We start from the raw sequence: 56768 nt of genomic DNA on the forward strand, positions 1-56768 counted from the left end.
CCCACATGCTCGATGCCTCGGCGCCGAGCGGCGACTTCGACAGCAGCACGACGGGCTCGGGCGCGAGCTGAAGCGCCGTCGTCAGACCTGCGGCTCCGCCGCCGATGATCACGGGACGGCCAGCCAACTTCGAAACATCGATGCTCATGATGCCAGCATCCTTTCCACGGCGCGCCGCGCGCGCTCGGCCATCGCGGGATCGATCGTGACCTCGTGCGTATTGGTCTCGAGCGCATGGCGGATGTTCTTCAACGTGATCCGCTTCATGTGCGGGCACAGATTGCAGGGGCGGATGAACTCGATGTCGGGATGGAGCACGGCGACATTGTCGCTCATCGAGCATTCCGTGAGCAGCACCACCCGGACCGGCCGTCTTGCTCCGACGAAGTCCGACATCGCCGCGGTGGAGCCGGCGAAGTCGGCCTCCGCCACCACCTCCGGCGGACACTCCGGATGCGCGAGCACGGTGACCCCGGGATGGTTGTCGCGTAGCGTGCGGACGTCATCGGCGCTGAAGCGCTCATGGACCTCGCAATGCCCTTTCCAGGCCGTGATCCTGACCTTGGTCTGTGCGGCGACGTTGCGCGCGAGATATTCATCCGGCAGCATGATGACGTGATCGACACCGAGCGACTCGACGACCGCGCGCGCGTTGCCGGACGTGCAGCAGACGTCGGACTCGGCCTTCACGGCCACCGACGTGTTGACATAGGCGACCACGGGCACGCCCGGGTGGCGCGCGCGCATCAGCCGGACGTCGGCGGCGGTGATCGACTCCGCCAATGAGCAGCCCGCCTCCACGTCGGGGATCAGCACCGTCTTGTCGGGATTGAGCAGCTTGGCGGTCTCCGCCATGAAGTGGACGCCGGCGAGCACGATCACCTCGGCATCGACCTTGGTCGCTTCGCGCGCCAGCAGCAGGCTGTCGCCGACGATGTCGGCGACGCCGTGATAGATCTCGGGCGTCTGATAGTTGTGCGCCAGCACCACGGCATTGCGCCGGCGCTTCAGCGCCAGGATGGCTTCGACATCGTCCTCGAAGACAGCCCATTCCGGCGGCGGGATCACCCGCCTCAGACGCTCAGCAAGCGATGCATTCGGCGCGACGGCGGGCAGGACAAGATCGGCCATTTATACTCTCCATGAGCATAAGATGCCTTATACTTATCCTGAGCATAAGCCTTGTCAAGAGCGGGCGATCAAGACCGCGAGAGCGGCAGCTTGGTTCCGACCACCGCCCGCTCGGCCAGAACGCCCTGCCGGAAGCGAAACAGCTTGGCCGGCCGACCGATCGTGTCGGCAGCGATTGCGCCTGTCTCTTCAACGAGTTCCTGCTGCTCGATGAGGCGGCGGAAGTTCTGCTTGTGGACGAGCCGGCCTGCCAAGGCCTCGACGCTGCGTTGCAGTTGCAGGAGGGTAAATTCTTCCGGCATCAACTCGAACACGACCGGCCGGTATTTGATCTTGGCGCGCAGCCGCGCGATGCCGGTGGCGAGAATGCGGCGGTGATCACCCGTCATGGCGCGGCCCGGCACGATCGGATCGCCTCCCTTTTCGCGCACGCTCTCGGGGATCAGCCCCGCCTCATACAGCAGCTCGTAGCGCTGCAGCGTCAGCTCCTCGTTCCACTCGCGGCCATCGAGGCCGAAGGTGATGGCGGCGCGCCGCCACCTGGTCTTCTGCAGCGTCGGCTCGTCGGCGGATCGGGCCCAGGCTTTCAGCTTCGGCGCGATGATCTTGGCCAGGATCGCCGGCGGCCCGTCGCGATGATCCTCCCACGGGAAGTAGTCGTACCAGGATGACCATTGCGCATCCGCGCCCTCGCGCCCCTCCTCCTCACGGGTCAGGCCGAGATAGCTGATGGAGATCCGGTGCGGCGCGTCGGGATCGCCGGTACGGCCACGGTCGGCGAAGGTGTAGAGCTGCTCGACATAGCCCAGGGGATGGCCGGTCTGGGCCTCGACCCAGGCGCGCAGGCCGGTCTGCAGCGAGCGGTGCCCGAACTGAAACGGTCCGCTCGGCAGCGCCGCAGCGTGCTCGATCGTCATGATCCTGGGCTGCCCGTCGGTCACCGCCACCAGCACGGCGACGAGGTCCGCCGTGATCGCATCCAGAGCCGTCACCGTCTTCTGCGGCCGCTTGTTCACCTTCGACATCCGGATCTGTCGGTCCTATTTGTCATCCTTGCCAGCCGCCGCCGGCGTGAACACGCAGTGATCCGGTTTCAGATCGATCAGCGGCGTCTCGTCGAGGCAGTCGAGACCGCGCACCAGAACGGTGCTGCCCTCCAGCGCGACGAAGCGGACCGTCGACACGCCGATCGGATTGGGACGCACCGGCGAGCGCAGCGCGAAGGTGCCCCGGGTCTCGCCATCATGATGGCGCGGGCTCTGCTTTACGAGATCACGGCGCGCCCGGTTGAGCCAGTACAGCACCTGGAGATGGCTGAAACTGTCGATGCCCTCTAGCGCCGGCACCCAGGGCTCGAAGATCTCGAGCCGGCACACCGGCCCCTCGAAGCTGCCCTGCCGCGGCGTCTCCAGACGCGAGGTCCAGGGCGTGCGGATACGGCCGATGAAATACAGCGTGGCGTCGCGCGGCTGTGGCGCGTCGATGGCGACTTCGCCCGGGCGGAGATCGGTATCAGCGGTCATTGCGGAGTCCTCAGGTCTTCCCGGCAATCTATCCGAACCTCGGCTCACCGCAATTGCGGCCGCGCAAGATCGCGCAACTCATCCGAGCCACCATTTGCCGGCCAGCATCGCGGCCTCGCCGCAGACGACACCGGCGAAGATCGAGCGACGGGTCGCCATGAAGGCCGCAAGGCCGGCAACGACGGCACCGTAGCGCAGGCCCCACGGCACGCTGGCGAGCGCGCCCGGCGGCTGCACCAGGATCTGGGCGATGACCCCCGCCAGGATCGCGGTCGCGACCGCCTTGACCCACATCAGCAGGTCCGAGCCCTCGTCGAGCCCGCTGCCGAACCAAAGTCCGAGCAGGCGCCAGATCTGGTTGGGGATCACGCCTGCCACCAGCAGCACCACGAGCGCATGCCAATCGCCGATGAAGTCGCTCATGCCAGCCCCCGCCGCTCGCGCCATTTGTGCGCGCCGAACGCAAGCGTTCCCGCGACGACGCCGCTGACCAGGATGTCGACGCCGCTGTTGAGCTGGGCGGCCAGAGGATACAGCACGAGGCCAAGACCGAGCGCGAGCACGTCGGCAAGCTCCCTGGCGTTGCGCAGGGTCGAGAACAGGAAGGCCAGCGGCGTCAGCAAGAGCACCGCGGCGCCGAAGGTCTGCGACAGATTGGCGGCGAGAAGATACCCGATGATGGTCGCGATCAGCGCAATCCCCATCAGGCCGGTGCCGAGGCCATGGACGAAGGCGATGCGGCGCTCGCGCGGCACATGCGGCAGGAAGCGATAGCATTCGACCCACAGGGTGACTGCGGTGAAATGCGCGATCAGCACCAGGTGCCGCCGCTTGGTCTGGGGCGAGCGGATCAGCGGCAGCACCGCCACCACCATTGGAAACAGCCGGATCGCGCTCATCGTCACCGCGATCGCCGATTGCAGAATGGTCTGGCCGGAGCCGAGCGTGGAGACCAGGATGATCTGCGCCGGCCCGGCCCATACCAGCACCGTGCTCAGGATCGCCCAGAGCATGCTGAAATGGGTGTCGTGCGCGAGCGCGCCGATGCCGATGAAGGTGACGAACAGCACCAGCGACAGGATGGTCGCCGACGTCGCGCGCAGCCCCCAGCCGAAGGCGCGCAGTGAACCATGCCATTGCGGCGAATCGAGCGGAGGAAGTGTCACGGGCGGCCCAGCGGAACGAACCAAGATAAGGCTTTCGAAAGCCGCTCGCGTCAACCGCCGTCACGCGCGCGCGGCTCTGCGCGGCGCGCAATCCGTCCCGCGTCAGACCCGGTTGCGCAGCACGAAGCAGGCGCCTCCGGCGCGGCGGATGCGGTTGCAGAGGCCGTCCGCCTCGGGCCGGCTCTCGGCACCGATCCGCACCTGGTAGAACGCCCGGTTGCCGCGCGAGCGCATCACCGACGACAGCAGGCTGGGGTCGCGGTCACCGATGATGGTGCCGAGCCCCTTGATGGCGCGGGCGTACATCGACAGCGCACGATTGCGATCAAAGCCGGCAGCCAGTTGCACGCCCCACGGTTTCGCAGCCGCCAGCGCGACATGCTGCTCAAGCTCGCGGACGAACGGGTTCGGCGCACGCTTCAGCAGCGCCATCAGTTGATGACACGAGGTCGGCGGCGGGCTCGGCGGCATCTTGCCGCCCTTCCCCGCCGCGGCCCAATCGTCGATCGACGAACCGGTGATGGCCGCGACGTAGTTGCGGGTCTCCCACGGCATCTGCCCCTTGCCGGCGAGCCAGTCCTGCACCCGGCGCGGCCCCGCATTGTAGGCCGCCGCCGCGAGCCCGAGATTGCCGAACTGATCGCGCAGCTCGGCCAGGAACTGCGCCGACTTCGGCAGCGCCTGAACCGGATCGAACGGATCGAGCAATTGGCGCTCGTTCGCCGTGCCCGGCATGAACTGGGCGATTCCCTGCGCGCGCTGGCCGTTGCGCGTGACCGGCCCGACTGCATCGCTCTGAAAGCGGCTCTCCTGCCAGATCACGCGGGCGAAGAATTCGAGCGGCAGATCATTCGCCTTGGCTGCGGATTCGATCATCAGGCAGATCGCCTCGCGCGTGCCGCTCTCCTTGGACTCATCGGTCTTGTTCTCCGGGCCCTCTGCTGCAGCGCCTGCCGGCTTCGCAGCCTCCTGCGGCGAATCCTGCCGCGCGCCGTCCTTCGGATCAGCCGGCACCGCATTGTCACGGTCGGAGGCCTGCTCCGCCGCCACGCCGGACACGGGCATGGTCAGCATCAAGGCAAGGCCGAGACAGGCCATGCGAGCAACGGAAACCATGGAAAGCATCGTGAGCGCGGTGCAATGGTTGGAATTCTACCGACAGACAAAGCCGAAAACCATGCGGGGTTCCACCGCGCGGCGCCTTGACACGGCGAACGAGCCGGCTAGCAATCCCCAAGTCCTGCAGGGAGCGCGACGGATGACCGCACCGACCGACGACAGACTCGGCTTCGCGCCCGACAGCGATGCGCCATTGTCCTATATGGCGCGCACGCGCGACTACTATCTGGCGATCGGCTATGACACGCCCTATCGCTGGGCCCACTACACGTCGGCGCCGTTTCAGCCGCTGCGCAAGCCGCTCGCGCAGTCGCGCGTCACCATCGTCACCACGGCCGCGCCTTTCGATCCCGCCAAAGGCGATCAAGGTCCCGGCGCGCCCTACAATGGCGGCGCCAAGTTCTACTCCGTCTATGACGGCGACACGTCGGCGCAGCACGACCTGCGCATTTCCCACATCGCCTATGATCGCGTGCACACCTCGGCCGAGGATGCCGGCACCTGGTTTCCGCTACCACAGCTCCTAAGGCTGGCAGGTGAAGGCCGCATCGGCACGGTCGGACCGCGTTTCTTCGGCGCGCCGACCAATCGCAGCCACCGCGTGACGATCGAGACCGATGCGCCGGAGATTCTCGCGCGCTGCCGCGCCGACGCGATCGACGCCGTCGTGCTGGTGCCGAACTGTCCGGTGTGCCACCAGACCGTGAGCCTTGTGGCACGGCATCTCGAAGCGAACGGCGTCGCGACCGTCGTCATGGGCTGCGCCAAGGACATCGTCGAGCACGCCGCCGCGCCGCGCTTCCTGTTCTCGGATTTTCCGCTCGGCAACTCCGCCGGCAAGCCGCACGACGCGGCCTCGCAGGCCTTCACGCTCGATTTGGCTTTACGTGTCCTCGAGAGTTCACCAGCCGCACGCACGACCGTGCAATCGCCTTTGCAGTGGAGCGAGGATCACGGCTGGAAGCGCGACTACAGCAATCCCGCCATGCTCGCGCCGCAGGAGCTGGCGCGGCGGCGCGCCGAGTTCGATGCGCAGAAGGCGATTGCGCGGCAGGTTCGTGGAAAGCAGGTGTGAAAGCCACACTCGGGCGAAACTCGCCCGGGAATTTCTTCGGATAATGCTGATTGCGCTTGCCGTCCCGCTCCAGTTGCGCTTGAGTTCCCCCGGGTTTCAAGGGGGCAGTACCAAATGAGAGTTGTAGCGTTGGTGGCGCTGTGCGCCGCGCTGGGAGGTTGCGCGTCCGTGACGCGGGGTACAACCGAGACGATCAGCGTCGCGTCGACGCCGTCCGGCGCCGAGGCCACGGTCGCCGGTCTCGAAGCGCCGATGACCTGCACGACTCCCTGCTCGTTCGTCGCCAAGCGCAATGCCGACATCTCCGTCACCATCGAAAAGCCTGGCTACGAGACCCAGATCATCCCGTTGACCAAGGACATCCCGGCGACCGGCGCGGCCGGCTTCGCCGGCAACATCCTGGCGGGCGGCCTGATCGGCATGGGAGTGGACGCAGCGACGGGCGCGGCGACCGACCACAAGCCGAACCCGGTGATCGTCACCTTGCAGCCGCGCATGGCGGCACCGGCAGGCCGTGCGCAGCGACCACCGCGGCGGTCGGCCCCGCCGCCGGCCCAACCGGAGGCCGGGACCTAGCCCGCTCGCCAAGCCTGTCAGCCAGCTGCCGATTGCGCTTCGCCAGGAGCGACCGCATCGACCGGCAGCGCGAACTGCTCGACCCGGTTGAGCGGCTTCTTGTTGAGCAGCAGCCGGGTCACATCGGGGCGCGAATAGTGCCCCGCCGGATCGGCGGCATTCTTGGCGATGCCGATCATGCCCAAATCGATCTCGGCGACCAGCAGGCCTTCCTGCTCCGGCGGCAGCTTCTCGGCGAGCGAAGAGCCATCCGGACCGAAGATCGCGGCGTGGCCGCCGCCGACATGCAGCAGCGCGTGCTTGTCGGGCCGGTCACACAGCTCGTCGATCATCGCCTGCGAGACGGTGGCGCACGGCGCCAGCACGAAGCACGAGCCCTCGACCGCATAGACGCGCGAGGCGGCGTTATTGACCTCGGCGCCGAGCGCCGGCGCGAACGGATCGTACAGCGAGAAGCTCGGCCACGCGGCGACATGCACCTGCTCGTTCTGCGCGTACATCGCGTATTTCGACAGCGGCTGCAGATGCTCCCAGCAGCACAGCGCACCGATCCGGCCGATGTCGGGACGATCATGCACCGCAAGGTCACTGCCGTCGCCCTCGCCATAGACGGTGCGCTCGGCATGGGTCGGCCGCAGCTTGCGGCGCCGGGCGATGGTCTCGCCGTCAGGGCCGATCAGCCATTGCGCGATGTAGAGGCTGCCGCCGTCGCGCTCGGAGAGTCCCAGCACGGCCGTCAGCTTCGCCTTGCGCACGGCGGCCCGCAGCGCCTCGGCCTGCGGGCTGTCATAGGCCAGCGAATTGTCGAAATAGCGCTGCACGAAGCCACGGCCGATGCACCAGGCTGGCGAGTCCATCCAGATGTGCCAGGGGTAGCCGGGGATGAAGACCTCCGGAAACGCGATCAGCTTGGCGCCCTTGTCGGCGGCCTCCTCGATCAGGGCGATGGTCTTCTTGATCGAGGCGTCCAGGTCGAGCCAGGCCGGCGCCGCCTGCACCACCGCCACCTTGTATTTCGGATGTGCCAGTCCCATCGCTGCTGCTCCCTGATGCCCGTGCGCGGCGGGTGGCGCCGCGACCGGCCCAACTATTGACGCCAGCCGGCTTTCGCGCTCGTCTCCCAGGGAACGAACATTCGACTGCGGCTGCGACGAAGATCGAGCCGGCCCGGAATTTGCTGCATTGCCGCAGGCACAGGTGCAGGAGGAGACGGAGCGATGCCGATCCTGTTCACCACCGACGGAAGCCCGGGCCACCGCCGGCTGGCGCTGTGGCAGGACATCGTCTGCGACGTCTATGTCGGGCTCGATTGCACCTCCGATCTCGGCAGCGCGTTTCGCGGCTCGGTGACCCACACCGCGTTGGGACGGGCCGTGTGCTCCGAGGTCGCCTCGGACCGGCAGCGCGTGCACCGGACCTCGCAGCGGATCTCCCGGGCGGATGCCGACTTCATCCTCATCGCGCTCGGGCGCGAGGGGATCGGCGGCGTCGTCCAGGATGGCCGCGACACCGTGATCAGGCCCGGGGAGTTCGCGATCTACGACACGACCCGCCCGTACGAGCTGCAGTTCGACGCCGCGTTCAAGCAGATCGTGTTCAAGCTCCCGCGCGAGATGCTGCAGCGCCGGATCGGTCCGACCGAGACCGTGACGGCGATCAGCTTCGGCTCCGACAGCCCGCTCCAGCCACTCGCCCACGACTTCATCGTCAGGCTCTGCGAGCGCGCCGAGCGCATCGGCCCCGAGCATGCCGAACGGCTGGCGGACCAGGCCGCCGACCTGCTCGCCATGACCCTGGCCGAGCGGCTGTGCACCCAGCCCCTGCCCGCCTCGAGCCACCGCGCAGCGCTGCTCTATCGGATCAAGGCGCACGTCCGCACCCGGCTGTCCGACGCCGACCTCTCACTGCCGGAGATCGCACGCGAGCTCGGGCTCTCGGCGCGCTACGTCAACGATCTGTTCTCGGACGAGGAGACGTCGTTCCAGCGCTTCGTGCTGGCCGAGCGGCTCACGCAGTGCCGGCGCGATCTCGGCTCGCCGATGCTGGCTCATCGTCAGATCAGCGAGATCGCCTTTTCCTGGGGCTTCAATGACCTCTCGCATTTCGGCCGCGTGTTCCGCGAGCAGTTCGGCCTGTCGCCACGCGAGTGGCGGCGCAGCACGTTGAAGCGCTAAACTCCCCTCGAAACTCCCTTGCAACGCGCTGGCCGCATGCGCTGGTCGGCCGGGCCGGATCTGCGATGCGCCGTTTTGCCTTGAAGGCTCTGTTTACCCTGCTGACGTTGAACCGGGATGATGACGATCCTCCCCGTTGGGATCTGATCATCCTGATCGGCTCGACGATCGTGAGCATTGGCCTGATCGGGCTTTACGCCTATGGAAAGGCCACCGGCCGCTGGTAGGCCGGATAAGTCGGGTGAACGTGACATGATCATGCGAGCAGGGCTTGGGTTGGCTTTGACGTGCCTGCTCACAGGCCCAAGCCATGCGCTGGACAGCGAGCAGAAGCGTGGAAAAGCGCTCTTGCAAAGCCTTTGCAGCCGATGCCATGCCGTAGGTCTCACGGGCGCCAGCCCGCACCCCGACGCGCCCCCGTTCAGGACCTTCGGTGACAGCAAGCTCTACGACGAGGATTTCGCCCAGCGGCTGCAGGCCGGCCTGTCGACCATTCACAAGGACATGCCGAGCTTCCAGTTCGACCGGCCCGAGGCGGAAGCCGCGGCCAACTATCTCAAGGCGATTCAGGTCCGCCCCAAACGGCGGTGACGCGTCGGCGCGCTCCGCCGGCGTGGAACGGGATATGTACCGCCGTGTTGCCCGTTCCCGTCCATTGTCCGCGGCCCGGCAGCGGCCGGAGCCCGCATGATGACGCCGACGACCCCAGGTCTGCACGCCGACGGACTGCCGCTGCCGCAGCGCACCTGGGCGATCGTGACGATCGCGCTCGGCATCGTGCTGGCCGTGGTCGACGGCGCCATCGCCAATGTGGCGCTGCCGACGATCGCCCGCGACCTGAACGCCAGCCCGGCGTTCTCCATCTGGATCGTCAACGGCTACCAGCTCGCGGTCACGATCTCGCTGCTGCCGCTGGCCTCGCTTGGCGAGATCATCGGCTATCGGCGGGTCTATCTCACCGGCCTCGTGCTGTTCACGGCGGCCTCCGCGTTCTGCGCGCTCGCCGACAGCCTGCTGCTGCTGACGCTCGCGCGCATCCTGCAGGGCTTTGGCGCCGCCGGCATCCTCAGCGTCAACTCGGCGCTGGTACGTTTCACCTACCCGCACGCTCTGCTCGGCCGCGGCATCGGCATCAATGCGATGGTGGTCGCAGTGTCCGCCGCGGTCGGTCCGACCATCGCCGCCGGCATTCTCGCCGTCGGCAGCTGGCCGTGGCTGTTCGCGATCAACGTGCCGCTCGGCATCGTCACCTTCGTCTTCGGCTTCCGCTTCCTGCCGCATACGCCGCGCGCCCCGCACATGTTCGACTGGCAGAGCGCGGCGCTGAGCGCGGTCGCCTTCGGCTTCCTGATCGCCGCCGTGGACAGCCTCGGCCATGGCGAGGCGCTGGTGACCTGCGCGATCGAGTTCGTCGTCGCCATCACGGCCGGCGTGTGGCTGGTCTGGCGCCAGACCCACATGGCCTCGCCGCTGCTGCCGCTCGACCTCTTGCGCATCCCGGTGTTCGCGCTGTCGATTGCGACCTCGATCTCGTCGTTCTGCGGCCAGATGCTCGCCTTCGTCGCCATCCCCTTCTATCTCGAAAGCCATTTCGGCTATTCGCCGGTGCAGATGGGTCTCCTGATCACGCCGTGGCCGATCGCGGTCGGCCTGACCGCGCCACTGGCGGGCCGGCTGGTCGAGCGCGTGCCGGCCGGCCTGCTTGGTGGGATCGGATTGGTGATCTTCGCCTGCGGGCTCGGTGCGCTCGGCCTGCTGCCGCGCGAGCCGTCGGCATGGGACGTCGTCTGGCGCATGGCGCTGGCGGGCTGCGGCTTCGGGCTGTTTCAGACGCCCAACAACCGCACGATGATCGCGGCCGCCCCGCGCGAGCGCGCGGGCGGCGCCAGCGGCATGCTCGGGACGGCGCGGCTGCTCGGCCAGACCACGGGCGCAGCCCTCGTCGCGATGTTCCTGGCGATCGACACGACCGACGGCACGCGGCTGTCGCTCTTGACCGGCGTCGGTTTCGCGCTGGTCGGCGCATTCCTGAGCATGCTCAGGCTGTCGCCGGCCGGCGCCCGCGGCGCCGAGCGCGTCCGCGTCCAGGACGGCCAGCGGCTGAAGGGCGAGTAGCGACAGCGATGACGGACTGGACGATGCTGGCCCTGCTCGCCCTCGCCGCCTTCGGCTCGGGTATCGTCAATGCGCTGGCCGGCGGCGGCGCGTTCCTGACCTTCCCGACGCTGCTTGCGGCCGGCATCCCGGCCATCGACGCCAACGCCTCCAGCACCGTCGCGCTGTGCCCCGGCCAGTTCGTCAGCGCCTGGGCCTCCCGTGAGATCTTGAACGACGCAAAGGCGCCGTGGCGTCACGACCTCGTGCGGCTGTCGATCATCAGCCTGCTCGGCGGCACGCTCGGCGCCGCGCTGCTCCTGGTCACACCGTCGGCCGCCTTCAGCCGGCTGGTGCCCTGGCTGTTGCTGTTCGCCACGATGGTGTTCGCATTCGGCATGCGCTTTACGCCAAAGGATGGCGCGCGCTGGTTCGGGCCGCGGACCATCCAGGCGGTGCAGTTCGTGATCGCGATCTATGGCGGCTATTTCGGCGGCGGCATCGGCATCCTGATGCTGGCCGCGCTGGTGTTCTATGGCCTGCGCGACATCCGCGCCATGAACGGCATGAAGGTGCTGCTCGCCGCGCTCATGAATATGACGGCCTCCGCCATCTTTGCGTTCTCGGGCCGCGTGCATTGGCTGGAGACGCTGACGATGATGGGCGCTGCCATGGTCGGCGGCTTCGTCGGCGCGCGGCTCAGCCAGATCATCCCGCCGGCCCATGTGCGCCGCTTCATCATCGCCGTCGGCTGCGGCCTGACGGTGTATTTCTTCGTCAAGCCGGCCTGAGCCGGACGTCGCATCAAAGCACCTCCCGTCAACGAAAAAGGCCGGCGCGACGGCCGGCCTTTCGTACTCATCTCGTCGCGTCAGGCTTACGCCTTGACCAGCGGTCCCTTCGGAGCCGGCCCCTTCGAGCCGCCGCCGGATTTCGGCTTGCGCTTGCGCGCCGCCGGAACTTCGGACTTCGGCGTGACCGGGCCCTCGACGAACTCGAAGCCGATCTTCTCCTCGACGCCGGACTCGTCCTTGACGAGCACGACGCGGACGTGGCCGCCGCCCTTCAGCTTGCCGAACAGCACCTCATCAGCCAGCGGCTTCTTGATGTGCTCCTGGATCACGCGGCCCATCGGGCGCGCGCCCATCTGCTCGTCATAGCCGTGCTGGATCAGCCAGCTCTTCGCCGGCTCCGACAGCTCGATCGTGACGTCGCGATCGGCGAGCTGGGCCTCGAGCTGCAGCACGAACTTCTCGACGACCATTCCGATCACCTCGACGTTGAGGTGCGCGAACGAGACGATGGAGTCGAGCCGGTTGCGGAATTCCGGCGCGAACTGCCGGTTGATCGCCTCGTGATCGTCACCTTCCCGCTTCGAGCGATGGAAGCCGAACGCCTGCTTGGCCATGTCGGCCGCGCCTGCATTCGTGGTCATGATCAGGATCACGTTGCGGAAGTTGACCTGCTTGCCGTTGTGGTCGGTGAGCCGGCCGTGATCCATGATCTGCAGCAGAACATTGTAGAGATCCGGATGCGCCTTCTCGATCTCGTCCAGCAGCACCACGCAATGCGGATGCTGGTCGACGCCGTCGGTCAGGAGGCCGCCCTGGTCGAAGCCGACATAGCCGGGAGGCGCGCCGATCAGGCGCGACACCGTGTGCCGCTCCATGTACTCCGACATGTCGAAGCGCAGGAGCTCGACGCCGAGGGTCGAGGCGAGCTGCTTGGCGACCTCGGTCTTGCCGACGCCGGTCGGACCCGAGAACAGGTAGCAGCCGATCGGCTTCTCCGGCTCGCGCAGGCCGGCCCGCGCCAGCTTGATCGAGGCCGACAGCGAATCGATCGCCTTGTCCTGGCCGAACACCACGCGCTTGAGGGTCTGCTCGAGATGCTTGAGCACCTCGGCGTCGTCCTTCGACACGCTCTTCGGCGGGATCCGCGCCATCGTGGCGATCGTGGTCTCGATCTCCTTGATGCCGATCGTCTTCTTGCGCTTGTTCTCGGCCAGCAGCATCTGCGCCGCACCGGATTCGTCGATCACGTCGATCGCCTTGTCCGGCAGCTTGCGGTCATGGATGTAGCGCGACGACAGCTGCACCGCGGCCTCGATGGCCTCGTTGGTGTATTTCAGCCGGTGATAGTCCTCGAAGTACGGCTTCAGCCCCTTCAGGATCGCGATCGCATCCTCGACCGACGGCTCGTTGACGTCGATCTTCTGGAACCGGCGCACCAGCGCACGGTCCTTCTCGAAATGCTGGCGATACTCCTTGTAGGTCGTCGAGCCCATGCAGCGGATCGAGCCCGAGGCCAGCGCCGGCTTGAGCAGGTTGGACGCATCCATCGCGCCGCCCGACGTCGCACCGGCACCGATCACGGTGTGGATCTCGTCGATGAACAGGATCGCGTTCGGATGCGCCTCGAGCTCCTTCAGCACCTGCTTCAGGCGCTCCTCGAAGTCGCCGCGATAGCGCGTGCCCGCGAGCAAGGTGCCCATGTCGAGCGAGAACACGGTCGCGGCCGACAGCACCTCGGGAACTTCGCTGTCGACGATGCGCTTGGCGAGGCCCTCGGCGATCGCCGTCTTGCCGACGCCGGCTTCGCCGACGAACAGCGGGTTGTTCTTCTGGCGCCGGCACAGCACCTGGATGGCGCGGTTGATCTCGGAGTTGCGGCCGATCACCGGATCGATCTTGCCGTCACGCGCCTTCTTGTTGAGATTGACGCAATAGGTTTCCAGCGCCTCGCCCTTTTTCTTGGAGTCCTCGTTGCCCTTGGCTTCGGTCTCCTCGTCGACGCCACGAACCGGGCGCGCTTCGGAGACACCAGGACGCTTGGCGATGCCGTGGCTGATGTAGTTCACGGCATCGTAGCGCGTCATGTCCTGCTCCTGCAGGAAGTACGCGGCGTGGCTCTCACGCTCGGCGAAGATCGCGATCAGCACGTTGGCGCCGGTGACCTCTTCGCGGCCCGACGACTGAACGTGGATCACGGCGCGCTGGATCACACGCTGGAAACCTGCGGTCGGCTTGGCGTCGTCGCTGCCGTCGGTGACCAGATTTTCGAACTCGGTTTCGAGGTAGTTCACGAGACTGCCGCGCAGCTTGTCGAGGTCGACGCTGCACGCGCGCATCACGGCCGCGGCATCGCTGTCATCGATCAAGGACAGAAGGAGATGTTCCAGTGTCGCGTATTGATGATGACGCTCGTTGGCGATCGCCAGCGCACGATGCAGGGATTGTTCAAGGCTTTGAGAAAAAGTCGGCATGCGCGTCCTCTGTGGCCCCTTGCCATCATGATCGCCGCCGCCCGGTCAGGCAACAACAACCTTCGTCAAATATAGTTATAACCGAGTGCGACAAAAGACCGGCCGAGCCGCTCGATTACGGGTTCACCGGATCGTCAATGCAAAACCCGTTCCCATTGCGGCAAATCGGGCTTGCGCCAACCGAACGTCGCAGGCCGCCGAGCGGGAAGAGATAAGGACCGGAGCGGCCGTAATTCTTCGGGCGAAACGTGAAACCTGCCGGATCGCGCTGACCTCGTCTGCAGCAATCTGCGGCCTTCGAGGATCCTTCGTCCGACGCCGATTCGCGGCGATCAGTCGGGCAGCCCCCCGAGCAGCCGGAGCCCCCGCCCCCCTGGCTCGCAGACGCGCGCGTCGGCGGCTCTCTTCGCGGAGGGAGCCGGCTATTTCTTCTCCATCACACACTGCAACGGATGCTGGTGCTTGCGGGCGAAGTCCATCACCTGCGTCACCTTGGTCTCGGCGATCTCGTAGGTGAAGACGCCGCACTCCCCGATGCCGTGATGGTGCACGTGGAGCATGATCTTGGTCGCGGCCTCGACGTCCTTGTTGAAGAACTTCTCCAGGACGTGAACGACGAATTCCATCGGCGTGTAATCGTCGTTCAGGATCAGGACGCGGTAGAGGTTGGGGCGCTTGGTCTTCGGCTTGACCTTGGTGATCACGGACGTGACCGGGCCACCGGTGCCACCGGACTTGTTGTCGTTATTGCTCATCCTGGGCGCGGATCGGTTCAATCTGGAAGTTGGCTGCGACATCTTGCACGCGTTAGATATGGCTGCGAGGCTCCCAATAAAGAGTTTCCCTCGGAGGGTTGCTCTCATAAGGGGCGCCCCGACCTGTCCCCTGCCGGGCCGCTTTCCGCCACCCGGTCCTGCTTTCCAGATCGCCTGTCCCAGCCGACCGGTCCGGTCGGACCGACACCAGGAATATGGGTCAGCGACCGGTTTGCCGCAAGCGCAGGCCCAGGACGGACCGACGCTCCGGCAGGACCGATTCCCTGCCCCGGCGATGAGGCGCAAGGTTAATCAAACCGGTCGCATTTTACAAAGCCCATTCAGCGGGCATTGACAGGGAACCAGCTCGGTTGCGGGCGCGGCGCCAGGCTGCGGGCATTGGCCCGGTGTTTCGCGGTTTCGATTTACCCGGCCTTGACGAAGCTGAACCGAAAACACCTGCAGAAAACCATAATTGGTGAGCGACATGACCGATGTCTCCTTCATTCGTTTCTGCCGCCGCGCCGTCCGACGGTTCGCCTTCGACCGCGGTGGCAACATCTCCATGCTATTCGCCATCTCGCTCGTCCCCATCCTGGCCTTCGTCGGCGCAGGCGTCGACTACAGCCGGCTGAACGCCGCGCGGTCGTCGATGCAGGCTGCGCTCGACGCCACCTCGCTGATGCTGTCGCGCGACCTGGCGCAGGGCACCATCAGCGCAACCGACATCGGAACCAAGGCAAGCGCCTATTTCAAGGCGCTCTACACCAGCACGGACGCGCAGAACGTCACCGTGACGGCCAGCTATACCGCCTCGACCACAACGTCGGCCTCCAACATCCAATTGTCGGCCTCCGGCCAGATCGTCACCCAGTTCATGAGGATTGCCGGCTTTCCGACCATGGACTTCGGCGTCAAAACGACATCGACCTGGGGCGACGTGAAGATGCGAGTGGCGCTCGCGCTCGACAATACCGGCTCGATGGCGTCCAGCGGCAAGATGTCCGCGCTGCAGAACGCCGTGGCCGGCAGCGGCGGGCTGATCGACCAGCTCAGCGCGCTGGCCAAGACCCCGGGCGACGTCTACATCTCGGTCGTTCCATTCGCCAAGGTCGTCAACGTCGGCGCCAGCAATTACGCCAAGGACTGGATCGACTGGACCGACTGGCAGAATCCGCCCACGATCCAGCCTGCCAATGGTTCCTATCAGGCCGCAATCCCGAACGGCAGCTACACGCAATCGCAATGGGACATGGTGGGACCGGGATCCTCCTGTCCGTTCAAGTCCGGCAACGGCTTTCCCTACTTCTCCTGCACCAGCGACCCGGCGACCGGGAGTTCGAGCGCCTCGAGGATTCCGTCGAGCGGGAGCTACACCGGCTACGTCTGCCCGGGCTATGATTCAGCCTCGCACAGCTACTACAATGGCTGCTGGAACAGCGTTCAGACCAGCACGCGGGTGAACTGGTGCACCGGCAGCTATTGCAGCTGCCCGACCAGCGGCAGCAATCTTCCGAACAACACGTGCAGCTGCACGGGAAGCGGATCCAGCACGGTGTGCAAGGTCAACACCTTCACCCACACCTGGGTCGCCAACACCAAGAGCACCTGGACCGGATGCGTCGCCGACCGCACCCAGCCGAACGACGCGAATGCCGTGTCGCCGGCGACCTCCGACGTGACGACGCTGTTCCCGGCCAACCAGCACATGGAGAACAACATCCAGTACTGCAGCAGCACGGCCTCGACGAAACTCGCGGAGATCGTGCCGCTCAGCTACAGCTGGAGCTCGCTGAAGAGCGCCGTCAACGCCATGCAGCCAACCGGCGGCACCAACCAGGCGATCGGACTTGCCTGGGCCGTGCAGTCGCTGATTCCGAACGGCGTGCTGGGCGCGCCGGCGGAGGACGTCAACACCACCTATAATCGCGTCATCATCCTGCTGTCGGACGGCCTGAACACCGAGGACCGCTGGCCCGAATACGGCAACGGCTCGTCGCAAGCCTCGGGCAACCCGATCGACGCGCGCCAGGCCCTGCTCTGCTCGAACCTGAAGAACACCAAGGATTCGAAGGGCAACGCGATGTACACGATCTACACGATCCAGGTGAACACGAGCTCGCCCGCCGACCCGACCTCGACCGTGCTGCAGAACTGCGCCAGCAGTCCCGACAAATTCTACATGCTGACGAGTTCGAGCCAGATCGTGACCACGTTCAACTCGATCGGCACCGCATTGTCGAAGCTGCGGGTCGCCAAATAGCAGAAGCGCCGGGCCCCCGACAGCGCTCTGCCTTCAGCCAACAAAAAAGCCCGGCGCAAGCCGGGCTTTGTGCTCCCTGCGGGCGCGAACGGTCAGTGCGCGGCCGGCGGGGTGAACTTGGCGGCGATGCCTTCCAGCGGCTTGAACGCCTGCTTGGCGAGATCCGAATACAGCCCGGCGATCTTCTGCGAATCGGCGACGAAGGTCTCGTAGGCCGACTTGGCGAACTCGGTCTGCACCTCGAGCACCTTGTCGAGCGACTTCACGCCCTGGAGCTTCTCGACGAACGACTTGGTGTCCTCGAACGACTTCTTGGTGTAGTCGCCATAGGCGGTTGCGATGGCTTGGAGGCCGTTCTGCACGGTCGTCGCGGAGTTCACGACGGTCTCGAACTGCTCTTTGCCGTAGTTCTGAAAGTCTTCAACCTTAAACATGTGGCATTCCTTTCCCTGACTTTGAGCGCCCTCAGGGAAGCCCCGGCTCCCTGACGCGATCACAATATAGTGCAGCGCACAAAATCAATCAAGAATCTTGTGCAATGCACCATCCCGGGCATTGCTCCCCGATCCACCGTCAGGCGCTCCAACCCGGGTCAGTTCGGCAGAAATACCGGCCATCGCCGCAAGGTTTCTTTAATCCTTTGGCAACTCGACCGTCCTAACCTCTCCGGTGGTCCCGGCCAGCGTCGGCCGAACCGTAAAGCTGTTCTAAAACAGCGTCTTAACAAAACCTCAGTTCGGGCCCTTCGATGCTAGGCAGCGTCACGGCACGATCGGGAGGTCCGACAGGCACGGTCAAAGGGGCGTTCGGCACAATTTCGCCTTACGAGCCGGTGATCACGTCAGAAATTGGACGGGGATTTCATGCTTCGCAAAAAAATGGCTTCCTCGCGCCTGTTGCGAGTTGGCGTCTACGGACTGATCACCCTCGCGACGGCAGCAGTGGTCACGGTCGACAGCGCAGAAGCGCGCCGGCGTCATCGGCACCACCACGCGCGTCACTCGCCCCATACCGACGAAGGCAGCTACAGCCCGGCCTTCGCCTCGATCATCGTCGACGGCAATTCGGGCGCGACCCTGACCGCGACCAACCCGGACGCATTGCGGCATCCCGCGTCGCTCACCAAGATCATGACTCTCTATCTGCTGTTCGAGCGCCTGGAGTCGGGCAAGATGAAGCTCGACACCGAGATGCCGGTGTCCGAGCACGCCTCCGAGCAGTCGCCGACCAAGCTCGGCCTGCGCCCCGGCCAGACCATCCGCGTCGAGGACGCGATCAAGGGCCTGGTGACGCGCTCGGCCAACGACGCTGCGGTGGTCATTGCCGAGGCGATCGGCGGCGACGAGGATGATTTCGCCAAGATGATGACGCGCAAGGCGCGCTCGCTCGGCATGAGCCGCACCACTTATGTCAACGCCTCGGGCCTGCCCGCCGACGAGCAGATCACGACGGCACGCGACCAGTCGATTCTCGGCCGCGCCATCCAGGACCGCTTCCCGCGCTACTATCGCTACTTTTCGACCGAGGTCTTCAATTATCGCGGCCAGTCGATCCGCAACCACAATCACCTGCTCGGCAGCGTCGAGGGCGTCGACGGTATCAAGACCGGGTACACGCGCGCGTCCGGATTCAATCTCGTGACCTCGCTGCGCCGCGGCAACCGCCATCTGATCGGCGTCGTGTTGGGCGGCCGCAGCGGCGGTTCGCGCGACGCGATCATGCGCAATTTGCTCGCCGAGAACCTCGAGAAGGGCGCGACCAAGCGCACCGTCGCGGCGATCGGCGAGCGCGGCGGCTCCGATGCCGGCGACGACCGGGGCACGGTCCAGCTCGCCTCGGCGGCGCCAGAGGCCCCGGCCCCGAGCCGCGCCGCCAAGCTGATCTCGACCCTGTCGGAAGCCACCGCGGCCCTGCCGCCGGCCGCGCCGAAGGAAGCGAAGGTCGAGCCCGCGCCGATGACATCGGGTGTGATCCAGACCCAGCCGATGTCGATCGTTCCCGGTTCGACCGAGCCGATGAAGCCCGTCAAGGTCAGGACCGTTCAGGTCAAGGCCGGCGCGGTCAAGCTCGCCACGGCGGCCCCGCAGCCGGTGGCGCCACCGCCTGCCCCGATTGCACAGCGCATCGAAGCGATCGAGCCGGCGCCGCCGATGGTGCGCGCCGAAGCCGCCCGCCCCGAGATGCCGCCGCAGCCGCCGGGCCATGGCACCGGCAACGGCATTCTCGGCGTGCTGCCCGCCTCCAGCCTGCCGGCAGGCTCGTCGCAGGCCATGGCCTATGCCGCGCCTCCGGCCCAGCCGACGCAGATCGCCTCCGCGAGCGCTGCGCCGGAGCTCCCGAGCAAGTCGTCCGTCACGCGGAGCGGCTGGATCATTCAGGTCGGAGCGCTGGACAACGAGGCCGAGGCCCAGAAGCGGATCGAGGCGGCCCGCAGCTCGGCACAAGGTCTCCTCAGCAAGGCCGATCCCTTCACCGAGACGGTCGCGAAGGGCGACAAGACCCTCATCCGCGCCCGCTTCGCCGGCCTCGATCGTGATCAGGCCGAGGCCGTCTGCAAGAAGCTGAAGCGCGCCGACATCTCCTGCATGACCGTGCACAACTAACGCACCGACATCACGACATATGAGGCCCGCGCGACACACGCGCGGGCCTTTTTCTTTGCGCGCGTGCGACACCGCCGCGAACGCGCTCGCGCAAACCACTCGTCAAGGAATTGCCGCTAGAACTTTTTCACCATGTCGCACGATCGCGCCTGACAGAGCCGGGAGCCGCTGATGTCGACATGGCTGTGATGGAAGCAGTTTCGATCTGTGGCGTTGGTGGCGTTGCCGGAGTTAGCCGTGATGCGTACGAAGCAGAGTATCCTTGGCCTCGTTCACCCGGGCGGCGAGATACGTCGACCCCCCTTGGTCGGGATGCAGTTTCTTCATGAGCGCACGGTGGGCACGCCCGATCTCGTCTCGCCCCGCGCCCGGCTGCAGGCCAAGGATCTGATAGGCCTCCTCTTCCGTCATTTTGGAGCTCGACGCCGCGCGGCGCTGCCGCCCTGCCGCATCGCCTTGCGCGTGCTGACGCCAAGTGGGAAACCGGCGGTCCAGATAAGTTTCAAGTAGAGCGACGCTGTCGGCATCGAGGCTCGGTGCCATCGCCGCGAGCTGCGGCAGATCGAACTCGTCGAGCGACCGGCCGGCATGGATGCCGGCGACGAAGCGGCCCAGCATCTGGCCACTGTCGTGATCGAGCACCATCTCGATGAATTGCGAGCGCACCCGCGAGCTCTGACCGGACGAGCGCTGCCCACCCAGCCCGAACATGCTGCCGAGATTGCCGAGCCCGCCGGGTGACCAGCCGAGCAGCCCCGCCCCGAACAACCCGATTGGGATCGCCACCACCAGCTCGCCGCGAAGGCCGGTGAAAGCTGCCACCGCAAGGCAGCCGATGCCGCCGGCAACCTTGATCGCGCGCGCCAGCGCCGCCGGATTGGCGTTCCGGAACATCTGCAGCAACAGATAAAGGGTGATGACGGCGACGGCGCCAGCGATCAGTGTCATGGGCCGAATATAGAGCGTGTCGGCACAAAAAGCATGATCGACTGCGTCCCCGACCGGCAGGCTCGAGCCGGTGCGCTTGATGTTGGCGGCGGCCGAAATCGATCTCTACTTCATCTGCCCGATCAGGCGTGCCGCGCCCGCTTCGGAGCCGGCGAGCCGGAGCAGCGCCGCGCGACCGCCCGCAGCGTAGGCCGCGGCGGCGCGCAGGAGCTCGCGCAACTGCGCGGAGGCGCCCGGATCGAACCTGCACCACGCTCCTCCCGAGAGCCGCGCCATCTCGCGAAACGCCTGCTCGGCCGCGGGCTCATGGCCCTCCTGGAACATGAACAGCGGGACCTTCAACAGCCCGAGCTCGCCGGCCTTCGCACAGAGCTCGTCGACATTCTCCTCCATCGCGTCGCCAACGAACACGACGGCGCGGATTCCGGACGCTGTCGCATGGCGCCGCGCCTCGGCAAGAACCTTGCCGATCTGGGTCTTGCCGCCGCGGCAATCGATCTTGCCCATCAGCCGGGCGAGCTCAGCGCTGTCGGAGATCCAGCCCGTGGCGCGACATTCGTTGAAGCCCCTGTAGTACACCAGCCGGATATCGAGGCTGCCGAGGGCTGCGGCCTCGCGAAACATGTCGGCCTGCAGGGCGCAGGCCATGTCCCAGGTCGGCTGGCGGCTCAGGGTCGCATCGAGCGCGAAGACGAGGCGGCCTCTGGTCCCCAGAGCCGCGGGAGCCATGGCCTTGGCCTGCGCGACGAATGCCGCAATCGCGTCTGCCGTGGAATGCTCATTGTCCGGCAAGCGCTGCTGACGCGAGCCATCGTCGGGCGAGGTGATCGGGGCAGAACCGGGCTTCGAACGATGATCGACCATGCACGCACCTTGCTCGGACGCGCATCATGTGGGCAGGCGGATGGACAGCTTCAATGACGGCAGTGACATCTGCCGGATACGCCGTTCGTTCCCGTCGCAAGGGCCGCAAGGATCAGGCGAGACCGGCGTGCGCCCCGCCCCTGCCCCCTCAATGCGTCAGCGGCTTGGCCGGCGTCGCGGTCTTGCCGACCGGCGCATAAGGCGCGACGGGACCCGGATCGAGCAACGGGGTATTGGTCTTGACCGGCCCGATGTCGCTGGTGCTGTCGCTATCGGCGAGGAACTTGTCCAGCATGGCCTGGATCGACGACTTGGCATCGTCAGGTCCGGTGTCGCGCATGTCGTTGTGCTGGAAGTCCGTCTTGACGACGGTGATGCCTTCCTTCTCGCAGATGTCGTCGCTCGGGATCACGCCGGGATCGGTCTTGAATTGCGGGTCCTTCGAGCGGAACGACAGGATCTTGAACTTGCCGTCGGTAACGAACGGGACGCGGAGGTTGTCGAGCGTGACGACCTTGCGGACGTCTTCAGGATACTGCTTGGCGAAATACATTGAGATGTCGCCGCCCATCGAATGACCAACAATCGTCAGATGATCATAGTCGGCATTCGGTTGCACTTGGTGCATCTGCTCGACGGCGAATCGGATGTTGGCGACACCGCGCTGGATCTGCGGCAGCCGGCCGACATAGGGCTCGCCGATCTTCGTCACCATCGGCGCATCGGTCGGCAGGTCGTGCTGGATGCTGACCGCCATGTAGCCGCGCGCAGCAAATACGTTGGCCAGGAACGAGTACTCGGTGAACTTGACGGTGTTGCCGTGATTGAGGATCGCGACCGGCAGCTTGATCATGCCGGCTTCGGCCTGCATCTCCTTGTCGCGGCGGACGGCCACGGCGACTTCGACCAGACGGTTGTCGCGCGAGGCGTCATAGAACCTGATGGTCTCGTGCCGGATCGCCCACTTGCTCGCGGTGAAGTACCCGACGGCCGCCAGCACGCTGACAGACACAAGAACGGTTATTCCACGCTTCATGTTCGTCCCTCGGGAGCACAATCAAAGGTAGTTTTGAACCTGTAAGACTCTCGCGACCCGTTCTGTTTAATATATGTAACGGCGCTGTGACAGGAAGACCAAATGTTGTGAATCCGTCGCCCGTTCGTTGTGCGCCGCACCTAGTTGCTGTGCAGCAGAGCGGGTTCCACCGCCCTCTCTTGTGACTTGAGCCCTGAACGTCAGGTTCAAATCAGTCATGAATTTGACGGTAATCTAGCGAAATTGGCGGCTACGGCCTTGACCTGAGACAAATCTTCTTCCGTCCGGCCCAAACAGGCTGAACGCGCCGTTACTCGCCACCGCTGTCAGGAGATTGTTTAACCAGGCCGCGGGCACGTTCAACGCGCACAATGTCTCAGGCGAGGTCTCGCCTGAATGCGGACGGTATTCAGGCGCTGATGATGTCGTGCAGGTCGAGCGGCTTGTCGACCTGGGCGAACCATTCGGCGCGGTTTGCGGCGCGGCGGCGGCCGCGCTCGTCCAGCGGCAGCTTGAGCTGGCGCAACAGGCTGGTGACCTCCTCCCGGGCCGTGACGTGGCCGAGATTGGGGCGGGTGCCCAGGGTCGCCTCGTCGATGTCGTCGAGCGCGGTCAGTCCGCGCGGGAAGAACTCGCGATAGACGACGCGTTCGGCAAAGCCGTCGATGGCGCGAAAGCCGAGCCGCAGCGACAGGTCCTTGAGGCCGTCGGCGACCAGTTGCTTGTTGCGGGAGCCGAGCATCGACAGCCGGTTGCGGACCACGATCCAGTCGGTCATCGCACCGTCCACCTGGCGGCGCTTGCGCCGGACGTCACGCACCATCTCCGCATAGTGGCTCTCGCCGGTCACGGCATAGGTCGCGGGATCGACCGTTCCCAGCACGTCGAAGTCGAGGAAGCTGTCGTTGATCGGCGTGACCAGCGTATCCGCCATCGAATGCGCCAGGCGCATCAGGTAGCTGTCGTTGCCGGGCGTATCGATGACGATGAAATCGAACGAGCGTTCGACGGCGCTCACGGCCTCCATGAACTGCTGGAACTCGGTGTTCTCGTTCTCGTCGATCTGCAACGTCCTGCCGAGCTGGATGCAGTAGTGCGTCGGCAGCTCGAGGCGCAGGCCGGTGCGGCGCGCCCAGGCGCTCCGGTTGTTGATGTAGTGGGTGAAGCTCTGCTGGCGGCAATCGAGATCGATCGTGGCGACACGCTGGCCAGCCTTCAGGAGTGCCACGGCAATATGCAGGGCGGTGGTCGACTTGCCCGACCCGCCCTTCTCGTTTCCAAGCACAACCACGTGGGCCGAGCCCGATTGTCCTTGGCTAGTCTGCACCAGCATGTTGTCGACCTCTTACGATCATCTTCGAGTCACGGTCGTCTGCGGTCAAGTGAAATGCATCGTCATCGTGAATCCCACGGGGGAGCATCCTCCGCTACTACTTGACGCGCGCGTTTACCAACTCCGCATCGGACGCGGAGACGTGCTAACAGGCGTATTCAAGTATGCTGAGCGGCGTGCCGCGTCCTTGTTAAGGGCGGTCGCCCGAGCGTCAAGGCCGAACAGAGCAACCGCAATTTTTCGCTGTGAGATCGAGCAAAAATGTCACGAAGCCCGCGCGTCGCCCGCACCGTTTCCGCCCTCCGCCGCGAGCTCGACAGCTTGCGCGCGAGAAAAGCCAGCATCGCGCTCGTGCCGACCATGGGCGCGCTGCATGAAGGGCACATCTCGCTGGTCCGGCAGGCGAAGCGCCGCGCCGACAAGGTGGTCGTCTCGATCTTCGTCAACCCGACTCAGTTCGCGCCGACGGAGGATTTCGGGTCCTACCCCCGGACCTGGAAGGAGGATGTTGCGAAACTTGCGGCCGAGCGCGTCGATCTGATCTGGCATCCCGACGCGAAGGCGATGTATCCGGACGGCTTCGCGACGCGGATCGTGCCGGAAGGCGCGGCATTGGCCGGGCTGGAGGACCGCTTCCGTCCGCATTTCTTCGGCGGGGTGGCGACCGTGGTCGCCAAGCTGTTCACGCAATGCCGGCCGGACGTCGCGATCTTCGGCGAGAAGGACTATCAGCAGCTCCGCGTCGTCGCCCAGATGGCGCGCGACCTCGATCTCGGCGTCCGCGTCGTCGGATCGCGTACGGTGCGCGAACGCGACGGACTCGCGATGTCGTCGCGCAATGTCTACCTCTCGGCAGACGAGCGGCGGGTGGCGCCGACGCTGCACCGTGTCCTGAAGGAGCTGGCGGCCCGGCTGCGCGCCGGCGACGACATGCAGGCGGCGGTTGATGATGGCGCCGCCGCAATCACCGAAGCCGGCTTCGCCTTGGACTATCTCGAGGTCCGCCACGCCGAGACGCTGGCGCCCATCGCCCCGAACGAGTCGGGACCCAAGCGCATCCTGGTCGCAGCGAAGATCGGAACCACGCGACTGATCGACAATATCGCGGCGTGAGGCGCCGGGAGACCGGCGGTCCGCCAAGACACCGTGAGCGGCTCCCTCGCCCGCAAGGCAGAGGCAACGGCAGCCGACGCCGCCTCGAACGTACGCCCTGCCCTTGCGAGCGAGGCTGAACTTCCGCCGCGCGTGAGATGCTCACGCGCAACACCACCGGCACGTCGAGGTGCTACAGCAACCCGAGATCGCGCAGCTCGCGGCGCAGCGGCTCGGGCATGGCTTCGACGCCCGCCGCACTGGCCTTGCCGAGATCGGCCGGCGCATCCTCGGCGGTCAGATAGCGCCACCCCTGGAACGGACGCATCGGCCGCGGCGACACCGCGATCACCTTCGGCTGCATGATGATGCGGCACCGCCCGATGCCGTCGCCGTCGCGGAACGGCTCGATGCCGACGATCTTCTCGCGCGCGGCGACCTCACCGCGAATCACCCAGTACAGCGAGCCGCCGGCGAGGATGTCCTCGACCCGTTTCGGCGTCATCCGCGTGACATGGACGTGCTGCTGCGGCAGGCCCTTCTTCTTGGCCGCGAGCATGCGCTCGGCGATCCACTCCTTCAGCTCTTTCACGGACTCGCAGCCGACGGCGAGCTTGATCAGGTGCAGAGGCATGATGGCGGTTCGACCAGCGGGATCTATTCGTTGTTGGCGGCCGGCTCGGCGGGCTCAGGCGCCGCTTGAGGCGCCGCAGCGGCCGGCTTCGGCTTCGGCGCGGCCCTCTTGGCCGCCGGCGCCTGGGCGTGGCTGGCAGCCACGCTCGGTGGGGCTGCGGGCGACGGCGTAAGCTGCGTCGGCGGTTTCGGCGCCGCGGCTGCCGGGGCGGCCGAGCGCGTCGAGGCCGTCGGCTCGGGATTCATGATGCTGACCGGCGGGGTGTTCGCCGAGCTGGGAAATTCCGCGGTCGTCGGCTTGCCGCTCGGCGCCGACGGCGCCACCCCTGGAGGCGCCAATCCCGCAAAGGTTCCAGCGACGGGCTGGCCCGGCGCCGCATTCCACTGCGAGGCGTAGCGCGTCACCAGGCCCTCATAGGTCCGCCCTTCCATGTTGTTCATCAGTTGCTGGCGATCGCCCACGGCACGGAACATCACGCAATCGCTCGGCGTGCAGCGGTCGCGTGTCAGCAGCACATAGGCCATCAGGCCATAGCGATCGCGCTCGACGGCACGGCGCAGCGCCAGCAGCTCCGCGGTCATCACCTTGTTGGCGCTGGCGACGTCGCCCACCTGGGACAGCCGGCTCAGCATGCCCGCCGCATAGCTGACGGCAGCGGCCGTCATCTCGGCCGATCCGAACAGGCTCTTCTCGCAATTCGCGAGCACCAGATCGCCGGCGAGATCATCCACGCAGGCCAGCGCGGGCGGCGAGAGGCCGACGGAGGCGGTCACAGCAGGATCGCCATTGGCGCCACGCGGGGTCGCATCCTGGCTCCGCATCATCGACGCCACCGCAATCCCGACCGCCAGCAGCGTGATCACCGTCAGCGCGCCGTTGGCGACCGATTTCTCGGCCCTGAGCAGCGTCGTCAGGACGACCAGCGCAAAGAAACCCGCCGCGGCAACGGTGAGCCACATCGGGAACGCCGGTGAGTTCAAGAGCTGATCCAACGAGGAAGGCCAGGTCGAGTTCATGCGCGCTTGTTCCTGACGTGGGCCAGCGAAAGCGGCCCCGATGGCGTCCCTACATGGGACGGCCGTGAAACGATCATCAAATTCAAATGATCACCCGATCGATTGCGGCCCCACCAAGACAATAAGACGATTCCATGCGCCTGCGGGCGCCGGATGGTGTGGAGCTACCCGCTATCCCCAAAAGGGATCGCGCAGCAATCGTCATCATCTCGCGCCACGGCTCCCGAACGCGTGGCAACTCTCCCTCTCGCTTCGGCTACGTCTCCGGCGGCCGCGTCCGCCGACGCGGCACGTGGTTCTCAAGACAAGGCCAATTGGCTCTCTCTGGCAACCCGCTCAAAGGCTTCCGTCGAGCTTTTGATCCGATACTGGCAGTCGTCGTCTTCCGTCGGAAGCTGGCGGATGATCTCGTAGGTGCCTGTGGCCGCCGGACGCGAGACGTTGCTCGCGGTGAAATAGACGGTCGCCCCAATGGGGAACTTGTGTTTCAACGCCCTCTCCTGCTCGCATGCCGGCAAGAGCCCCTGGTCCCGCTGCCCGAGCCGGCGTGTCTTTATAAATATCGCGCTTATATCACGCCGCCGCCCGCCCTGACCAGCGACCTCACGACGTGGCAAACGCGGAGATTGCGAGATTCTTCAACGGGATGGGTCCGCAAACGGTATTCCTGGACGAGCGGCTCGGGGCGCGCTCGTCCACCACGGACCAAATCGCGAACGGGCGAGACCGTTCAGACGTTCTCGACCCGCTCGATGACCCAGTCCTCCGCGAGGCCGTCCTTCACCCAGGCCGCGAAGGCCGGCATCGCCATCATCATGTCCATGTAGGCCCGGGTCTCGGCGGCGACCGGAATGGCGAAGCTGTGGAAGCGCGTGACCACCGGGGCGAACATGGCGTCGGCGGCGCCGAAGCGGCCGAACAGGAACGGCCCGCCATGGCCGTAGCGGGCGCGGCAGTCGCGCCAGATGTCCTCGATCCGGGCGACGTTGGCCTTGGCATCGGCTGACAGCTCCACCGGCCGCACCGGCCGGTGCAGATTCATCGGGCATTCGTTGCGCAAGGCCGGAAAGCCGGAGTGCATCTCGGCGCAGACCGATCGCGCATGGGCGCGGGCAGCGGCATCGGCGGGCCACAGCCCCGCCTGCGGGAAGCGCTCGGCGAGATATTCGATGATCGCGAGCGAATCCCACACGCTGATCGCGCCATCGATCAGGATCGGCACCTTGCCGGCCGGGGAATGCTTGAGGATGCGCGCCTTGTCGGCGGGATCGTCGGTGTAGAGCGGGATCACGATCTCATCGAAGGCGATGTCGCAGCCGCGCAGCGCCAGCCAGGGCCGCATCGACCATGAGGAATAGTTCTTGTTGCCGATCACCAGCTTCAGCGTCATGTCGCACCGTCTCCGTGTTGGGCGTGGACGGCCCGCGCAGCCGCGCCGTCGACGCTCATGCTATCGGCGACGCATACAGGATGATCGGCCGTTGCGTCGACACACAAGCGCCCGACCACGCGCCCGCCTTCATGCGTCGCCGGCCGCAGATCAGCGGGCGAAATCTTGCGGCGTGAACGACATCTCGATCACCTTCCACTCGTCGTAGCGATCGGGAGGCAACATCGCGTAGGGCTGGCAGGCATTCAACGCCTGGACCGCGCTCTCCTTGAGCTGGATCGCCTTGGAGGCCGCGACGACCTCTATCACCTCCGGCTCTGTCGCCAGCCGTCCATCGGGTGTCATGCCGAAGCGCAGCCTGATGAGCACGTTGTCCGACAGCGACAGCGAGGCCGGCAGCCGCGCGCAGCTCCTGACCTTCTGCCGCAGGGCCGCTTCCAGATTGGCGGCGAGGTTCGTCGTCGCGGTCGGCCCGGTGTCCTTGCCGTCCTCCGGGCCGCCGGGACGCGGCAACGGAGACAATGGCTCGGGCAGACCGAGCATGACCCCATACTTCACCGTGAGATCCGGTTCGGGAGGCACATAGGTCGGCGCGGGTGCCGGCACGGGTGGCGGCGCCGGCTTGACGGCGGATCTGCTCTCCGCCTTTGCGGCCGTCTTCACCGCTTTGGGCGATGCTGCCGGCGCCGGCTGTTTCGCCGCCGGCGCGGCCGGCATCGGAGGATTGGGGGTCTCCTTGGCGTCCTGCGGCGGACTGGGCGGTGGCGGTGCGGCGGCCGCCGGCGAGGCGTTCGGGACCGGCTGCGGCAGCACCAGATCCGGCGTCGGGGATGGCGATGGCGTGGCGACGGGCTCGGGCGTCTTCTGCGGCTCGTCGGCGTCGACGATGTTGACCTCGATCTCGTCGCTCTTGGGCAGCTCATAAGGCCGGACCGTGGTCGAGACCATGACCCCACCGGCGATCAGGAGATGCGCGAGCACGGACGCGGCGATGCCCCAACGGATGAACTGCCAACGTTCCATGCTGCTTCACTACGCCCGCGCATGAGCGAAGGTGCGCGGCGCGCCATCGCTCCGATCATCGGCAGGGAATGCGGCAGCCGCCGTCGTGCGGCCCGCCGGCCGCGCCCCGTCATGTCAGGCTTTAGCATAAATGCGCGGGCGCCGCCCTCAATCCCATTTCGGCGCAAAGGCGAAGTTGGTCATCCGCCCCTCGGGACTGCCCATCGCGAAGATGTCGGCCATGTCCTGCTCGGACAGCTCGAAATCGAACACGTCGAGGTTCTCGGACAGCCGTTCGATCTTGGAGGTGCGCGGGATCGCCACGACGCTCTGCTGCACCAGCCAGCGCAGGCAGATCTGCGCCGGGCTCTTGCCATGGGCGCGGCCGATCCGCGTCAAGGTCGGATCGTTCTTGATCTTGCCCTTGGCGATCGGGCTGTAGGCGACGAGCGCGACGCCATGGCGCGCGCAGGCCTCGCGGACCTTGGTCTGATCGAGATAGGGATGATACTCGACCTGGTTGCACACCAGCGGCTCCGGCGACGCCGCCACCGCCTCGTCGAGCAGACCGACCGTGAAATTGGACACGCCGATATGGCGTGCGAGCCCGAGCGTCTTGGCATGCGCCAGCGCGCCGAGCGTCTCGGTCAGCGGCACGTGCGGATTGGGCCAGTGCAGCAGCAACAGGTCGACCTCTGAGACGCGCAGCCGGACCAGGCTCTCCTTGGCCGAGCGCTCGAGATCGTGCGGCGCGAAATGCGTGGTCCACACCTTGGTGGTCAGGAACACCTCGTTGCGCCGGACGCGGGACGCACGCAGGCCCTCGCCGACCTCTTGCTCGTTCTCATAGACTTGCGCGGTGTCGATGTGCCGGTAGCCGAGGGTGAGCGCCTGCTCGACGATGCGGCTGCAGGCGCGCCCGCGCAGCTCCCAGGTTCCGAGACCCAAAGCGGGAATCCTGGCACCGTTGGCCTCGATCATCAGCATGGCCGTGCACTCCAGAGCGCGTGCAACATTATGTAGGCACACGCCGGGCGTTGCCAACGCACGACCCGTGGTTGGCTTAAGTCTTGGCTAAGGCGGCAAACACCGTCTCGGGCGCATGCGCGATGACGGTGAGCAGCGCGCGCGCCGGGCCGCGCGGCATGCGCTTGCCCTGCTCCCAATTGCGGATGGTCTCGACGGGCACACCGAGCTTGGCGGCGAATTCCTGCTGGGTCAGATGCACCCGCCGCCTGAGATCGCGCACTTCGAGCGGAGCCGCGGGCGCCAGCGGAATCTCCTCGCCGTCGCGCAGCTCCACGATCCGTCCATCTGCCTTCAGCCGCAAGCGTTGCATCGTCCGACTCCGTGTCGAGCGACAGTCTCGCCGAACCGCGTTAAGGCCGGATTAACGATATAAGTCGTTCAGGCGCAGCGGTTATTTCAGGCCGAACCAGAGCGTGGCGATGCCCAGAAACGAGAAGAAGCCGACCACGTCGGTCACCGTCGTGACGAAGGTTCCGGAGGCCACCGCCGGGTCGGCGCGGACCCGTTCGAGCACCATCGGGATCAGGATGCCGCCCAGCGCACCCGCGACGAGGTTCGAGATCATCGCAAGCCCGATCACGATGCCGAGCCCGGGCATCTTGAACCACGCCACGGCGGCGATGCCGGTGACGAGCGCGAAGGCCAGGCCATTGACGAGCCCGACCAGCCCCTCGCGCATCACCACCCGCATCGCATTGTTCGGCCCGAGTTCGCGCGTCGCCAGCGCGCGCACTGCGACCGTCATGGTCTGGGTCGCGGCGTTGCCGCCCTGGCTGGCGACGATCGGCGCCAGCACGGCGAGCGCGACCATCTGCTGCAACTGGCCCTCGAACAGGCCGAGCACCGAGGACGCCAGGAACGCGGTGGCAAGATTGATCAGCAGCCAGTTGAAGCGGCCCTTGGCGATGGTCCAGACGCTGTCGGACAGCTCCTCGTCGCCGGACACGCCGCCGAGCGCCTTGAAATCCTCGTCGGCCTCCTCCTCGATGACGTCGACCACGTCGTCGATGGTGATGACGCCGGCCAGCCGGTTCTCGGCATCGACCACGGGGGCTGCGACCAGATTGTACTTGCCGAACAGCCGCGCCACCTCGGCGAGATCGTCGGTGACGGTGACGCGACGGCGGTCCTCGTCGATCAGATCGGCCAGCGGAACCGGACGGCGGGCGCGCAGCAGCGCATCGAGCGACACCGCGCCCTGCCAATGCCGTGCGTCGTCGACCGCATAGATCTCGTAGAACCGCTCGGGCAGATCCCGCGTCTCGCGCATGTAGTCGATGGCTTCGCCGACCGTCCAGCCCAGCGGAACCGCGATGAACTCGCGCTGCATGCGGCGCCCGGCCGAGCCCTCGGGATAATCGAGGCTGCGCGCGAGCGCGTCGCGCTCGGACGGCGGCAGGCGTTCGAGGATCTCCTCCTTGTCCTCCTCGTCGAGGCTTTCCAAGAGCTCGACGGCGTCGTCGGATTCGAGCTCGCGCACGCCCTCCGCGACGGTCTCGGGCTCGAGTTCCTCGAGGATCTCCTCGCGGACCGCGTCGTCGACCTCGTTCAGCGCGGAGAAGTCGAAATCGGTGCCGGTCAGCTCCACCAGCCGGACACGGTCGTCCGGCGCGAGCGCCGCGATCAGGTCGCCGAGATCGGCCTCGTGCAGCTCGGCGACCTCGGCGCGCAGGAACGCCTCGTCCTCGGCGGCGATGGCCGCCGCGATGGCCGCGATGAATTCGGCGCGAATCTCGCCGGATTCGGTGCGCATCGGCGCGCGATCGCGTAGAGTTGCATCAGCATGGGCAACGTCCGATGTCTCGTTCATGACGTGCCTCACGCGCTTGATTTCAGAGCAAATGGTCTGATTTGTGCTTCACGCATTACATAATCGGCAACAGCGAGCGCAACGGGAAAAGATGCGGCCTTGGCGATCGATGACGGGATGGGTAAACGCGGCCGGCGTCGTGGCGGCGCTGCTCGCGGCTGACGTCGCCGCAGCCGCGCCTGCCGCATGCCCGCGCGAAGGTACGCTCGGCACGTCGCGCATTCTCACCGTCGACGCCGCGACACATCCGCGCGTCGGCCTGAAGAGCTTCCCGGACACGCTGCCGCTGCATGACGGCGAGGTGGTGCTGACCTTCGACGACGGCCCGTCGCCGCCGATGACCGACAAGGTGCTCGCCGCGCTCGCCAGGGAATGCGTGCGCGCGACCTTCTTCCTGGTCGGTCAGCCCGCGTCGGGCCGCGCCGCGCTGGTGCGGAAGATCGCGGCCGAAGGCCACACCGTCGGTCATCACACCTTCACGCATGCGCATCTCGCGCACATCACGCCGGAACAGGCCGTCGCTGAGATCGATCGCGGCATCGCCGCCGACGAGAAGGCGCTCAACGGCGTCGAGACGACCACGCCGTCGACGCCATTCTTCCGCTTCCCCTATTTCGAATCGACACCGGCGACGCTCGACCTGCTGCAGTCACGCGGCATCGTCGTGTTCGGCGCCGACTTCTGGGCCGGCGACTGGAACCCGCTGTCGCCGCAGCAGACTCTCCACCGGCTGACCAGCCGGCTGAACCAGGCGCGCAAAGGCATCATCCTGCTGCACGACCCGCAGCCGCGCACGGTGGCCATGCTGCCGGCGTTCCTGCGCTACCTGAAGAAGCACGGCTATCGCGTGGTCCATGTGGTGCCGAAGCCGCCGGAGGATTTGCATCACGAGGAGCATAGCGAGCGCCCTTCAGCCGCGCCGACGCCGCCGCACGAAGGTGGTTAATCCGTCGTTCAGGACCACTGTCTACGCTCGACTGCCGTGATCGCGGCGATTTCTGCCGCTTGCAATCCGGCAACAGCCGCTGGCAAACCGGAACCCGGAACGATGTCATCTCGCGACAGCCGAACATCCCTGCTATGTCTTGGCGGTCGCTTGCCTGCCCCCCGCGGCTGCGACACATCATCGACCGTGGAAGACCCTGGCCGAAGGAGCCGGGACCGTGAAGGGAATGTGAGCAGCGTGATGCGTGATCGTTGGTGGGCTTGCGTCGGACGGCCAACATGGCTCGCAGTGCTGTTGGGCACCGTCGCCTGCTTCGCCTCCAGTGTCGGATCGTCGGCCGCACCGGTGGCCGATTGTCCCGGGCATCCGAACGCGCTCGGCACGTCGCGCGTCCTGGTGGTCGATCCGCGCGAGCATCCGCGCATCGGCGCGATGCAGTACAAGGAGACGCTGCCGCTTCGGGATCACGAGGTCGTCATCACCTTCGACGACGGCCCGCTGCCGAAATACAGCAATCAGGTGCTGCAGATCCTCGCCGACCAGTGCGTCAAGGCGACGTTCTTCACCATTGGCCGCCAGGCCAAGGTCGATCCCGAGGGCGTGCGGAAGCTTGCGGCCGCCGGCCACACCATCGGCACCCACAGCCAGAACCATCCGCTGAGCTTCAACAAGATGACGCTCGACCAGGTCAAGCCCGAGGTCGACCAGGGCATCGCCTGGACGACGGCGGCGCTGACCGATCCGTCGGCGCTGTCGCCGTTCTTCCGCGTGCCCGGCCTGCTGCGCGGCGACGCCGTGGAGAGCTACGCCGCCTCGCTCGGCCTGCAGCTCTGGAGCGCCGACTTCCTCGCCGACGACTGGCGCAACATCTCCGGCGCCAAGGTCTACGAGCTCGCGATGAAGCGGCTGGAGGCGCGCGGCAAGGGCATCCTGCTGCTGCACGACATCCATGCGCGCACCGTGACGGCGCTGCCGAAGATCCTCGCCGAGCTCAAGGCCAAGAACTACCGCGTCGTCCACGTCGTGGCGGCGACGCCGGACCTTCCGGCGACGCCGACCGAGCCCGAGGATTGGCTGGTGCACCGCCCGTCGGACGAGACCCCGGTGGCGCATTGGCCGAGGATAGCGCCCGTCGATCTCGCTGGCGCCGATACGGGGGCCCGCGCCAGGCTGGATGATTTCGGCATTCTCGACGTGCCGGCGGCCGTCGGACGTGTCGCGCAGAAGCCGGCATGGCCGCGTCCGCCGCTCGCGCGGCGGCTTGCGGCGCCGGCCTTGGCAGCGCCGGCGTCCGATCTGTTCGCATGGCCGCCTGTCGCGCCGCTGTCGGCGCAGCGGCGCCAGCTGGCCCGGCTCGAAAGCCCGGCGCCGAAGGCTGTGGCCGCCAAGCCGGCGCCGCGCCCGGTGCGCCTCGCCAGCCTCAGGCGGCGCTGAACATTCGCAGATGTTGCAGGTGAGGACGCGAAGACGATTCGCCCGCGCCGCGCGCGATCAGTTCGAGACCAGCTTGCTGACGCAGAGGATGACGGCGGCCGCCAGGAAGAACAGGTCCATGTAGGACTTCTTCTCGCCGTCCTTGCGCAGCGATCCGACGTCGGACACCACCTGCCTGCTGACCACCTGCCCGACCGGCCCGTCGCCGAGCATGCCGGCCAGACGGCGAACGTCCGACTCCATCTTCTCGATCCGTCCGAAGAAGTGGAAGGTGCGCACCACCGTGACGGCGCGCATGCCGGCATAGATCAGCACCACCAGCGCCAGCACGGCGCGGTTCTGGTACTTCTCGACGTAGTTCAGGCTGAGATAGACAGCCGCGAGAAATACGAAATTCGAGACGAAGCGGTACACGAGGCCCGTGAAGTTCATCTGCTCCCCCACATGATGTTCGGATCACTGGCCGACGACAGAACTCACGAAACGCGTTTCGCCCCCGCGTCCTGGTCCAACCGGCGTCACCCTAGGAGAGCGGGCTTGCGAATTCGTGAAGTGGAGATTTTGCAGCGCCAGAACAGGCCCGCTTGGTAAACAAGGGACTGCCCGGCGGGCGCCGCTGCAGCCTGCAATTGCAGGGCTGCAGCGGCTCCCGCACTATGCGCCGAACCGGGCCGGCGCGCAGGCGGCGACGTCGACGCTCGGCGCCTCGCCGCTCATCAGCTCGGCGAGGATGCGGCCGGTCGCAGGCCCCAGCGTGAAGCCCTGGTGGCCGTGGCCGAAATGCAGCCACAGGCCCTTGTGACGGGCCGCCTGGCCGACCACCGGCAGCATGTCGGGCATGCACGGCCGCGTGCCGATCCACGGCTCGGGCTCGACCGGCTTGCCGAGATCGATGAGCTCGCGCGCGGCAGCCTCGGCCTTGCCGAGCTGAACCGGGGTCGATTTCGCATTCGGCGATGACAGCTCGGCGCCGGTCGTGATGCGCACGCCGAGCGCCATCGGGTTCATCAGATAGCCGCGCGCCGCATCGCGCAGCGGCAGATCGAGCGGCGCGCCGCCGGTGTAGTGACGGTGATAGCCGCGCTTGCGCACCATCGGGATGTCGTAGCCGAACCTCGTCAGGAACTCCGGCGACCACGGCCCGAGCGCGACCACCACGGCCTCGGCCTCGATGCGTCCCTCCGCGGTGGTGACGGCCCAGCCGCTGCCCGCCTGCGCGAGCGTGGTCGCGTCGCCGCGCAGCAGCTTGCCGCCACGACGCGTGAACAGCTCGGCATAGGAGGCGACGAGGCTGCCGGGATCGGACACGGTCCACGGCTCCTGCCAGTGCAGGCCGCCGATGCCGCTGTCGATCAGCCCGGGCTCGGCCTGCTTGAGCTGCTGCGCGCTCAAGAGCTTGAACTTGACGCCGAACGCCTTGCCGACCGCCTCGGCCTCCCTGGCCTCCTTGTCGAACTGCGCCTGCGTCCGGTGCAGCACACGGAAGCCGTCGCGGCGCACGAGGTTGCCGGCGCCGGCCGCGAGGATCAGCGGCTCGTGCTCGGGCGCGGCGCGCGCGATCAGTTGCGCATAGGTGCGCGTCAGCACCTCGTGGCGCGCGGGGAACGAATTCCACCAATATTGCAGCAGCGGCCGGACGTGATAGGGCAGCGCCGCGAGGCTGTAATGCACGTCGTTGGTGCGCGCCAGCGCGATGTCGAGCACGCCGGCGAGATCATAGGGCATCGCGTAGGGCCGGACGGCCTCGCTCTGGATGATGCCGGCATTGCCATAGCTGGTCTCGCGGCCCGGCTCCCTGCGGTCGACCAGCGCCACTGACCAGCCGCGGCTCTGCAGATGCAGCGCCGTGCCGACGCCAACCATGCCGCCACCGAGAACGATCGCGCTTCGCATCGTCATCACTCCTACCTCAGGTCCGCGCCGCCGCGACGACGGTGACCTCGATCTTCACATCCGCGATCATCTGCGCCTGCACCGTGGTACGGACCGGCAGCGGATCCTTGAAGTGCCTGCGATAGGCTTCGTTGTAGGCGGCGAAATCCGCCTTGTCGGCGAGGTGCACCATGCAGGACACGATGTCGTCGAGCGTCAGGCCTTCGCCGGCCAGCGTTTCCGCGATGTGCTTGAAGACGAGGTCGGTCTGCGCCGCGATCCCTTCGGGAATGCTGCCGTCATCGGCGACCGGCACTTCGCCGGACAGGAACACCAGGCCGCCGGCGCGGCGCACCAGCGAGAACGGCCATGAGGGGGCGTCGGACATCGTTAGTCGCTCCAGGATGTAGTGATCATGAGGGCCGCCTCAATCCCACGCCATGAAGCCCGGCGTCTGCGCCAGCGGCGGCAGCGACGCGAGCCTTGCGAGATCCGGCCGCGGACGGCGAAGCTCGGCGTCATCGGCAAAGGCGGCTTCCAGCGCCGCGGCCACGCCGAGCACCAGCGCATCGCCGCCGCGCGGGCCGACGATCTGCAGGCCGAACGGCAGGCCGTTGTCGTCGAGGCCGAGCGGCAGGCTGAGCGCGGGATGCCCGGCCAGGGTCACCGCATAGGCGAGCGCCAGCCAGTGGAAGTAGGACCGCGTCGGCACGCCGTCGATCTCGGCCGGATAGAGCTCCGCCCAGGGCCGCGGGCTCAAGGTGATGGTCGGGCTGATCAGCACGTCGTGGCTGGCGAAGAAGCTCTGATAGGCGCGATAGATCCGGGTCTGGTTGGCGCTCGCGCGCGAGAAATCCTCGAGGCTGTAGCCGAGCCCCTCCTCGACATTGGCGCGCACGTTCGGCCCGAGCATGTCGGGCCTTTCGCGAAAATTCCTGCCGTGCTGGGTGAGGAACAGCGAGGCGCGCAGCACCGCAAAGGTCTCGTCGGCCCCGCTGCAATCCGGCGCGCCCTCGTGCGTCTCGGCAAACAGCGGCGCGATGCGCGACACGCGCGCACGGAAGGCGCGGCGGATCAGTTGTTCGGTCGGCGCGAAGCCGAAATCCTCGGTGAAGGCGAGCCTGAGCTTGTTCAGTTCCACCGCTGGCGGCACCGCCCAGCGCGCTGGCGCGCCGCGCACGGCCTCGCCGGGCAAGGTGTAGGCGAGCGGATCGCGCGCATCGTCGCTTGCCATCACCGACAGCATCAGCGCGGTGTCGGCGACGTCGCGCGCCATCGGCCCGTCGGTCGACAGGCACGACCAGCCATGGGCGCGCTTCTCGCTGGCGACGAGGCCGTAGGACGGCCGCATCCCAACAATGCCAGAGAAGCCGGCCGGATTGCGCAAGGACCCGCCGGTGTCGGAGCCGGAGGCCAGCGGGGCCATGCCGCAGGCGAGCGCGACCGCCGAACCGCCGGAGGAGCCGGCGGCCGAGCGCGTGGGATCGAACGGGTTTCCGGTGGCGCCGAACACGGGATTGCGGGTGTTGCCGCCCGCCGCCCATTCCGGCGTGTTGGTCTTGCCGAAGATGATCGCGCCGGCCGCGCGCAGCCGGCCCACCGAGGCCTGGTCGACGGCCGGGACATTATCGGCCAGGATCGGGCTGCCATAGGTCGAGCGCATCCCGGCGGTGTCCTGGGTGTCCTTGATCAGCACGGGCAGGCCGTGCAGCGGCCCCCTGTCCTCGCCCCTGACGATCTCGGCCTCGGCGCGCTTGGCGGCCGCCCGGGCGCCAGATTCATCCAGGGTCACCACCGCGTTGACCGCCGGGTTCACCGCCGCGATCCGTTCCAGACACGAGTCGAGCAGCGCAACCGGGGAGATCGCCTTTGTTTTCAGCAGCTTGACCAGCTCGACGGCGGTCTTGTCGCAAATCGATTGCACAGGGCTTCTCTTTTCCGTTTCGGAAAACTATTTAGCATATAAGAAATCGAATGCACGACCTGAAAACGCATTGTTCCACCGCTGTCCACGCATGACCTTCGGACGTCGGAGCACACAATTGAATTTCCTGCGCTTTGGGGCGAGATTGTCCGAACTGCCCCGGCCATCGGCACGCCTGATCCGCTAACGGATTTTCCGGAGATCGCTTTGACAGACACTGCCATCAGCGTTTCAGCCGAAGGCCCGCACTCCCAGCTCGGCCAGTGCCTGAAGGCGGCCCGGCAGGCGCGCGGCCTGACGCTGAAGCAGGTCGCCGAGAAAACGGGGATGGCGCTATCGACCTTGTCCAAGGTCGAAAACGGCCTGATGTCGCTGACCTATGACAAGCTGCTGCAGCTCACCTCGGGCTTGCAGATGGACATCGCCGAGCTGTTCAGCCCTGCTTCGCCGCGCCCCGAGCCGGGCCGCCCGGTGACCGCCCGCCGCAGCGTCAGCCGCGCCGGCCAGGGCCAGATCGTCAACACCCGATTCTACACCTACACCTATCAGTGCACCGACCTGATCGGAAAGCGCATGGTGCCGATGATCGCCGAGGTGCGCGCCCGCACGCTCGAGGAGTTCGGCCCCCTGCTCCGCCACAGCGGCGAGGAGTACTTCCTCGTCACCCGCGGCACCATCGCCGTGCACACCGAGTTCTACGCGCCGGAGATCCTGCACGAGGGCGACGGCATGTATCTCGACAGCACCATGGGCCACGCCTACCTCAACGCGGGCGAAGCGGCGTCGGCGCAGGGCGTGTGCCTGTGTACGAGCGAGCAGTCGGATCTGTTCGAGCAACTGCACAGGATCGCTAAGAAAGATGCGGTGGAGTGAGGGCGGAGCGGTCTGCTGCTCCGTTGATATCCGTGTGGTGAAGTGCTACGTTGAACAACAGCAGCTTTTGTCTAACATGATCGAAGCGTCCATGACCAAATCCCCCGCAGGCAAATCACCAACCCGCCGAGATAAGGGCGCGGCAGGCAGCAGTTCGCGGATTCACCGCGAAGCGGCAACTGGCCAGTTCGCCGGGAGCGAGACGCGGTTCGAGGCGGTGATGCGGGCAGCCGAGCGGTCGGGTCTGCTGAAAGACAAACAAGGTCGTATCGGCGGCCGGGTGAGTTCTGCACTTGTCCGCCAAGCGAAGCGGCAAACGGGCATCGAGACGGATACGGACTTGATCGAATTCGCCCTCGCAACGGTCGCGCTTGAGGACAACTTCGCAGATGTGTTCAAACGGTCGCGTGGTACGGCGGATCCGAAGCTGAAGCTCGGTTTTTGACGTGGCGGCGTTCGATTTCGATGCCGCACGACGATGGGCGCGGTTCGACCCGTGGAAAACGCTGCCCCGAAGAAGTGATGACCAACTACCATTTGTTGACGCGACCCTGATCGCTGGACAGGGGCTTTTGCTCGACACCTGCGTCTACATCGACCAGATGCAGGATCGATCACCTCCGATTCTCGAAGATCTGATCGCACATCGGCAAGTGAATCACTCAACAGTTGCGATTCAGGAGTTGATGCACACGGTCGGCGTATTGAACCCCTCTGATCCGCGCACAGCCCCGGTCATCGATGTGATCGGAAAGCACATCAAAGCGATGCCACCCCATCGCACCTTTGCACCTGATGGCGACACGCTCGGGCGCGCAGCACTCCTTTCGGGTATCCTTTGCCGTCTTCAGAGTTACGAACGAGACGGTAAGCTGCGCGCACTTCAGGACAGTGTGCTGTTTCTTCAGGCCCAGAAGCTCGGTTTGGTCGTCCTTACCGCGAACGTCGCGGATTACGACCTTCTGCTGCAACTCGTCCCCGCGGGTCGAGCGCTGCTTTACAGACGGCGTGAACCATAGTGGAGGCCTTCAGGACATCGCGCCAGTAGCCGGCCTTCATGGCTGAAAGGTTGCGCACGACCAGCGGCAGAGCTTCCGCGCCAGGCGGGCGCAGACTGGATGACCAGTCGATAACCTGGCCAGGCGCGATCAGCAGAGCAACAAAGAGTGCGACCTGCGCCGCGATGAGCAGGACAAGCATGAGACACTGGGCGCGTGTCAGCGGCGCCGCAAACAATGCGGTGATCACGGTCGCTCCTTTCGCGAGTGAATGGTTCAGGTGATGGGCACGAGTGCCGCCCTCACCGCATCATCGAGGGGCGTATGCGACTCGCGCCGAGCAGGCTGGCCAGCCTGCCATTGTCCAGCGCGAGGCTCTGCTTCCACAGCCAGCGCATTTCGATCGCCTCGCGCATGAAGCGCACGAACGGCGCCGCGAACCAGAGCGTGATCCACGGGAACGGCTTCACCGGCAGGTCGGGACGGCCGACGACGCGGCGGACGGCGTCGATCATCTCGCGGCCGGTCGCATCGTAATTAGACGGAAGTCCGGCTGGTTTCGCGGTGGGGGTCGCCTGCGCCGAAATTCTCTTTTCATCCGCCGGCTCAATTACATCACCACTGTCCAGTCCCCGCGCGAAAAATATTCCTCTTTCGCTTTATCGGAAATCATGATTGTATCTCCCCATCCCGCCTCGGCACGAGGGGCGTATCGCGATCGTCACGGCACGCGGGGTGGGATGCGGTGGGCGCAGCGGCTCGCAGCGTGACGAAGGTCATGCGGACGAACGAAGCCGTTGCGCCGGCGAAATCGTAGGGTCCTGGCCTCCCGGTGCTGAGGCCAAGCGCGCGACAACGCGTTCGCGTTGCGCGGGCGACGGGGGCAAGACAGCCGGTCCCCGGGGAGAGGACGTATAAGCCGTCAAAACCATCGCGCGGGGAATGCCGGGATGCCTCGGCTGAACCTGTGGTTCCTGCCGCCTGCATTCTTGTTCGCAGGCGGGCCATGGGTGCGGCCAGCACCCGGCATTCCCCGCGCCCTCGGCTTTCGAGGGCGAAACGACCGGCACAGCTCGGACGCATCGCGCGCCGCGAGGCGGAGACGACTTGCCCGGACGGCGCCGACGATCGGACGAATGATGGATCGCTCCCCGCATGATCGCCGCGGGCTCAGATCGCCTTCCGGCCGGCCAGGGCCGACACGATCGCTTCCGACAATTGGCCGAGCCGGAACGGCTTGGCGAGCAGCGCGGTCGTCGCCCGGAGTTCCTCCGGCACCAGCGAGGGATCGGCGAAGCCGGACATGAAGACGATCGGCAGCTCCGGCCATCTGCGGCGCACCTCGCGCGCGAGGTCGATGCCGGTCATGGCGTCCGGCAGCAGAATGTCGGTCAGCAGCAGCGCGAACGGATCCGACCGCTCCAGCGCGGCGATCGCGGCCGTCGCATGGGTGACGACAACCGGGCCGTAGCCCATCGAGGTCAGCATGGTCGATGCCATCGCGCCGACCAGCGGATTGTCCTCGACCACGAGGATCCGTTCGCCGGTCTGCGGCCGCGCCAGCCGCGCCGCACCGGCCCGCGCGCGACTGCCGACGCCCGGCCCCGCGCTCGGCAGATACAGCGTGACGCAGGTGCCTTCCGCCACCCGGCTGTCGATCAGCACCGTGCCGCCCGATTGCCGCGCAAAGCCATAGACCATGCTGAGGCCGAGGCCGCTGCCCTTGCCGAACTCCTTGGTGGTGAAGAACGGCTCGAAGGCGCGGCGCGCGATCTCGGGCGGCATGCCGGCTCCCATGTCCGACACCGCGATCGTCACGTAGTCGCCGGGCATGATGCGCTCGTCGCCGTCGTCGAGCGGCTGGTCGAGCACGGCATTGGTCGTCGTGATCGTCAGGCGCCCGCCGCCGTCCATCGCATCCCGCGCATTGAGCGCCAGATTGAGCAGCGCGTTCTGCAATTGGGTCGGGTCGATCAGGCAGTGCCACAGCATCGGGTCCTGCGCCAATGCGATCTCGATGTTCTCGCCGAGCGTCCGCTGCAGGATGGTCGTCATCCCGCTGACGAGCTGGTTCACGTCGGTGACCTGCGGCTGCAGCGCCTGCTTGCGGGCGAAGGCCAGCAGGCGGCGGTTGAGATCGGCGACCCGCTCCGCCGCCTCGATCGCCCGCTCGACCATGCTGCGGCGGGAGCTCTCGCCGGGCGGGAGCGCGTCGAGCAGCAGATCGAGATTGCCGAGCGTCGCCGCCAGCATGTTGTTGGAGTCGTGCGCGATGCCGCCCGCCAACTGGCCGATGGCCTCCATCTTCTGCGCCTGCCGCAGCTCGTCCTCGATGCGCTTGCGCTCGGTGATGTCGACCGACAGCACGAAATAGCCGCGCACCGTGCCGTCCTGGCTGCGATCCGGCACCCGGATGGTCTCGCACCAGCGTTCGCGGCCGTCGGGAAACGCGATCTTCTCCTCGCCGCCCGCGGTCCGGCCGGCCAGCGCGGCCTCGATCTTCGGCCTCACCTCGCCGCGCCGGGCCGGATCGATGTAGTCGTCGATCCGGCGGCTGCGGCCGATCCCGCTGGGCGGCTGCGCATACCATTCGCGCGCGACGCGGTTGGCATAGCGGATGTCACCATCGGCGCCGACCTGGACGATCAGCGCGGGCACGTTCTCCGTGACCAGCAGATGCTGCTCGAAATTGTCGCGCAGCGCCTGCTCGGACGCCGCGCGCAGCCGCCATTGCCGCGCCAGGACGAGGCCGAATCCCGCGATCAGCAGATTGAGCCCGGCGGCGATGGCGCTGTAGTACAGCGCATTGTTTTTCCAGCCGGCCAGATATTCGATCGGGTCGCGCGCCACGGTCACCACCAACGGCAGGCCGGCGACGCGGCGATAGCTGATGCTCCGCGACGTTCCGTCCGTCATGCCGCTGCCCTCGAAGCTGCCGTGAGGGGCCTGCGGGAGATAGAGACTGAACAGCCGATTGGACCGGACGTTGCGGCCGGCGAAATCGTCGGCATGCGGCGTGCGCAGCAGGATCGTGCCGTCGTCGCGATAGAGCGTCACCGTTCCGCGCTGCCCGACGTTCAGCGACAGGAAGAACTGCCGCAGATTCTCGTAGTCGACAGCCACGACGATCACGCCGGCAAATCGTCCGTCCGGCATCATAAAGGCGCGGCTGACCGCGATGAACCGACCCCTGTTCACGCGCGAGGCCACCGGCACGTCGATGAAGAGACCGCGGCCGGGGTCATCGCGCTGGACCTTGTAATAGGCCCGATCGGCGAAATTGTTCTCGCGGCCGGGAACTCCGTTGCCGGCGCTGTCGCCGAGCAGATTGCCGTCCGCATCCAGCACGACGATGCCGCCCGCGGCGGGGTACGGCACCACCCTGCGCTTCAACTCGTTGATCAGCGCCGGATTGCCGGCGGTGAGCAGCGATGGGTCCTGCTTGAGACTGTCGATCGTCGTGTTCAAGAGCACGTCGACGCCCTGGATGTTGCGCAGCATGTATTCTTCGAGCGCGCGGGCGAGATCGCCGTTGGCGGCCTCGGTCGTCCGATAGGTCTCCCGATAGTTGACGGAAAGCATGTGCGCCACGAAGGCATCACACAGCAGCGCCAGCACGAGGCCACTCAGCACGATGATCCAGGGAGTCCAGCGCCGGTCCATCCAGGAGCCGGACGCGAACCTTGTCCAGGCGTCGACGATGCCTGCCTGCCGCGGACCGCGCCGATGGTCGGCTCTCGCTTTGATCTGGTCCGGCATGGCGTCGCATTCAGGAGGTCGTCGGGCGGTTTGATTGTGAATCGATCGGCGCGTCAAGCATCGGCGAAGGTCCGGATTGTGCCGAATTCCGCGTCTCCAGGCGCGTCGCGATCCATATCGCGGGCGCTCGATAGCACGGTTTGCCAGGGCGTGTCATCGGCACCCGCCAGGGGCTGCGGCGGTCGCGGAGAGGCTCGACGCGTCAAGACCCGATCAAAGCTGGAGCTCGAACGCCTCGCGCTCGGCGCGGCTCAGATGCAGGCCATGCTTGGTACGCCGGTCCAGGATGTCGGCGGCCGTGACGGCCCACTCCTGCTCGCGCAGGAAAACGAGCTCGCGCTCATAGAAGGAGGCACCGAAATGGCGGCCGAGATCGCCGACGTTGCGGGACGCTCCGAGCAGATCGCGCGCACGGGTGCCGTAGAGCCGCGCATAATGTGCTACCACATCGCGCGGCAATCCCGGATACGCGCCGGCGAGATCGGCAAGGAACCGATCGAACGGCGCGCCGAGATCGCCGCCCGGAAGCCGCGCGCCCGCCGTCCATGCCGGCGCCATCTGCGGAAACCACGGCGCGAGGCGTTCCATCGCCTGCTCGGCGAGCCGGCGAAACGTCGTGATCTTGCCGCCGAAGATCGACAGCAGCGGCGGCTGCCCGGGTGCACCGTGCACCTCGAACACGTAGTCGCGCGTCACTGCCGACGGATTGTCGGCGTTGTCATCGTAGAGCGGCCGCACCCCGGAGAAGGCGTGAATGATATCACCCTTGCCCGGCGCGGCCCGGAAATAGCGATCGAGCACCGCGAGCAGATAGTCGATCTCAGCACCATCGACAGCGACGTCGTCTGCGCGGCCATCATGCACGATGTCGGTGGTCCCAATCAGCGCCAGATCGGTCTCATAGGGATTGACGAAGATCACGCGGCGGTCGGTGTTCTGCAGCAGATAGGCCTGCGATCCGCTCCAGAATTTTGGCACCACGAGATGACTGCCTTTGACGAGCCGCACATTGTGCGCGGAGTTGAGCCCGGCGACACCCTGCACTACATCCTGCACCCATGGCCCCGCGGCGTTGACCAGCGCCCGCGCGCGGACGATCTGCACCTCGCCATTCTCGGAGCGCATCTCCAGCCGCCAGGCATCGCCCTCACGCCGCGCGCTCACGGCGCGGGTGCGCGGCAGGATGATGGCGCCCTTGCGCGCAGCATCGACGAGATTGAGGATCACCAGCCGGGCATCGTCGACCCAGCAATCCGAATATTCAAAACCGCGCCGGAACTCGGGGCGCAGCGGCGCACCCTCCGGCTCATGCGCGAGATCGAGGTTGCGGCTGGCCGGCAGCTGCTTGCGGCCGCCGAGATGGTCATAGAGGAACAGCCCGGTGCGCACCAGCCAGGCGGGACGCTGCTCCGGCGAGTGCGGCAGCACGAAGCGCATCGGCCAGATGATGTGCGGCGCCGAGGCCAGCAGCACCTCGCGCTCGATCAGCGCTTCGCGCACCAGGCGGAATTCGTAGTACTCAAGATAGCGCAGACCGCCATGGATCAGCTTGCCCGAACGGGACGAGGTGCCCTGGGCAAAATCGTCCTTCTCGCACAGCAGCACCTTCAGGCCGCGGCCGGCGGCATCACGGGCGATACCAGCGCCATTGATGCCGCCGCCGATCACGGCGAGGTCCAACAGACCGTGATCGGATCCGCTGCGTGAGCCCGTCGCATTCATCGCTTGCTGCTGCGCTTCTTCTCTGGCTTGTTGCGCGCGGCCGCGCGCGCCTTCGTCGCGGTCTTGGCCGGCTTCGCCGCTTTCGCCTTGGGCTCCTGCAGGCCATAGGTGGAAAAGCCCTGCGCGGTCTCGGCGATCTCCGCGTCGCCGAGGATGTGCGGCTGGCCGAGCGCGAGCGACAGATAGTACTGCTTCGCGATGGTCTCGAGCTCGACCGCAAGCCACATCGCCTTGTCGAGATTGGCGCCGACCGCGATCATGCCGTGATTGGCCAGCAGGCAGCCGTTGCGGCCTTCCAGCGCCTCCAGCGCAAGCTCGGACAATTCGGCCGTGCCGAACCGCGCATAGCCGGCGCAGCGAATGTCGATGCCGCCGAACGCGGCCATCATGTAGTGGCAGGCCGGGATCGGCTTGCGCGCGATGGCGAGCACGGTGGCGTAGGTCGAATGGGTGTGCACGACGCCGCCGACATCCGGACGGCCGCGCATGATGTCGAGATGAAAGCGCCATTCCGTCGAGGGCTTCAACGGGCCATCCCAGGAACCGTAGTCACCCTCGAGCGGCATCGCCGCGATCATCTCCGGCTTCATCGAGTCATAAGGCGTCGCCGAGGGCGTGATCAGCATGCGGTCCTTGTAGCGGGCCGAGATGTTGCCCGAAGTGCCCTGGTTCAGCCCCGACGCATTCATCCATCGGCATTTGGCGATGATGTTCTCGCGGATCAGCCGTTCCTCGCGATTCATGTCGAAAACCTTTCGTCGTCAGCAGGGATTGAGCGGCGGCTCGCCGGCCAGATAGCGGCGAACCTCTTCGGCCGCCTGGTCGGCGGCAAAGGTGACGGTGCGCACGGAGGCGCCGGCGATGTGCGGCGTCAGCGTGACGTTGGAGAGCTGCAGCAGCGGCCAGTTCGGCGGCACCGGCTCGACCGCAAAGGTGTCGAGCATCGCCCCCGCAAGCCGCCGCGAGCTGAGCGCGTCATGGAGCGCGTGATAGTCGACCAGGGGCCCGCGGGCCGTATTGATCAGGATCGCACCCGGCTTGATTCGCGCCAGCGCGTCGCGATCGATGAAGCCGGTGGTTTCCGCGGTCACGCGGGCATGCAGGCTGATGACGTCGGCGCGCGACAGCAGCTCGGCAAGCGCGACGTGCTCGACGCCGTCGTTGCGGTCCTGGGCGCTGAGCTGGACGTAAGGGTCGGTCACCAGGATCTTGCAGCCGAACGCCTTCAACAGCTTCACCACGCGGGTGCCGATCGCGCCATAGCCGACGATGCCGACTGTCATCTCGCCGAGCTCGCGTCCCGTGCGATCCGCACGGTAGAGATCGCCGCGCCACTCGCCGCCCCGCATCGACTCGTGGCCGCTGCGGATCAGCCGGGTCTCCGCGAGCATCGCGCCGATGGTGAATTCCGCCACCGCGCTGGCGTTGCGTCCGGGCGTATTGACGACGAGCACGCCGTGATCGCGCGCCGCCTGCATGTCGATATTGACCGGACCGCCGCGCGACACCGCGATGAATTTCAGGCTCGGCAGCCGCCGCAGCATCGCGCGCGAGATCGGCGCGAGATGCGTGACCAGCAGGGGCGCCTCGCCGATGAACTCAGCGAGCTCATCAGGATCGCCCATGAACTCCTTGAGCCCGTCGAGCTTCGAGCCGGCATAGCCGTGCTCCATCGGCTCGTCCGGCCAGGGCTGCTCGAGCATGCGGATGTCGATGCCATCGCCGCAGATGGCGGTGATGCGCTCGGCAAACACCGAGGGCAGCATGAAGCGGTCGCCGATGATGGCGATGGAGCTAGACATGATCGGCACCCGTGCGCTGCGCGGCGAGCTGCTTCCAGACCGGCCGCGCCGCGAGGCGGGCGTCGACATAGGCCGGGAACAATTGCGCATAACGTTCCGCCAGCGCCGCATCCGGCGCTTGCGGCTCATCCAGATACGGTCTCACCCACTCCTCCGCGCAATTCATCATGTCCGGGTAGAGCCCGGTCGCAACCGCCGCGATCATCGCCGCGCCCGATGCACCGGCCTCCTCGCGACGGCAGACGCGAATCGTGCTGCCGAGCGCCGCGCCAAGAATGGCACCGAGCGCACGGCTGCGTGCCGCACCCCCGGTCAGGCGGATTTCCGCCGGCAGCGGTCCCATCGCCGCGTAGCAATCACGTGCGGCGAAGGCCAGCCCCTCCATCACGGCGCGCATCAGATCCCAATAGCCGTGACGGATGCGCAGGCCGATCAGTTGTGCCGACGCCTGATGGGACACGAAGGGGCCGCGTTCGCCGGCGTCGGAGATGAACGGATGATACAGCAGCTCACCCACTTTCGCCGCGAGTACGTGCTCGTCGAGGCGCCGGATCAGATCATTGCGCGACCTCGCGATGCCTTCCATGGCGAGCACGCCGCGCGCGACGTCGAGCAGCCAGTCGATGTTCAAGGTCGCGGCCATGGTCGACTGCATCTGCGCATAGTGACCGGGCACCGGGAAGGGCATCGTATAGCCGGTCGCCTCGGCGTTCAGCTTGACCGCATCGGCGCCATTCACCAGCCGCATGTGCATGCCGGTCGAACCGATAATGGTGCAGCCGACGTCGGGTGCGGGATCATACAGCCCGCCGCCAAGCGCATTGCAGATGACGTCGACATAGCCGAGCGACACCGGCACGCCATCGGGCAAGCCCGTCTCTGCCGCAGCCGCCGCGGTCAAGCCATGCGTCGTCATGACACCATCGACGACATCTGGAAACAGGCGCGCGGAATCGGCAATGCCGACGAGACGCGCGGCTTCGCCGTCGAAGCCGCGCCTGCGAAAGTCACCGCAGGAGAACGTCGCTTCGGACGGATCGGTCGCCCTCTTGCCGGTCAGCTTGAAGTAGAGCCAATCCTTGCAGTGGAACGCCGTGCCCGCGCGTCCCAGCAGCTCCGCGTCATGCGCCTGCAGCCAGGCCAGTTGCGGCCCCTGCTGGCAGGCGTTGAGCCCCGATCCGGTGCGCAGGTAATGCGCGGCGTTGCGCTCGCCGCCCCGGAAGGTCTCAACGAAGCCTGCCGCGCGCGAGTCGAGCCAAAGCAGCGCGGGCGCGACTGGACGGCCGTCCGCGTCGATCAGCCAGGTGCCGTCGCCCTGCCCGGTCACGGCGATCGCGGCGACGCGACGGGACAGGTCCGGCAGCGCGCCGCCCAGGCCGCGCAACGCCGCGACAGTGTCGGTCCACGTCCGCTCCATGTCCTGCTCGACACGACCACCGGGCAAGGTGGTGTAGCTGTTCGGAATCGCGAACTCGCCGAGCTGGCGGCCATCCCGCGCAAACGCGACCGCCTTGATCACCGAGGTCCCGGCGTCGATGCCGATGATCACGTCGCGGGTCGCAGCCGAGGTCATGGTCAGCGCGCCTCCGCGTGGCGGACGCAGATGCCGTCGGCGCCGAATATGTGGAGATGGCGTGACTCCAGCGCGCAGGGCACGACGTCGCCCGGCCGCGCCGCCACCCTGCTCGATGTCACCGCGACCAGCAGATGACCGGCGCACTCGCCCGCAATGTGCGACTGATCGCCGAGCCACTGGTTGGAGACCACGCGCAGCCTCGCCTCGCCGCTGCCGATCGCGATCCGCTGCGGCCGGATGCCGACCTTGATCCGATCGGCCTGCGCCAGTGCCTGTTGTCCCGTCACGTCCAGCGTCTGCCGGGGAATTTCAAACGCCATCTCGGAACCCACCGCCAGGCGAAACCTCGCTTCGTCCTGCGTGACCACAGTCTCCAGCAGATTCATCGGCGGCTCGCCGATGAAGCTCGCGACGAACAGATTGGCCGGACGGTTCTTCAGCTCGCGTTCCCCAGCGAACTGCTGCAGCACGCCATCCTCCATGACGGCGATGCGATCAGCGAGCGCGCTCGCCTCGGTCTGGTCATGGGTCACGAAGATCGCGGTCATGCCGCGCTCGGCGAGCAGGCCCTTGATGCGGCCGCGCAGCACCGCGCGCAATTGCGGCTCCAACTGGCCCATCGGCTCGTCGAGCAGATAAAGGTCGGCATCGCGTACCAGCGCCCGCGCCAGCGACACCCGCTGCTGCTGGCCGCCGGAGAGCGCGCGCGGATGATGATCGAGAATGTCCTCGATCTCGACCAGGTGGGCGATGCTGTCGACGCGGTGGGCGATCTCGACGCGCGACAACTGCTGCGCCTTCAGGGCGAAGGCGATATTCTCGCGCACCGTCAGCGGCGGATACAGCGAATAGCCTTCGAACGCCATCGCGACCCTGCGCTTCGCCGGCGCCAGATCATGGATCGGCCGCTGCGCCAGCGCGATCGATCCAGAGCTCACACTCTCGAAGCCGGCGATCATGCGCAAGGTCGAGGTCTTGCCGCAGCCGGACGAGCCGAGCAGCGCGACGATCTCGCCGGCCTTCACCTCCATGTCGAGCGCGCGCACCGCGTGAACCGGCGCCTTGCTTCGGCTGTGATAGACCTTGTCGACGTTGCGGATCTCGAGCATGCCCATCTCACATCCTCACGCCGCCTGCCGACGCGGCAAGACACCAATACGGTCTCCCGTCGCATGGTCGAACAGCAGCGCCGCTTCAGGCACGAACCGCACGAACACGTCCTCGTCGGCGCCGGCTTCCAGCGCCTCGGGCGCCAGCGCCGCCAGCCACTCGGATCCGTCAGCAAAGCGCAGCAGCACCACGGCACGCTCATGAATCGGGGTGACGGCGACGGTGCGCGCGGGGATCGCGCCTTCACCGCCATGGCGCGTCACCGCGACATCGTCCGGCCGCACGCCCAGCCAGCAGCGCTCCCGCGCATCCGCCGGCAGATCGTCGACATCGAGCCGGACCTGCGTCCCGGCGATAGCCGCTATCAACCGGCCCTGCTCCACCACCGGCACGACCTCCGAGAGATTGATGCTGGGATCGCCGAACAGCCGCGCCACCGCAACCGACGCGGGCCGCGCATAGATCTCCTCCGGACGCGCCACCTGCACCAGGCGGCCATTGATCAGCACGGCAATGCGATCGGCGATCGCCATCGCCTCGCGATAATCCTGCGTCACATAAAGCACCGCCGCAGAGCTCCGGCGCAGCAGGCTCGGCAGCTCCAGCCGCATCTCGTAGCGCAGCTTGGCATCGACGTTGCGCAAGGGATCGTCGAGCAGCAGCACCCCGGGATTGCCGATCAGCGCGCGCGCCAGCGCGGTGCGCTGCTTCTGGCCGTTGGACAGTTCACGAGGCTTGTGGCCGAGCACGTGCTCGATCTTCAACAGCCGGCTCATTGCCGTCACTTTCGCGGCGATGTCGGCGCCCCCCGTCGCGCGCAGGCCGCTGGCGATGTTGTCGCGGGCGCTCATATGGGGGAACAGCGCAAAGTTCTGGAACGCCATGCCGATGCCGCGCTGCTCCGGCGGCGCGTCGACGATGGAGCGACCGCCGACCAGGATGTCGCCCGCATCGGGCTCGAACATGCCGGCGATCATGCGCAACAGCACGGTCTTGCCGCTGCCGGACGGGCCGAACACCGCGACGATCTCGCCGGGCTCGACCGCGAGCGACACGCCCTTGGCGCAGCTTGCGGCGCCGAAGCTCTTGTCGACCGATTGGAGTTCGAGACGCGCCATGTATCCTCAACCCTTCACTGCACCGAGCGAGAGACCTTCGACCAGATAGCGCTGCGCATAGAGCGCGAGCAGCAATGTCGGGGTGACCGACAGCACGATCGCGGCGGCGATCTGGCCGTATTGGATACCGGACGCCGTCACGAAGGCCAATGCGCCGACCGTTACCGGCTGCTTGTCGGCCGAGGCCAGGATCAGCGCAAAGACGAAGTTGTTCCAGCAGAAGATGAAGGACAGCAGGCCCGCCGCGGCGATGCCGGGCCCGGCCAGCGGCACGGCAATGCGGGTGAACGCCTCGCGCCAGGAATGCCCCGCGAGCCGGTAGGCGTGCTCGATGTCGGGACTGATGTCCTCGAAATAGCCGCGCACGATCCACAGGATCAGCGGCAGCGCGATCAGCTGGTAGACCCAGACGATACCAAAATAGGTGTCGTTGAGGCCAAGCTGCTGGTAGTACAGCGACAGCGGAAGCAGCACCAGGAGCGGCGGCGCGAAGCGGAACGACAGCAGCGTGAAGGCGATGGTCTCGCCGAGCCGGAACTTGAAGCGCGCGAACGCATAGGCCGCGGGGACGCCGAGCAGCAGCGCCAGGATCACCGATGCGCTCGACAGGATGAAGCTGTTCATCAGGTTGCGCATGAAGGTGAGCTGCAGATTGCCGGCGGCGGTCTTGAGCTGGCCCGAGATCAGCGCCTCGTAATTGGCGAACGTCGGCTCGAACAGGATGCCCGGCGGAATGCGCAGGATCTGCTCATTGGTCTGGAACGACATCAGGAGGATCCAGACGATCGGAAACATGAAGAACAGAAGCACCAACGCCAGCGCGATGCCGCGGAAGATGCGCCCTGCCAGACTGGAGTGATCCATGATGTCTCTCCCTCAGGCGTGACCATGGGCGCGTGCGCGCAGCCGCAGCCAGTTCTTGATGAAGATGTTGGACAGGATGTTGGTGATCAGCCACAGGATCATCAGCAGCGCCGCCGAGCGTCCGACATTGGTGTACTGGAAGAACTCGAGATAGGCCTGCACCTGGAACACCATCAGCCGGTCCCCTGGCCCGCCTTGCGTCATCGCATAGACGATGTCGAACTGCTGGATCGAATCGAGCAGCCGGAACAGCGAGGCGGTGATGATGTAGGGCGCGAGCATCGGCAGGGTGATGCGGAAGAACACGAAGCTCGCGGGAACGCCATCGAGCGCCGCCGCCTCGAACGGCTGCCGCGGCAGCGAGCGCAGGCCTGCCAGGAGCAGGATCATGATGAAGGGCGTGTAGACCCAGACGTCGACCAGCACGACCGTGAACAGCGCGGTCGACGGATCGGACGCCCATTTGAAGTCGTGCACGCCGAGCAGCCCGACCAGATAGGACAGGATGCCGAAGCTCGGATTGGTCATCAGCTTCCACATCAGCGCGGCGATCGCCGGCGCCGTCATCAGCGGCAGCAGCAGCATGATCGACACGGCATTGTGGAAGCGCGTCGGCCGGCGCAGCAGCAACGCGATGCCGAGGCCGAGCAGCAGTTCGGCGACGACGGTCACCGCGGTATAGACCAGCGAGATGCGCAGCGTGTTCCAGAACGCCGGATCGGACAGGAAGTCGATATAGTTGTCGATGCCGATGAAGCCGCGCAGATACGGCAGATTGAGCCGGTAGCGCTGCAATGAATAGACCGCAGCGGTCACGAACGGCACCAGGATGGCGATGCACACCAGCAGCGCCGGCAGGCTGAGCAGATACGGCAGCAGCTGGCCGCGCCAGCGTTTCGTGCGGCGCGGCGTCGCCTTGGTCTCGACAAGTTGGGCCATGCTCATGACAGGCGTGATCACATCAGCGCGGGATGGGGCCGACCCGGACGCTGTGGGGAGCGTCCGGGCCGGCAGGCGGTCATGGGAGATGCGGCGCGGCCTCAGCCGAGGCCGGCCTGCTTCAGCTGACGGTTGATGCTCTCGGCAAGCTTGTCGAGGCCCTCATCGACGCTGATCTCCTTGGCCACCATCTTCTGCAGCGAGGCCGCCCACTCCGTCGTGAGGTCGAAGAACAGCGGCTGCGCCGTGAAGTAGATCTTCGCACCGGGTGCCGAGAGGTCATGCTGCTCGAGATAGCCAGGATAGGACTTGGCGATACGGTCGCGGAATTCGCCGTCCTTCCACACGGAGGCGCGGACCGGATTGACGAAATCCATCTTGCGGGCACCGAACAGGTCGTGCTCGACAGAGGCCGCCCACTGCATGAAGGTCCAGGCCGCATCCTTCTGCTTGGAAAAGCTCGACATCGCCAGCGACCAGATCCAGACGTTCGGCGTCGGCGCCTTCGCGGCCGGATTGGCCGCGAACGGCGCGTAGCCGAGATTGCCGCGCTCCTTGTTCTCGCCGCCGTTCATGAAGTAGCCGAGAATGTCGGCGTCGAAGATCATGCCGGAGGCGCCGGCGCCGAGGTCCGTGCCGACCTGATACCAGGTGTAGGTCGACCAGTTCTTCGGACCCGAGCCCTGGATCATCCTGACCCATTTCTCGTGGAAGTCCTTGGAGGCCTTGGTGTTCATCGCGGCCTTCAGCTTGCCGCCCTCCATCACGAAATCCTTCTGGCCGAAATTGGCGTAGGCCGAGAGGAAGCCCGGATGGATGGTCGCCCACGAGCGCGAGCCGCGCACGCCGACGCCATAGGGCCCGCCAGCGTCCTTGGTGATCTTGGCCGCGACCTCCAGCATGTCGTCGAGATTCGTGGGCGGCTTGACGCCGACCTTGTCGAAGATCTTGCGGTTATAGGTGATGTTGTTGAGCTCGTAGCCCCACGGGATGCACCACTGCTTGGCCTTGCCGGAGCCGAGCTCGGAGCCGGCGACGCCATCCCAGGCCGTCGACGACCGCAGTCCGGGCAGCACGTCGTTCCAGGCGAACGCCGGATTGGTCTTGGCGGGATCCTTGATGTAGGTGTTGAGGTCCTCGATCCAGCCGGCCGGACCATAGGTCCAGGTCATGTAGGCGCCGGTCATGAAGGCGTCGTACTGGTCGGACTTCGACGACAGCGCCGCCGTCACCTTGTCGAAATAGACGTCCTCCGGGAAGATGTCGTAGGTGACGTTCATGCCGGTGAGGCTCTTGAACGCCTCGATGTCGCCGATCATCGCATCGACGTAAGGATGCTTGTTCAAGAGCAGCTTGACGGTCTTGCCGCTATGCGCCTTCCAATTGAAGTCAGCGGCCATCGCCTTCGACATCGCGGACGCAAAGGCGGCATTGGCGGCGACACCGGCGATGCCGAGCTTGGTGGCCCCGTCGAGCAGATCACGCCGGCTGATGCGCTTGCCGGCATAGGACGCAAAGAGATTCTTCTCCCGATCGTACATTCAACCCTCCCTTTGTTTTTTGTAGAGACGTGTTCGCGTTACCTGCCCTTCCGACTCCTGTTCTTGGAGTTGCCGGATGTTTTCTCCGGCTTGTCAGTCGCCAATGCCTGAGCGGTCGCCTCGTCGATGATGAGGCCATTCAGGAAGCCGCTGCGCAGCACCGCGCGCAGGGCCGTGATCTTCGCCTCGCCGCCGCCGATGGCGACGATGCGGTGTTTCTTCAGATCGGCAGCGGCCATCGAGGTGGCCCGCGCCGAAAGATCGAGATCGAGCAGCTCGCCCTGGGCGTTGAAGAAATGCCCGAGCAGGTCGGCGCAGGCGCCGGCGCGCTTCAGGTCGACGACCTCGTCCGGCTTGATCATGCCGCTCGACACCAGGAAGCCGTCGGCATGGATCTGGCCGATGCCGACGAATAGCAGCGATGCCTTCTGCGCGAGAGCAAACACGTCGGCAATGCCGAACTGCTGCATCAGCACGCGGCGGTCGGCGACGGAGTTGGCGAACACGGGCACCGGCAGCAGATAGGCTTCGGCGCCGGTGCGCTCGGCCAGGCGATGGATCACGTCGAACGGATTGGCGGCGAATTTGCGCGTCAGGCCACCGAGCAGCGACACGAACTGCACGTCGCGCGCCGGCGTCTGCGGCAGTTGCGCCACCACGGCCGCGAGCGTGCGGCCGTGGCCGACACCGATGATCTTGTCGTCGCCGCGCTCCAGCACCTGGCGCAGGAAGCTCGCGCCCTCCAGCGCCAGCGCCTTCAGCGGCAGGTCGCCCTCGCCGAGATCCGGCGCGACACGGCAGAAGTCGAGCCCGTAGCGTTCGGCCAGCGCGTTCTCAAGTGCGACGCATTCGGCGACGGGACCCTCGACGAAGACACGGATCATGCCCTCGCGGCTGGCGCGCGCGATCAGGCGATGCGCCTTCGTGCTCTGGATGTTGAGCCGATCGGCGACCTCCGACTGCGTCAGCCCGGCCGCGAAATACAGCCATGCGGCGCGCGTCGCCAGCGAAGCCTCGCCGTCCACCATCGACGCCCTGTCGGAAGCTGTCGTCACGCTTGAATGCCTGCTTGCAAATTTCTTCACACCTTGCAAAAAATTGCAGACGGCGATCCGGCCGTCAATCCCCCAAACGTGCTGCAGCGCGTCAGGGATGACGCGCCGGGCAAGCACAGGCATGCTCGCCGGCGCACAACGGGATGAGGTCGCATGACGGAGTTGTTTGTCGGCATCGACGTGGGCACGAGCGGTGTGCGCGCCTGCGCCGTCGACGCGCGCGGCGAGATCAAGGGCGCAGCCGCCGTTCCGCTCGCCGCGCCGCGCCAGGACGGCAACGCCGTCGACCAGGATCCCGAGCTGTGGTGGCAGGCGACGGTCGCGGCGCTCGACAAGCTCGGCAGGATCGTCGATCCCGGCGCCATCGCGCGCATCGCGGTCGACGGCACCTCGGGCACCTTGCTGCTGATCGACGCCGACGGACGGCCCCGCTCGCACGGACTGATGTACAACGATGCGCGCGCGGTCGACGAAGCCAGGCGGATCGCCGCGGTGGCGCCGCCCGAGAGCGGCGCGCATGGCACGAGCAGCCCGCTCGCCAAGCTGCTGCATCTGCTCGCCTCCACCAGCGGCGCGCGGCACGCCGTGCATCAGGCCGACTGGATCGCCGGACGCCTCGCCGGCCGCCACGGCGTCAGCGACGAGAACAACGCGCTGAAGCTCGGCTATGATCCCGTCAGGCGCGAATGGCCGCGCTGGATCGATCAGCTCGGCGTTCCCCGCGACGTGCTGCCGAGCATTCTGGTGCCGGGCACGCCATTCGCCGACATCGATCCGTCGACCGCGCGCGCGCTCGGTCTGTCGCCGTCGGCGCGCATCGTCGCCGGCACCACCGACGGCGTCGCCGCCTTCATCGCCACCGGCGCCGACACGCCAGGCGATGCGGTGACCTCGCTCGGCACCACGCTGGTGGTGAAGCTGGTCGCGACGCAGCCGATCTTCGCCGCCGACCAGGGTGTCTACTCGCACCGCCTCGGTGACAAATGGCTCGCCGGGGGTGCATCGAATTCCGGTGGCGCCGCGCTGCTCGCGCATTTCACCGCCGCCGACATGGCCTGCATGACCCCGCTGCTGCGCCCGGACGAGCCCACCGGGCTCGACTACTATCCGCTGCCCAAACCCGGCGAGCGCTTCCCCATCGCCGACCCCGCCCTCGCACCAAAGATCACGCCGCGCCCGGCCGAGGATCACCGCTTCTTCCAGGCGCTGCTCGAAGGCATCGCGAGCGTCGAGGCGCTCGCCTATCAGCGCCTGCACGCGCTCGGCGCACCGGCGCTGCGGCGGGTGATCAGCATTGGCGGCGGCGCCCGGAACGACGCCTGGACCGATATCCGCCG

The 56768-nt window shown here is 66.5% G+C and carries 55 protein-coding genes (2 of these 55 running past the window's edge); 16 read left to right on the plus strand and 39 right to left on the minus strand.

Annotation, left to right across the window (positions count from 1 at the left end; genetic code table 11):
* From QX128_RS11380 to QX128_RS11410, 7 genes are all read right to left on the minus strand, one after another.
* Positions 1-148: the 5' portion of an L-aspartate oxidase gene (locus QX128_RS11380; RefSeq protein ID WP_316237481.1), read on the minus strand. The gene continues 1406 nt to the left of window position 1, outside the view; the window shows 148 of its 1554 coding nt (coding positions 1-148); it begins with the start codon at positions 146-148; its stop codon lies off the left edge, out of view.
* Positions 145-1131 (minus strand): quinolinate synthase NadA, encoded by a 987-nt coding sequence (nadA, locus tag QX128_RS11385; protein ID WP_316181838.1) that lies wholly within the window; start codon positions 1129-1131, stop codon positions 145-147. Before nadA ends, QX128_RS11380 begins: the two co-directional genes overlap by 4 nt.
* Positions 1132-1199: 68 nt before the next feature.
* A complete protein-coding gene (locus QX128_RS11390) occupies positions 1200-2156 on the minus strand; it encodes an NrtR DNA-binding winged helix domain-containing protein (protein WP_315804123.1) in 957 nt (318 codons plus the stop codon).
* 15 nt (positions 2157-2171) lie between these two features.
* Positions 2172-2654, minus strand: a complete 483-nt coding sequence (tsaA, locus tag QX128_RS11395; protein WP_315804124.1) for a tRNA (N6-threonylcarbamoyladenosine(37)-N6)-methyltransferase TrmO — start codon at positions 2652-2654, stop codon at positions 2172-2174.
* A 78-nt stretch (positions 2655-2732) separates the two neighbouring features.
* Positions 2733-3077 (minus strand): AzlD domain-containing protein, encoded by a 345-nt coding sequence (locus QX128_RS11400; RefSeq protein WP_315804125.1) that lies wholly within the window; start codon positions 3075-3077, stop codon positions 2733-2735.
* A complete protein-coding gene (locus tag QX128_RS11405; protein WP_316237482.1) occupies positions 3074-3820 on the minus strand; it encodes an AzlC family ABC transporter permease in 747 nt (248 codons plus the stop codon). Before QX128_RS11405 ends, QX128_RS11400 begins: the two co-directional genes overlap by 4 nt.
* A 102-nt stretch (positions 3821-3922) precedes the next feature.
* Entirely contained in the window at positions 3923-4936 is a 1014-nt protein-coding gene (locus QX128_RS11410) for a lytic transglycosylase domain-containing protein (protein ID WP_316237483.1), read from the minus strand.
* A gap of 142 nt (positions 4937-5078) precedes the next feature.
* Between QX128_RS11410 and QX128_RS11415 the strand changes: the two genes are divergently transcribed.
* On the plus strand, positions 5079-6014 hold the full coding sequence (locus QX128_RS11415; RefSeq protein ID WP_316181830.1) for a glycine reductase: 936 nt from the start codon (positions 5079-5081) through the stop codon (positions 6012-6014).
* 114 nt (positions 6015-6128) lie between these two features.
* Positions 6129-6590 carry a PEGA domain-containing protein gene (locus tag QX128_RS11420; RefSeq protein WP_316181829.1) on the plus strand — a complete coding sequence of 154 codons (462 nt, stop codon included), beginning with the start codon at positions 6129-6131 and terminating at the stop codon, positions 6588-6590.
* A 17-nt stretch (positions 6591-6607) separates the two neighbouring features.
* Here QX128_RS11420 and QX128_RS11425 read toward each other — a convergent pair whose 3' ends face one another.
* The gene (locus QX128_RS11425; RefSeq protein WP_316218266.1) at positions 6608-7624 is read right to left on the minus strand and encodes a carbon-nitrogen hydrolase family protein; all 1017 of its coding nucleotides are present in this window, start codon (positions 7622-7624) and stop codon (positions 6608-6610) included.
* A 183-nt stretch (positions 7625-7807) separates the two neighbouring features.
* On the opposite strand from QX128_RS11425, the gene QX128_RS11430 reads away from it, so the two are divergent.
* The 5 genes from QX128_RS11430 to QX128_RS11450 all read left to right on the plus strand — a co-directional run bounded on the left by QX128_RS11430 (position 7808) and on the right by QX128_RS11450 (position 11649).
* Positions 7808-8764, plus strand: coding sequence for a helix-turn-helix domain-containing protein (locus QX128_RS11430; RefSeq protein ID WP_316218265.1), 957 nt, complete (start codon positions 7808-7810; stop codon positions 8762-8764).
* 65 nt (positions 8765-8829) lie between these two features.
* The gene (locus QX128_RS11435; RefSeq protein ID WP_315804132.1) at positions 8830-8991 is read left to right on the plus strand and encodes a hypothetical protein; all 162 of its coding nucleotides are present in this window, start codon (positions 8830-8832) and stop codon (positions 8989-8991) included.
* A 25-nt stretch (positions 8992-9016) separates the two neighbouring features.
* Positions 9017-9355, plus strand: coding sequence for a cytochrome c (locus QX128_RS11440; RefSeq protein ID WP_315804133.1), 339 nt, complete (start codon positions 9017-9019; stop codon positions 9353-9355).
* 99 nt (positions 9356-9454) lie between these two features.
* A complete protein-coding gene (locus QX128_RS11445; protein WP_316181822.1) occupies positions 9455-10879 on the plus strand; it encodes an MFS transporter in 1425 nt (474 codons plus the stop codon).
* A gap of 8 nt (positions 10880-10887) precedes the next feature.
* Positions 10888-11649, plus strand: a complete 762-nt coding sequence (locus tag QX128_RS11450; RefSeq protein WP_316218264.1) for a sulfite exporter TauE/SafE family protein — start codon at positions 10888-10890, stop codon at positions 11647-11649.
* Between the two features lie 86 nt (positions 11650-11735).
* On the opposite strand, the gene clpA is transcribed toward QX128_RS11450, so the two are convergent.
* Positions 11736-14123, minus strand: a complete 2388-nt coding sequence (clpA, locus tag QX128_RS11455; protein ID WP_315804135.1) for an ATP-dependent Clp protease ATP-binding subunit ClpA — start codon at positions 14121-14123, stop codon at positions 11736-11738.
* 422 nt (positions 14124-14545) lie between these two features.
* The gene (clpS, locus tag QX128_RS11460) at positions 14546-14878 is read right to left on the minus strand and encodes an ATP-dependent Clp protease adapter ClpS (protein WP_008960690.1); all 333 of its coding nucleotides are present in this window, start codon (positions 14876-14878) and stop codon (positions 14546-14548) included.
* Between the two features lie 487 nt (positions 14879-15365).
* Between clpS and QX128_RS11465 the strand changes: the two genes are divergently transcribed.
* Positions 15366-17141: a pilus assembly protein gene (locus QX128_RS11465; protein WP_316237484.1), complete on the plus strand. Its 1776-nt coding sequence runs from the start codon at positions 15366-15368 to the stop codon at positions 17139-17141.
* A 92-nt stretch (positions 17142-17233) separates the two neighbouring features.
* On the opposite strand, the gene QX128_RS11470 is transcribed toward QX128_RS11465, so the two are convergent.
* Complete coding sequence (locus QX128_RS11470) at positions 17234-17575, minus strand: phasin family protein (protein WP_315718372.1); 342 nt, start codon at positions 17573-17575, stop codon at positions 17234-17236.
* 429 nt (positions 17576-18004) lie between these two features.
* Between QX128_RS11470 and QX128_RS11475 the strand changes: the two genes are divergently transcribed.
* Positions 18005-19744: a serine hydrolase gene (locus tag QX128_RS11475; RefSeq protein WP_315804137.1), complete on the plus strand. Its 1740-nt coding sequence runs from the start codon at positions 18005-18007 to the stop codon at positions 19742-19744.
* A 231-nt stretch (positions 19745-19975) separates the two neighbouring features.
* On the opposite strand, the gene QX128_RS11480 is transcribed toward QX128_RS11475, so the two are convergent.
* The 4 genes from QX128_RS11480 to QX128_RS11495 all read right to left on the minus strand — a co-directional run bounded on the left by QX128_RS11480 (position 19976) and on the right by QX128_RS11495 (position 23925).
* Positions 19976-20692 carry a DnaJ domain-containing protein gene (locus QX128_RS11480; protein ID WP_316237485.1) on the minus strand — a complete coding sequence of 239 codons (717 nt, stop codon included), beginning with the start codon at positions 20690-20692 and terminating at the stop codon, positions 19976-19978.
* 105 nt (positions 20693-20797) lie between these two features.
* Entirely contained in the window at positions 20798-21556 is a 759-nt protein-coding gene (locus QX128_RS11485) for a VWA domain-containing protein (RefSeq protein ID WP_316181817.1), read from the minus strand.
* A 148-nt stretch (positions 21557-21704) separates the two neighbouring features.
* A complete protein-coding gene (locus QX128_RS11490; protein WP_316237486.1) occupies positions 21705-22592 on the minus strand; it encodes an alpha/beta fold hydrolase in 888 nt (295 codons plus the stop codon).
* 409 nt (positions 22593-23001) lie between these two features.
* Positions 23002-23925, minus strand: a complete 924-nt coding sequence (locus QX128_RS11495; RefSeq protein WP_315718368.1) for a division plane positioning ATPase MipZ — start codon at positions 23923-23925, stop codon at positions 23002-23004.
* Positions 23926-24186: 261 nt separating this feature from the next.
* Between QX128_RS11495 and panC the strand changes: the two genes are divergently transcribed.
* Positions 24187-25038, plus strand: a complete 852-nt coding sequence (gene panC / locus QX128_RS11500) for a pantoate--beta-alanine ligase (protein ID WP_315804142.1) — start codon at positions 24187-24189, stop codon at positions 25036-25038.
* Positions 25039-25210: 172 nt separating this feature from the next.
* Here panC and QX128_RS11505 read toward each other — a convergent pair whose 3' ends face one another.
* The 8 genes from QX128_RS11505 to mgtE form a co-directional block, all read right to left on the minus strand.
* Entirely contained in the window at positions 25211-25651 is a 441-nt protein-coding gene (locus QX128_RS11505; protein WP_315804143.1) for a DUF1489 domain-containing protein, read from the minus strand.
* A gap of 23 nt (positions 25652-25674) precedes the next feature.
* Positions 25675-26667: a hypothetical protein gene (locus QX128_RS11510; protein WP_316181809.1), complete on the minus strand. Its 993-nt coding sequence runs from the start codon at positions 26665-26667 to the stop codon at positions 25675-25677.
* Between the two features lie 299 nt (positions 26668-26966).
* Positions 26967-27158, minus strand: a complete 192-nt coding sequence (locus QX128_RS11515) for a hypothetical protein (RefSeq protein WP_315718364.1) — start codon at positions 27156-27158, stop codon at positions 26967-26969.
* 239 nt (positions 27159-27397) lie between these two features.
* A complete protein-coding gene (locus tag QX128_RS11520) occupies positions 27398-28057 on the minus strand; it encodes a glutathione S-transferase family protein (protein WP_316237487.1) in 660 nt (219 codons plus the stop codon).
* 150 nt (positions 28058-28207) lie between these two features.
* Positions 28208-29080, minus strand: a complete 873-nt coding sequence (locus QX128_RS11525) for a hypothetical protein (protein ID WP_316237488.1) — start codon at positions 29078-29080, stop codon at positions 28208-28210.
* A 147-nt stretch (positions 29081-29227) separates the two neighbouring features.
* Complete coding sequence (locus QX128_RS11530; RefSeq protein WP_316181804.1) at positions 29228-30046, minus strand: aldo/keto reductase; 819 nt, start codon at positions 30044-30046, stop codon at positions 29228-29230.
* A 76-nt stretch (positions 30047-30122) separates the two neighbouring features.
* A complete protein-coding gene (locus QX128_RS11535) occupies positions 30123-30398 on the minus strand; it encodes a helix-turn-helix domain-containing protein (RefSeq protein WP_315718360.1) in 276 nt (91 codons plus the stop codon).
* Positions 30399-30479: 81 nt separating this feature from the next.
* A complete protein-coding gene (gene mgtE, locus QX128_RS11540; protein WP_316237489.1) occupies positions 30480-31898 on the minus strand; it encodes a magnesium transporter in 1419 nt (472 codons plus the stop codon).
* Between the two features lie 109 nt (positions 31899-32007).
* On the opposite strand from mgtE, the gene QX128_RS11545 reads away from it, so the two are divergent.
* The gene (locus QX128_RS11545) at positions 32008-32844 is read left to right on the plus strand and encodes a polysaccharide deacetylase family protein (RefSeq protein WP_315804149.1); all 837 of its coding nucleotides are present in this window, start codon (positions 32008-32010) and stop codon (positions 32842-32844) included.
* Positions 32845-33084: 240 nt separating this feature from the next.
* Positions 33085-34278, plus strand: coding sequence for a polysaccharide deacetylase family protein (locus QX128_RS11550; RefSeq protein WP_316237490.1), 1194 nt, complete (start codon positions 33085-33087; stop codon positions 34276-34278).
* A 57-nt stretch (positions 34279-34335) separates the two neighbouring features.
* Here QX128_RS11550 and QX128_RS11555 read toward each other — a convergent pair whose 3' ends face one another.
* The 4 genes from QX128_RS11555 to QX128_RS11570 form a co-directional block, all read right to left on the minus strand.
* Entirely contained in the window at positions 34336-34710 is a 375-nt protein-coding gene (locus QX128_RS11555; RefSeq protein WP_315804151.1) for a hypothetical protein, read from the minus strand.
* 222 nt (positions 34711-34932) lie between these two features.
* Positions 34933-36171, minus strand: a complete 1239-nt coding sequence (locus QX128_RS11560) for an FAD-binding oxidoreductase (protein ID WP_316237491.1) — start codon at positions 36169-36171, stop codon at positions 34933-34935.
* Positions 36172-36187: 16 nt separating this feature from the next.
* Positions 36188-36538: a RidA family protein gene (locus tag QX128_RS11565; RefSeq protein ID WP_315804153.1), complete on the minus strand. Its 351-nt coding sequence runs from the start codon at positions 36536-36538 to the stop codon at positions 36188-36190.
* Positions 36539-36577: 39 nt separating this feature from the next.
* On the minus strand, positions 36578-38074 hold the full coding sequence (locus tag QX128_RS11570; protein WP_316218256.1) for an amidase: 1497 nt from the start codon (positions 38072-38074) through the stop codon (positions 36578-36580).
* A 207-nt stretch (positions 38075-38281) separates the two neighbouring features.
* On the opposite strand from QX128_RS11570, the gene QX128_RS11575 reads away from it, so the two are divergent.
* From QX128_RS11575 to QX128_RS11585, 3 genes are all read left to right on the plus strand, one after another.
* Positions 38282-38947 carry an XRE family transcriptional regulator gene (locus QX128_RS11575; protein WP_315804155.1) on the plus strand — a complete coding sequence of 222 codons (666 nt, stop codon included), beginning with the start codon at positions 38282-38284 and terminating at the stop codon, positions 38945-38947.
* 76 nt (positions 38948-39023) lie between these two features.
* Complete coding sequence (locus tag QX128_RS11580) at positions 39024-39392, plus strand: hypothetical protein (protein WP_315804156.1); 369 nt, start codon at positions 39024-39026, stop codon at positions 39390-39392.
* A 1-nt stretch (position 39393) separates the two neighbouring features.
* Positions 39394-39966, plus strand: coding sequence for a DNA-binding protein (locus QX128_RS11585; protein ID WP_316237492.1), 573 nt, complete (start codon positions 39394-39396; stop codon positions 39964-39966).
* A gap of 281 nt (positions 39967-40247) precedes the next feature.
* On the opposite strand, the gene QX128_RS11590 is transcribed toward QX128_RS11585, so the two are convergent.
* The 12 genes from QX128_RS11590 to QX128_RS11645 form a co-directional block, all read right to left on the minus strand.
* Entirely contained in the window at positions 40248-40460 is a 213-nt protein-coding gene (locus QX128_RS11590) for a hypothetical protein (RefSeq protein ID WP_315804158.1), read from the minus strand.
* 655 nt (positions 40461-41115) lie between these two features.
* Positions 41116-43704: an ATP-binding protein gene (locus QX128_RS11595; RefSeq protein ID WP_410053146.1), complete on the minus strand. Its 2589-nt coding sequence runs from the start codon at positions 43702-43704 to the stop codon at positions 41116-41118.
* A 213-nt stretch (positions 43705-43917) separates the two neighbouring features.
* A complete protein-coding gene (locus QX128_RS11600; protein WP_316181792.1) occupies positions 43918-45426 on the minus strand; it encodes a glycerol-3-phosphate dehydrogenase in 1509 nt (502 codons plus the stop codon).
* Positions 45423-46169 (minus strand): class II aldolase/adducin family protein, encoded by a 747-nt coding sequence (locus QX128_RS11605; protein ID WP_316237493.1) that lies wholly within the window; start codon positions 46167-46169, stop codon positions 45423-45425. The genes QX128_RS11600 and QX128_RS11605 overlap by 4 nt, the downstream gene beginning before the upstream one ends.
* 18 nt (positions 46170-46187) lie before the next feature.
* Positions 46188-47228, minus strand: a complete 1041-nt coding sequence (locus QX128_RS11610) for a 2-hydroxyacid dehydrogenase (RefSeq protein ID WP_316237494.1) — start codon at positions 47226-47228, stop codon at positions 46188-46190.
* On the minus strand, positions 47221-48801 hold the full coding sequence (locus tag QX128_RS11615; RefSeq protein WP_316237495.1) for an FGGY-family carbohydrate kinase: 1581 nt from the start codon (positions 48799-48801) through the stop codon (positions 47221-47223). The genes QX128_RS11610 and QX128_RS11615 overlap by 8 nt, the downstream gene beginning before the upstream one ends.
* A 2-nt stretch (positions 48802-48803) precedes the next feature.
* The gene (locus tag QX128_RS11620; RefSeq protein WP_316237511.1) at positions 48804-49913 is read right to left on the minus strand and encodes an ABC transporter ATP-binding protein; all 1110 of its coding nucleotides are present in this window, start codon (positions 49911-49913) and stop codon (positions 48804-48806) included.
* Positions 49914-49928: 15 nt separating this feature from the next.
* Complete coding sequence (locus tag QX128_RS11625; protein ID WP_316237496.1) at positions 49929-51032, minus strand: ABC transporter ATP-binding protein; 1104 nt, start codon at positions 51030-51032, stop codon at positions 49929-49931.
* 6 nt (positions 51033-51038) lie between these two features.
* Positions 51039-51896: a carbohydrate ABC transporter permease gene (locus QX128_RS11630; protein ID WP_316237497.1), complete on the minus strand. Its 858-nt coding sequence runs from the start codon at positions 51894-51896 to the stop codon at positions 51039-51041.
* 12 nt (positions 51897-51908) lie between these two features.
* A complete protein-coding gene (locus QX128_RS11635; RefSeq protein ID WP_410053147.1) occupies positions 51909-52841 on the minus strand; it encodes a carbohydrate ABC transporter permease in 933 nt (310 codons plus the stop codon).
* 95 nt (positions 52842-52936) lie between these two features.
* Positions 52937-54376 (minus strand): extracellular solute-binding protein, encoded by a 1440-nt coding sequence (locus QX128_RS11640; protein ID WP_316237498.1) that lies wholly within the window; start codon positions 54374-54376, stop codon positions 52937-52939.
* Between the two features lie 38 nt (positions 54377-54414).
* Positions 54415-55404, minus strand: a complete 990-nt coding sequence (locus QX128_RS11645) for a sugar-binding transcriptional regulator (protein ID WP_316181781.1) — start codon at positions 55402-55404, stop codon at positions 54415-54417.
* A 180-nt stretch (positions 55405-55584) separates the two neighbouring features.
* Here QX128_RS11645 and QX128_RS11650 point away from each other — a divergent pair, with 180 nt between their 5' ends.
* Positions 55585-56768 carry the 5' portion of an FGGY-family carbohydrate kinase gene (locus QX128_RS11650; RefSeq protein ID WP_316237499.1) on the plus strand. The gene runs 91 nt beyond the window's last position, so the window shows 1184 of its 1275 coding nt (coding positions 1-1184); it begins with the start codon at positions 55585-55587; its stop codon lies beyond the right edge, outside the window.

It is taken from the genome of Bradyrhizobium sp. SZCCHNR1015 (assembly GCF_032489875.1).
Lineage (GTDB): Bacteria > Pseudomonadota > Alphaproteobacteria > Rhizobiales > Xanthobacteraceae > Bradyrhizobium.

Coding starts and splice junctions, on each gene's coding strand:
- nadA (WP_316181838.1), bottom strand. CDS start 1,131: ATGGCCGATCTTGTCCTGCCCGCCGTCGCGCCGAATGCATCGCTTGCT.
- QX128_RS11390 (WP_315804123.1), bottom strand. CDS start 2,156: ATGTCGAAGGTGAACAAGCGGCCGCAGAAGACGGTGACGGCTCTGGAT.
- tsaA (WP_315804124.1), bottom strand. CDS start 2,654: ATGACCGCTGATACCGATCTCCGCCCGGGCGAAGTCGCCATCGACGCG.
- QX128_RS11400 (WP_315804125.1), bottom strand. CDS start 3,077: ATGAGCGACTTCATCGGCGATTGGCATGCGCTCGTGGTGCTGCTGGTG.
- QX128_RS11410 (WP_316237483.1), bottom strand. CDS start 4,936: ATGGTTTCCGTTGCTCGCATGGCCTGTCTCGGCCTTGCCTTGATGCTG.
- QX128_RS11415 (WP_316181830.1), top strand. CDS start 5,079: ATGACCGCACCGACCGACGACAGACTCGGCTTCGCGCCCGACAGCGAT.
- QX128_RS11420 (WP_316181829.1), top strand. CDS start 6,129: ATGAGAGTTGTAGCGTTGGTGGCGCTGTGCGCCGCGCTGGGAGGTTGC.
- QX128_RS11425 (WP_316218266.1), bottom strand. CDS start 7,624: ATGGGACTGGCACATCCGAAATACAAGGTGGCGGTGGTGCAGGCGGCG.
- QX128_RS11430 (WP_316218265.1), top strand. CDS start 7,808: ATGCCGATCCTGTTCACCACCGACGGAAGCCCGGGCCACCGCCGGCTG.
- QX128_RS11435 (WP_315804132.1), top strand. CDS start 8,830: ATGCGCCGTTTTGCCTTGAAGGCTCTGTTTACCCTGCTGACGTTGAAC.
- QX128_RS11440 (WP_315804133.1), top strand. CDS start 9,017: ATGATCATGCGAGCAGGGCTTGGGTTGGCTTTGACGTGCCTGCTCACA.
- QX128_RS11445 (WP_316181822.1), top strand. CDS start 9,455: ATGACGCCGACGACCCCAGGTCTGCACGCCGACGGACTGCCGCTGCCG.
- QX128_RS11450 (WP_316218264.1), top strand. CDS start 10,888: ATGACGGACTGGACGATGCTGGCCCTGCTCGCCCTCGCCGCCTTCGGC.
- clpA (WP_315804135.1), bottom strand. CDS start 14,123: ATGCCGACTTTTTCTCAAAGCCTTGAACAATCCCTGCATCGTGCGCTG.
- clpS (WP_008960690.1), bottom strand. CDS start 14,878: ATGAGCAATAACGACAACAAGTCCGGTGGCACCGGTGGCCCGGTCACG.
- QX128_RS11465 (WP_316237484.1), top strand. CDS start 15,366: ATGACCGATGTCTCCTTCATTCGTTTCTGCCGCCGCGCCGTCCGACGG.
- QX128_RS11470 (WP_315718372.1), bottom strand. CDS start 17,575: ATGTTTAAGGTTGAAGACTTTCAGAACTACGGCAAAGAGCAGTTCGAG.
- QX128_RS11475 (WP_315804137.1), top strand. CDS start 18,005: ATGCTTCGCAAAAAAATGGCTTCCTCGCGCCTGTTGCGAGTTGGCGTC.
- QX128_RS11480 (WP_316237485.1), bottom strand. CDS start 20,692: ATGACACTGATCGCTGGCGCCGTCGCCGTCATCACCCTTTATCTGTTG.
- QX128_RS11485 (WP_316181817.1), bottom strand. CDS start 21,556: ATGGTCGATCATCGTTCGAAGCCCGGTTCTGCCCCGATCACCTCGCCC.
- QX128_RS11490 (WP_316237486.1), bottom strand. CDS start 22,592: ATGAAGCGTGGAATAACCGTTCTTGTGTCTGTCAGCGTGCTGGCGGCC.
- QX128_RS11495 (WP_315718368.1), bottom strand. CDS start 23,925: ATGCTGGTGCAGACTAGCCAAGGACAATCGGGCTCGGCCCACGTGGTT.
- panC (WP_315804142.1), top strand. CDS start 24,187: ATGTCACGAAGCCCGCGCGTCGCCCGCACCGTTTCCGCCCTCCGCCGC.
- QX128_RS11505 (WP_315804143.1), bottom strand. CDS start 25,651: ATGCCTCTGCACCTGATCAAGCTCGCCGTCGGCTGCGAGTCCGTGAAA.
- QX128_RS11510 (WP_316181809.1), bottom strand. CDS start 26,667: ATGAACTCGACCTGGCCTTCCTCGTTGGATCAGCTCTTGAACTCACCG.
- QX128_RS11520 (WP_316237487.1), bottom strand. CDS start 28,057: ATGACGCTGAAGCTGGTGATCGGCAACAAGAACTATTCCTCATGGTCG.
- QX128_RS11525 (WP_316237488.1), bottom strand. CDS start 29,080: ATGGAACGTTGGCAGTTCATCCGTTGGGGCATCGCCGCGTCCGTGCTC.
- QX128_RS11530 (WP_316181804.1), bottom strand. CDS start 30,046: ATGCTGATGATCGAGGCCAACGGTGCCAGGATTCCCGCTTTGGGTCTC.
- QX128_RS11535 (WP_315718360.1), bottom strand. CDS start 30,398: ATGCAACGCTTGCGGCTGAAGGCAGATGGACGGATCGTGGAGCTGCGC.
- mgtE (WP_316237489.1), bottom strand. CDS start 31,898: ATGAACGAGACATCGGACGTTGCCCATGCTGATGCAACTCTACGCGAT.
- QX128_RS11545 (WP_315804149.1), top strand. CDS start 32,008: ATGACGGGATGGGTAAACGCGGCCGGCGTCGTGGCGGCGCTGCTCGCG.
- QX128_RS11550 (WP_316237490.1), top strand. CDS start 33,085: ATGCGTGATCGTTGGTGGGCTTGCGTCGGACGGCCAACATGGCTCGCA.
- QX128_RS11555 (WP_315804151.1), bottom strand. CDS start 34,710: ATGAACTTCACGGGCCTCGTGTACCGCTTCGTCTCGAATTTCGTATTT.
- QX128_RS11560 (WP_316237491.1), bottom strand. CDS start 36,171: ATGCGAAGCGCGATCGTTCTCGGTGGCGGCATGGTTGGCGTCGGCACG.
- QX128_RS11565 (WP_315804153.1), bottom strand. CDS start 36,538: ATGTCCGACGCCCCCTCATGGCCGTTCTCGCTGGTGCGCCGCGCCGGC.
- QX128_RS11580 (WP_315804156.1), top strand. CDS start 39,024: ATGATCGAAGCGTCCATGACCAAATCCCCCGCAGGCAAATCACCAACC.
- QX128_RS11590 (WP_315804158.1), bottom strand. CDS start 40,460: ATGATCGACGCCGTCCGCCGCGTCGTCGGCCGTCCCGACCTGCCGGTG.
- QX128_RS11595 (WP_410053146.1), bottom strand. CDS start 43,704: ATGCCGGACCAGATCAAAGCGAGAGCCGACCATCGGCGCGGTCCGCGG.
- QX128_RS11600 (WP_316181792.1), bottom strand. CDS start 45,426: ATGAATGCGACGGGCTCACGCAGCGGATCCGATCACGGTCTGTTGGAC.
- QX128_RS11605 (WP_316237493.1), bottom strand. CDS start 46,169: ATGAATCGCGAGGAACGGCTGATCCGCGAGAACATCATCGCCAAATGC.
- QX128_RS11610 (WP_316237494.1), bottom strand. CDS start 47,228: ATGTCTAGCTCCATCGCCATCATCGGCGACCGCTTCATGCTGCCCTCG.
- QX128_RS11615 (WP_316237495.1), bottom strand. CDS start 48,801: ATGACCTCGGCTGCGACCCGCGACGTGATCATCGGCATCGACGCCGGG.
- QX128_RS11620 (WP_316237511.1), bottom strand. CDS start 49,913: ATGCTCGAGATCCGCAACGTCGACAAGGTCTATCACAGCCGAAGCAAG.
- QX128_RS11625 (WP_316237496.1), bottom strand. CDS start 51,032: ATGGCGCGTCTCGAACTCCAATCGGTCGACAAGAGCTTCGGCGCCGCA.
- QX128_RS11630 (WP_316237497.1), bottom strand. CDS start 51,896: ATGGATCACTCCAGTCTGGCAGGGCGCATCTTCCGCGGCATCGCGCTG.
- QX128_RS11635 (WP_410053147.1), bottom strand. CDS start 52,841: ATGAGCATGGCCCAACTTGTCGAGACCAAGGCGACGCCGCGCCGCACG.
- QX128_RS11640 (WP_316237498.1), bottom strand. CDS start 54,376: ATGTACGATCGGGAGAAGAATCTCTTTGCGTCCTATGCCGGCAAGCGC.
- QX128_RS11645 (WP_316181781.1), bottom strand. CDS start 55,404: ATGGTGGACGGCGAGGCTTCGCTGGCGACGCGCGCCGCATGGCTGTAT.